The organism is Pseudomonas lalucatii (genome assembly GCF_018398425.1).
Classification (GTDB): domain Bacteria; phylum Pseudomonadota; class Gammaproteobacteria; order Pseudomonadales; family Pseudomonadaceae; genus Aquipseudomonas; species Aquipseudomonas lalucatii.
Window position 1 is genome coordinate 1922131 of the sequence record NZ_JADPMV010000001.1, and the last position, 57511, is coordinate 1979641.

Here is a 57511-nt window from a genome sequence, read left to right on the forward strand (position 1 = left end):
CACGGTCGCGGAAACCGGCGCAGGCGCGCTGTCCTCGGTTTTCGCGCTGGCAGCCTTGAGCTTGGCCTCTTCCTCGGCGCGACGCTTGGCCTCTTCCTCGGCCTTCAGGCGCGCGGCTTCGGCAGCGGCACGCTGCTCGGCAAGCTCGCGCTGCTTCTCGGCTTCGATCTCTTCGGCGCTGCGCTTGACGAAGGTCTTCTTCTTGCGCACTTCCACGCTGATGGTCTTGCTGCCAGCCACCCGCAGGGTGCTGGTGGTCTTGCGCTGCAAGGTGATCTTGCGCGGCTCTTCAACTTTATCGCCATGGCTGCTCTTGAGGTGCGCGAGCAGGGCTTGCTTCTCGTTATCGGTGACAACTTGCTCGGCACTGCTGTGCGGCAAACCCGCCTCTCGCATCTGCTGCAGCAGGCGCTCTACCGGTGTGTCGACCACTTGGGCCAGTTCTTTCACCGTGACTTGCGACATGCATTTCTCTCCTCAGGCCGTAAAACTTACTCGAACCAGTGGGCTCGGGCGGCCATGATCAGCTTGCCGGCACGCTCTTCGTCGATGCCGTCGATGTCGAGCAAGTCGTCAATCGACTGCTCGGCCAGGTCTTCGCGGGTAATCACACCGCGCACTGCCAGTTCCTGCGCCAGGCCCTTCTCCATACCCTCGAGGGAGAGCAGGTCTTCGGCCGGGTGGGCGTCTGCCAGCTTTTCTTCTGTGGCGATGGCCTTGGTCAGCAGGCGATCTTTTGCCCGCGCCCGCAGCTCGTTGACGATCTCTTCGTCGAAACCGTCGATGCTGAGCATCTCCTCCATCGGCACATAGGCGATCTCTTCCAGGCTGGTGAAACCTTCCTCCACCAGTACCTGGGCCAGCTCTTCGTCGACTTCCAGCTCGTCGATGAAGCGCTGCAGGATGTCGCCAGTCTCTGCCTGCTGCTTGGCCTGGATGTCCGCCTCGGTCATCACGTTCAGCGTCCAGCCGGTCAGCTGGCTGGCCAGGCGGACGTTCTGACCACCACGGCCGATGGCCTGGGCCAGGTTGTCTTCGGCGACGGCGATGTCCATGGCATGGGCATCCTCGTCGACGATGATCGCCGCCACTTCCGCCGGCGACATGGCGTTAATGACGAACTGCGCCGGGTTCTCGTCCCACAGGACGATGTCCACACGCTCGCCACCCAGCTCGCCGGATACCGCCTGCACGCGCGAACCGCGCATGCCGATACAGGCACCCTGCGGATCAATGCGCTTGTCCTTGGAGCGCACGGCGATCTTGGCGCGCGAGCCCGGGTCCCGGGAGGCGGCCATCACCTCGATCAGCTCCTCGGCGATTTCCGGCACTTCGATGCGGAACAACTCGATCAGCATCTCAGGGGCAGTACGCGACAAAATCAGCTGCGGACCGCGATTTTCGCTGCGGATTTCCTTGAGCAGTGCGCGCAAACGGGCACCGACACGGAAGGTTTCGCGCGAAATGATGTCTTCGCGAGCCAGCAGGGCCTCGGCGTTGTTGCCGAGATCGACGATGACGCTGTCGCGGGTGACCTTCTTCACGGTACCGGAGATGATTTCGCCAAGACGTCCGCGATAGGCCTCGACGACCTGCGCCCGCTCGGCCTCGCGCACTTTCTGCACGATGACCTGCTTGGCGGTCTGCGCGGCGATGCGACCGAACTCGATGGATTCGATCTTCTCCTCGATGACGTCACCGACCTTGGCGTTGGCTTCACGAGCCCGCTCCATGTCCGTGGTCAGCTGGTGCGCCGGGTCCTCGAACTCTTCTTCTTCGACCACTGTCCAGCAGCGGAAGGTCTCGTAGTTGCCGGTCAGACGATTGATCGCCACCCGCAACTCGACTTCGTCCTCAAAACGCTTCTTGGTCGCCGTGGCCAGGGCCAACTCCAGCGCCTCGAAAATCACGCTGGCCGGCACGCCCTTCTCGTTGGACACCGACTCAACAACCAGCAGTACTTCTTTGCTCATCGTACGCCTCGCCTTTCGCAATCCATTGGATCCGCGGGATCCGCGTCTCAATCAAACCGGGGGATAACATTGGCCTTGTCGATCGAGTCGATCGGCAACAGGAACTCGTGGTCATCCACCTGCACCACCACATCCTGCTCCTCCACACCGCGGAGAAGACCCTGAAAGTTGCGGCGCCCTTCGAACGGCGAGCGCAGCTTGATTTTCACCTGTTCGCCGACAAAGCTGGCAAATTGCTCCAGCGTGAACAGCGGCCGATCCATACCCGGCGAAGACACCTCCAGGGTGTACTCCGCGCTGATCGGATCCTCGACATCGAGGACACCACTGACCTGCCGACTGACCTTCTCGCAATCGTCAATCAGAACGCCGTTGGCATGATCGATATAAATACGCAGCAGCGAATGCCGCCCTTGCGACAGGAACTCGATACCCCAGCATTCATAGCCGAGTGCCTCGACTACCGGGGCCACCAAGGCCTGCAACTGTTCTAGCTTGCTCGACACCTGAACCCCTCGCGCATGCTGTGCAAATAAAAAATGGGCGAAACGCCCATCCCTTCGATTCGGCTCAAGAGGCCGAAAAACCTGTCTCCCAGCTAGCAAAAAGCCCCTTGAAAGGGGCTCCGCTGCTACTGGTTGCGGGGGCTGGATTTGAACCAACGACCTTCGGGTTATGAGCCCGACGAGCTACCAGACTGCTCCACCCCGCGTCAAAGCTGGGGCCGAAGTATACGGCCGAACCCCCAAAGGGGTCAACCGAAGCTCCAGCAACAAGAAGACCCGCATGTAGCGGGCCTGCTTGAAAATTGGTACCGAGGAGGGGACTCGAACCCCTACAGCCTATGGCCACTACCACCTCAAGGTAGCGTGTCTACCAATTCCACCACCTCGGCAAAATCGCTTGCAACCTCTACCGCTTTTTACTGCTCTGGAGCCTGAGGTACGTCAGCCGCATCGACCGCCGCTTTTTGCTCTTCGAGCACCGGCACATCTTCAGCCGCCGGCCTTTCTTGCTGCACTTCCTCAACCGCCGCTGCCGGCAGCCCAACCTGGCCCAATGTATCGGCCTTTTGGTTAGCAAAGAACGCTAAACCCAAGCTGGTTAAGAAAAAAGCGGTGGCGAGTATAGCAGTAACGCGACTCAAAAAGGTAGAGGAACCTTGGCTACCGAAAACGGTAGCAGAAGCACCCGAACCAAAAGACGCGCCCGCATCGGCACCCTTGCCCTGCTGCAACAGCACCAGCGCGACCACACCGATCGCACCCAGCAGATGAAGAACTACTACGACTGTTTCCAGCATGTTTTCAGTTTCCCGCGGCGCGACAGATCGCACCGAACTCATCCGCATTCAGAGAGGCTCCACCCACAAGCCCCCCATCGATATCCGGCATGCCGAACAACTCGGCTGCATTGGCGGCCTTGACGCTGCCGCCATAAAGAATCCTCACCGCCGCGGCCACCTCGGCGTCGTGCGCAGAGAGCTGCGCACGAATGGCGGCATGCACCTCTTGCGCCTGCTCCGGCGAGGCCGTCAGCCCGGTACCTATCGCCCAGACCGGCTCGTAGGCCACCACTGCCCGGGCAAATACACCGATTCCCTGCGCATCGATCACCGCAGCCAACTGACATCGCACCACCGCCAGGGTCTCACCGGCCTCCCGCTGCTCCAGGGTTTCCCCCACACAGAGCACCGGAATCAAGCCGCAAGCCTGGGCCGCAACAAACTTGCGTACCACACACTCGTCGGACTCTCCCAGCAGCTGACGACGCTCGGAGTGCCCAACCAGCACCAGCGTACAGCCAGCATCCTGCAACTGGCTGGCGGCGAGCTCGCCCGTCAAAGCCCCTTGCTGCGGCTCGACAGCGCAATCCTGAGCACCTACCACCACACCCGAGCCTGCGAGCCCATCGACCACCTGGACCACATGCAGACTCGCGGGACACACCGCAATCTCCACACCGGCAGGCAGCACCTGCCGGCGAAGACCTTCGATCAGCTCTGCGACGCTGGCGCGGGTACCGTGCATTTTCCAGTTACCAGCAACCAGGGGGCGACGCATGCTTTACCTCGTCGGTCAAAGAGGGCGCAGATGTTACCCAACAGCTTCCGAGCTGGCAAGCCGAATCAAGCACATACTTCGGCAACAACCTTAGCCAATTCATCGGCATAGCCGCGCACCTGACCCTCATCGTCGCCCTCGACCATTACCCGCACCAGCGGCTCGGTGCCGGACTTGCGCAGGAGCACGCGCCCGCGCCCCGCCATGCGCTCGGTCACCCGAGCACTGGCATCCTGCACGGCCGGATGCTCGAGCGGATCCGCACCGCCGGCGAAGCGCACGTTCAGCAACACCTGCGGGCACTTGCGCATTCCCTGGCGGGCCTCGGCCAGGCTCTGCCCGCGACGCTTGAGGGCAAGCAGCACCTGCAGCGCGGCGATGACCGCATCGCCGGTGGTGGTGTGCTGGAAACAGACCAGATGCCCGGAATTCTCCCCGCCGAGCTGCCAATTGCGCGCCAGCAGTTCGGCTATCACGTAGCGGTCGCCGACCTTGGCACGCACAAAGGGAATTCCCAGATCGGCGCATGCCAGTTCCAGACCGAGATTGCTCATCAGAGTGCCGACCACGCCCCCCTGCAGCTTGCCCCGCTCCTGCAGGTCGCGAGCGATGATGAACAGCAGTTCGTCGCCATCCACCAGGGCGCCGGTATGATCGACCATCAACACCCGGTCGGCATCGCCATCGAAGGCGATACCCAGGTCAGCCTGCTGAGCGACCACCTCGGCCTGCAGCGCATCCATATGGGTCGAACCGCAGCCGTCATTGATATTGAGCCCGTTGGGCTGCGCGGAAAGCACCGACACCTGGACACCGAGCTCGCGGAACACGCTGGGCGCGACCTTGTAGGCGGCCCCATGGGCGCAGTCGACGACCAGCTTCAGACCGGAGAAATCGGTGCTGCTCGGCACACTGGCCTTGCAGAACTCGATGTAGCGCCCCGCCGCGTCATTGATCCGCGTCACCTTGCCCAACTGCTCGGACTCCACCACCGTCATCGGCGTATCGAGCAACTCCTCGATCATCAATTCCACCTCGTCCGGCAGCTTGGTGCCCTGCCCCGAGAAGAACTTGATGCCGTTGTCGTGGTGCGGGTTGTGCGAGGCACTGATGACGATGCCCGCTTCCGCATGGAAAGTGCGGGTCAGGTAGGCGATCGCCGGCGTCGGCATGGGCCCCAGCAGCATCACGTCGGCGCCGGCGGCCAGCAGTCCGGCCTCCAGGGCCGACTCGAACATGTAGCCGGAAATCCGCGTGTCCTTGCCGATCAGGATGCGACACTTGCCCTGCTTGCGAAACGCCATGCCGGCCGCCCAACCGAGCTTGAGCATGAAGTCCGGCGTGATGGGGAACTCGCCGACGCGCCCACGGATGCCGTCGGTACCAAAATATTTTCTAGCCATATCCCGCTTCCTTCTGAATTATTCGGCCGCTTCGACTGCGGCGATCATGCGCACCACGTCCACCGTCTCGGCCACGTCGTGGACCCGCAGAATCCGTGCACCCTTGATCAGGGCCAGCGCCGCCAGCCCCAGACTGCCATACAGCCGCCCGCCCACCTCGTGGCCGAGCACCCGGCCGATCATGCTCTTGCGCGAGACACCGACCAGAAGCGGTCGCCCCAGGTCGTGCAACGACTCCAGGCGCTTGAATAGGCTGAGATTGTGCTCCAGGGTCTTGGCGAAACCAAAGCCCGGATCGAGGATCACCCGCTCGGCGGCAATACCAGCCGTCGCGCAGGCCGCCAGGCGCCCGGCGAGAAACTCGCGCACCTCGAGCAGGATGTCGGCATAGCAGGGGTCCTGCTGCATGGTGCCGGGCTCGCCGCGCATGTGCATCAGGCACACAGGCAAGCCGCTGGCCGCGGCCGCCTCGAGGGCGCCATCGCGCCGCAACGAGCGCACATCGTTGATCAGCCCGGCGCCCAGGCGCGCCGTCTCGCGCATGACTGCCGGCGTCGAGGTATCCACCGAGACGATCACATCGAGCTCGGCGGCGATGGCCTCGACAACCGGGGCCACCCGATCCAGCTCCTCGGCGGGCGACACCGCCTGCGCCCCGGGGCGGGTCGACTCGCCGCCGACATCCACCAGGGTCGCCCCGGCGCGCACCATCGCCGCCGCATGGCGGAGCGCGGCGTCGCGCTGACTGAAGCGGCCACCATCGGAGAAGGAGTCAGGGGTTACGTTGAGGATGCCCATCACGTGCGGACGGGCCAGATCGAGAAACCGGCTGCCACAGGGCAGCCGGCTCGAGCCTTGCGATAGAGACATTGGCAACCTTAATGCTCGGCGGCGGGACCACCAATAGGCTTCTCGGGACTGTCGGCCTCGTCGGCCTTGGCCGCGGGCGTGCCGCTGCTGTCGCCACCGCCCCAGCCCTTCGGCTCACGCGGCGTACGACCATTCATGATGTCGTCGATCTGCTCGGCATCGATAGTCTCGTACTTCATCAGCGCCTCGGCCATGGCGTCGAGCTTGTCGCGGTTCTCCTCGAGCAGGCGCTTGGCGGTGCCATAACACTGGTCGATGATGCTGCGTATCTCCATGTCGATCATCTTCGCCGTGTCGGCCGATACGTTGCTGTGCTGGGTACCCATACTGCGACCGAGGAACACCTCGCCTTCATCCTCGACATACATCAGCGGGCCGAGCTTTTCCGACAAGCCCCACTTGGTCACCATGTTCCGCGCCAGCTGGGTGGCCCGCTGGATATCGTTGGACGCCCCCGTGGTCACGCCCTCGAAGCCCAGGGTCATCTCCTCGGCGATACGCCCACCGAACAGGGAACAAATCTGACTGCTCAGCGCACGCTTGCTCAGGCTGTAGCGATCCTCTTCCGGCAGGAACATGGTCACGCCCAGGGCGCGACCGCGCGGAATGATCGACACCTTGTAGACCGGGTCGTGCTCCGGCACCAGGCGCCCGACTATGGCGTGACCGGCCTCGTGGAACGCAGTGTTGAGCTTTTCCTTTTCGGACATGACCATGGTCTTGCGCTCGGCGCCCATCATGATCTTGTCCTTGGCCAGCTCGAACTCCCTCATTTCCACCAGGCGCTTGCCGGCGCGGGCGGCGAACAGCGAAGCCTCGTTGACCAGGTTGGCCAGGTCGGCACCGGAGAAGCCCGGGGTACCACGGGCGATGACCGCAGGGTTGACGTCCTCGCTCATCGGCACCTTGCGCATATGCACTTTCAGGATCTGCTCGCGGCCGCGGATATCCGGCAGGCCGACCACCACCTGACGGTCGAAGCGTCCCGGTCGCAGCAGCGCCGGGTCCAGCACGTCGGGACGGTTGGTGGCGGCGATGACGATCACGCCGTCGTTCATCTCGAAGCCGTCCATCTCCACCAGCAGCTGGTTGAGGGTCTGCTCGCGCTCGTCATGCCCACCGCCCATGCCGGCACCGCGGTGGCGACCGACCGCATCGATCTCGTCGATGAAGATGATGCACGGCGCGTGCTTCTTCGCCTGCTCGAACATGTCGCGCACGCGGGAGGCGCCGACGCCGACGAACATCTCGACGAAGTCGGAACCGGAAATGGTGAAGAACGGCACCTTGGCCTCGCCGGCGACCGCCTTGGCCAGCAGGGTCTTACCGGTACCCGGCGAGCCGACCATCAGCACGCCGCGCGGGATGCGCCCGCCGAGGCGCTGGAACTTGCCCGGGTCGCGGAGGAACTCCACCAACTCGCTGACCTCTTCCTTGGCCTCGTCGCAACCGGCGACGTCGGCGAAGGTGGTCTTGACCTGATCCTCGGACAGCAGGCGCGCCTTGCTCTTGCCGAAGCTCATGGGCCCGCCCTTGCCGCCGGCGCCGCCCTGCATCTGGCGCATGAAGAACATGAACACGGCGATGATCACCAGGATCGGGAAGCTGGCGACCAGCAACTGGGTCCAGATACTCTGCTGCTCCGGCTGCTTGCCGACGATCTCGACATTGTTGTCGATCAGGTCCTTGATCAGGCCGTTGTCCTGGATCGCCGGGCGCACGGTCTCGAACGACGACCCATCGATGCGCACGCCATTGATCGTGTAGCCGTCAACGGTGACCCGCTGAACCCGGCCATCCTGGACCTGCTCGATGAAGTCCGAGTAGTTGAGCTTGTTCGTCTCGCTGGGGCTGGAGAAGTTGTTCATCACCGTGACCAAAACAGCGGCGATGATCAGCCACAGGATCAGATTCTTTGCCATGTCGTTCAATTAGCTACCCTCTGAAGCAGGCCCCGTGCGCAAGCGTGCTTCGCATGACGACCAGTTATGTACCGATCTAACTTACTACACTACGCCTGCAGCTGGCAGACGCGGTCTGTAACCCTTTATTTGGCGCCGGCAGCGCCCACCGCCGAGCACTCTGCCTCCAAGGGGGTTGGACTGACAATCCCGCCTTTGGTTGCATCGGACTCAGGCACCGCGAAAGCCGCGGGCCAGCAGGTACTGCTCGCGGGAGCGGTCACGGGACGACAGCGGCTTGCGCATCTGCACCTTGTCGAACATCTCGCGCACCTGCTTGTGGTACAGGTCGAAGCCCTCGCCCTGGAAGATCTTGATCAGAAAATCGCCGCCCGGGCGCAACACCCGCCCGGCCAGGTCCAGAGCCAGCTCGCACAGGTACATGGCGCGCGGCTGGTCGGCCGCCCTTACCCCACTCATATTGGGGGCCATGTCGGAAATCACAAGGTCCACCGGGTTGCCGCCGATCGCCTCGAGGATCCGGGTGAACACCGCATCCTCGGTGAAGTCGCCCTGGATGAAGGTGACGTCCGGGATGCTGTCCATCTCCAGGATATCGGAGGCGATCAGCGTGCCCTTGTCGCCGATCAGCCGGCTGGTTACCTGGGACCAGCCGCCGGGCGCGGCGCCGAGGTCGACCACCGTCATACCCGGGCGCAGGATGCGGTCCTTCTCCTGGATCTCCAGCAGCTTGTAGCTGGCGCGGGAGCGGTAACCGTCCCTCTGCGCCATTTTGACGTAGGGATCGTCGAAGTGTTCTTTCAGCCAACGGGGGCTGGTCTTGGAACGGGCCACACGGCACCTCTTGTACGGGTCGTGAATAACTGGGCGGGCCCGAAGGCGCTCGGGTAAACTAGCCGCCGCTTTTTACCAGATCAGACGCAGGGGTCAGATTATGCCGCTCACTCAGGAGCAGAAGAAACAATACAAATCTATCGGCCACCACCTGAAACCGGTATTGATCGTGGCCGACAATGGTTTGACCGAGGGCGTGCTGGCCGAGCTGGAGCGCGCGCTGAACGATCACGAACTGATCAAGGTACAGCTGCGCATCACCGAACGCGAGGACCGCCTGGCCGCGATCGACGAGCTGTGCAAGGCCGCCAGAGGCGAGCTGGTGCAGGTCATCGGCAAGATGGCGCTGATCTACCGCAAGAACCCCAAGCCGAACAAGAACCTGTCCAATATCAGCCGCTTCCAGGGCTGACCGCGCGCCGGCCGGAGCCTCGACGCCTCCGGCCCGCCCCGCGGATCAGGTGCGCCGCATCGGCACCGGCTGCAGCACCAACAGCAGGCCACAGAAGGCCAGCGCCAGGTAGCTGAACGACAACCAGCGCTGGGCATCCGGGCACCACTGGCGCACCACGAAATAACCGCCCGCCATCAGCAGCACCGTGACCAGCAACTGTCCACGGATATCGCGCCACAGACTCGCCAGGCGCTCCACCCGCACCAGTACCAGCAGCTGCAGCACGGCGCAGCAAGCCGTCAGGCCGATCAGCAGCGCAGCCAGCGCCGAGCCAATCTCCTCGATCAGCAGCGGCGCCAGGCCCAACGCGGCTAAGGCCGGCAGCACCAGGAAGTACAGCAGCCAGAGGCCACCGACCCAGAGCGTCTGGGCCAGCAGCCAGCCGATCGCAGCGGCGTTCAGTGCCTGACGCCTAGATATGGCGAACCTCGACGATCTCGTACTCGACCAGACCGCTCGGGGTGTTCACCGCCACCACGTCGCCCTCTTCCTTGCCCACCAGGGCGCGGGCGATGGGCGAGCTGACCGACAGCTTGCGCTGCTTGATGTCCGCCTCGTCCTCGCCGACGATCTGGTAGGTCACGCTCTCGTCGGTTTCGACGTTGGCGATCTCCACCGTGGTGCCGAAGATCACCTTGCCGGTGTGGGCGATGCTGGTCACGTCGATGATCACGGCGTTCTGCAGGCGCCCCTCGATGTCGCGGATACGCGCCTCGACCATGCCCTGCTGCTCGCGGGCGGCATGGTATTCGGCGTTTTCCTTGAGGTCGCCCAGCTCACGGGCGGTGCCGATGTCCTGGCTGAGCTTCGGCCGGACGACCTTGGTCAGATGGGCCAGCTCTTCTTCCAGGGCGCGGGCGCCCTGGACGGTCATGGGGTACTTGGTCATGCCTTGATTCCTGCATGGAGATCCTGCAGCCGGCGCACGGTCTTCTCGGGACCGAACTTGAGCGCCTCGCAGATCGCCTGCCCCGCCGCGATGGTGGTGGTGCAGTAGATCTTGTGCTGCAGGGCGTTACGACGGATCGAGTAGGAGTCGGCGATGGACTGACGCCCCTCGGTGGTATTGATGATCAGGGTGACTTCATCGTTCTTGATCATGTCGACGACGTGCGGACGCCCCTCGGTCACCTTGTTGACGCGGCGCACCGGCAGGCCGGCCGCCTCGATGACCCGGGCGGTGCCCGCGGTGGCGACCACCTCGAAGCCCAGCTCGATCAGGTCGCGGGCGACCTGCACGGCGGCCGGCTTGTCGTCTTCGCGCACGCTGATGAAGGCGCAGCCGCTGTTCGGCAGGATCTCGCTGGCGCCCAGCTGGGCCTTGGCGAAGGCCTCGCCGAAGCTGTCACCGACCCCCATCACCTCGCCGGTGGACTTCATCTCCGGGCCGAGGATGGGGTCGACGCCGGGGAACTTGGCGAAGGGGAACACCGCTTCCTTGACGCTGTAGAACGGCGGAATGATTTCCTCGCCATAGCCGGCCTCGGCCAGCGACTTGCCCGCCATGACCCGGGCCGCCACCTTGGCCAGGGACTCGCCGACGCACTTGGAGACGAACGGCACCGTACGCGAGGCGCGCGGGTTGACCTCGATGACGAAGATATCCTCGCCCTGCACCGCCATCTGCACGTTCATCAGGCCGACCACGCCGAGCTCCAGGGCCATCTTCTTGACCTGGTCGCGGATCTCGTCCTGGATGTGCTTGGGCAGCGAGTAGGGCGGCAGGGAGCAGGCCGAGTCACCGGAGTGCACGCCGGCCTGCTCGATGTGCTGCATGATCGCGCCGATCACCACGGTCTCGCCGTCGCACACCGCGTCCACGTCCACTTCGATGGCGCAGTTGAGGAAATGATCCAGCAGCACCGGGCTGTCGTTGGAGACCTTCACGGCCTCGCGCATGTAGCGCTTGAGCTCGTCTTCCTGGTAGACGATCTCCATGGCGCGACCGCCGAGCACGTAGGAGGGACGCACCACCAGCGGATAGCCGATGGTCTTGGAGTGGGCCAGGGCCTCGTCCTCGCTGCGCGCGGTGGCGTTGGCCGGCTGGCGCAGGCCGAGGCGCTGGACCATCTGCTGGAAGCGCTCGCGGTCTTCGGCGCGGTCGATGGCATCCGGGCTGGTGCCGATGATCGGCACGCCGGCCTCTTCCAGGGCGCGGCAGATCTTCAGCGGGGTCTGCCCACCGTACTGCACGATCACGCCCTTCGGCTGCTCGACGCGGACGATTTCCAGCACGTCTTCCAGGGTCACCGGCTCGAAGTACAGGCGGTCGGAGGTGTCGTAGTCGGTGGAGACGGTTTCCGGGTTGCAGTTGACCATGATGGTCTCGTAGCCGTCCTCACGCATCGCCAGGGCCGCGTGCACGCAGCAGTAGTCGAACTCGATGCCCTGGCCGATGCGGTTGGGGCCGCCGCCGAGGATCATGATCTTGTCGCGGCTCGACGGATTGGCCTCGCACTCTTCCTCGTAGGTCGAGTACATGTACGCGGTGTCGGTGGCGAACTCGGCGGCGCAGGTGTCGACGCGCTTGTACACCGGCAGCACCTTGAGCTTGTGGCGATGGCTGCGCAGGGTCTTCTCGGTCACGCCGAGCAGCTTGGCCAGGCGGATATCGGAGAAGCCCTTGCGCTTGAGCCTGTACATCGAGTCGCGATCGATGGCCGACAGCGCCTGGGTCTTGATGCCCTCCTCGTCCTTGATCAGGTCCTCGATCTGCACCAGGAACCACTCGTCGATGCGGGTCAGCTCGAAGACCTCCTCGATGGTCTTGCCCGCACGGAAGGCGTCCGCCACGTACCAGATGCGATCGGCGCTCGGCACGGTCAGCTCACGGCGCAGGGTGCTTTCGGCTTCCGGATCGTTGAGGTCGAGCTTCTCGTCGAAGCCGGCGACACCGACCTCCAGGCCACGCAGGGCTTTCTGCAGGGACTCCTGGAAGGTGCGGCCGATGGCCATGACCTCGCCCACGGACTTCATCTGGGTAGTCAGGCGGGCGTCGGCCTTGGGGAACTTCTCGAAGGCGAAACGCGGGATCTTGGTGACCACGTAGTCGATGGCCGGCTCGAACGAAGCCGGGGTGCGGCCACCGGTGATGTCGTTGGACAGCTCATCGAGGGTGTAGCCCACCGCCAGCTTGGCGGCGATCTTGGCGATCGGGAAACCGGTGGCCTTGGAGGCCAGGGCCGAGGAACGCGACACCCGCGGGTTCATCTCGATCACCACCATGCGCCCGGTGTTCGGGCAGATGCCGAACTGCACGTTGGAGCCGCCGGTTTCCACGCCGATCTCGCGCAGCACCGCCAGCGAGGCGTTGCGCAGGATCTGGTATTCCTTGTCGGTCAGGGTCTGCGCCGGGGCGACGGTGATGGAGTCGCCGGTGTGCACGCCCATCGGGTCGAAGTTCTCGATGGCGCAAACGATGATGCAGTTGTCCTTCTTGTCGCGGACCACCTCCATCTCGTATTCCTTCCAGCCGATCAGCGACTCGTCGATCAGCAGCTCGCTGGTCGGCGACAGGTCGAGACCGCGGGCGCAGATTTCCTCGAACTCTTCCCGGTTGTAGGCGATGCCGCCGCCGGTGCCGCCCATGGTGAAGCTCGGCCGGATGATGCAGGGGAAGCCGACCTTCTCCAGCACGCCGTAGGCTTCTTCCATGCTGTGGGCGATGCCGGAGACCGGACAGGCCAGGCCGATGTCCTTCATCGCCTTGTCGAAGCGCGAGCGGTCCTCGGCCTTGTCGATGGTGTCGGCATTGGCGCCGATCATCTCGACGCCGAATTTCTCCAGCACGCCGTGGCGCTCCAGGTCCAGGGCGCAGTTCAGCGCGGTCTGGCCGCCCATGGTCGGCAGCAGGGCGTCCGGACGCTCCTTCTCGATGATCTTGGCCACGGTCGACCACTTGATCGGCTCGATATAGGTGGCGTCGGCCATGGCCGGGTCGGTCATGATGGTGGCCGGGTTGGAGTTCACCAGGATGACGCGGAAGCCTTCTTCCTTCAGCGCCTTGCAGGCCTGGGCGCCGGAGTAGTCGAACTCGCAGGCCTGGCCGATGACGATCGGGCCGGCGCCGAGGATCAGGATGCTTTTGATGTCTGTACGTTTTGGCATGTTCTTTACTCGAATCCTTGGGTCAGTCGGCGAGTCATCTTGAGAGCTACTGCGCGCCGCCTGGGCTGCGTTGCGCGGTACTCACTTCCTCGCCGTACTGCATCTACTGTCTCGTCGTTGCGTTCCGGACGCCTTGCCCAGACCGCGCTCGCTACACTCTCCAGACCACTCGTTTACTGGCGCTTGGCCATGGCTTCGATGAAGCGGTCGAACAGCGGCGCGACGTCGTGCGGGCCCGGGCTCGCCTCGGGGTGGCCCTGGAAGCTGAAGGCGACCTTGTCGGTGCGCTCGATGCCCTGCAGGGTGCCGTCGAACAGCGATTTGTGGATGGCGCGAACGTTGCCCGGCAGGCTGCTCTCGTCCACGGCGAAGCCGTGGTTCTGGCTGGTGATCATCACCACGCCCGAATCGAGGTCCTGCACCGGGTGGTTGGCGCCGTGGTGGCCGTGGCCCATCTTCAGGGTCTTGGCGCCGGAGGCCAGGGCCAGCAGCTGATGGCCGAGGCAGATGCCGAACACCGGAATATCGGTCTCGAGTACGTCCTTGATGGCCTGGATCGCGTAGTCGCAGGGCTCGGGGTCACCCGGGCCGTTGGACAGGAACACGCCGTCCGGGCTCAGGGCCAGCACCTCGCTGGCCGGGGTCTGCGCCGGCACCACGGTCAGGCGGCAGCCGCGTGCCACCAGCATGCGCAGGATGTTCAGCTTGACGCCGTAGTCGTAGGCCACCACATGGTAGGGCAGTTCGGCGGCCGGGACCTGCGGATGGCAGTCGCCCTTCAGCTCCCAGGTGCTCTCGCGCCACTCGTAGCGCTCGGTGCAGCTGACCACCTTGGCCAGGTCCATGCCCTTGAGGCCGGGGAAGCTGCGCGCCAGCTCCAGGGCCTTCTCCTCGGTGGCGTCGGCACCGGCGAGGATGCAACCGTTCTGCGAGCCCTTCTCGCGCAGGATACGGGTCAGGCGACGGGTGTCGATGCCGGCGATGGCGACCGTACCGTTCTCCTTCAGGTACTCGTCCAGCGGCTGCTTGTTGCGCCAGTTGCTGGAAGTCAGCGGCAGGTCGCGGATGATCAGGCCGGCGGCCCAGACCCGATTGGACTCGGCGTCCTCCGGCGTGGTGCCGGTGTTGCCGATGTGCGGATAGGTCAGGGTGACGATTTGCTGGGCATAGGAGGGATCGGTGAGGATTTCCTGATAGCCGGTCATGGCGGTATTGAACACCACCTCTCCAATAGTATGGCCATCGGCACCGATGGCCTCGCCGCGAAAAATGCTGCCGTCAGCAAGGGCGAGTATGGCTGGCTTAGTCAAGAAGACCTCCCGTCGATCAAGGCTTGAAGCAAACGCAGATTGTAAAAAAGCGGGATGACGTATCGACCGTCACCCCGCTTTTTTATCTGATTCATTCTGCGTAACTTTTAGTGGACACACTAAAGCGGGAAGCTTACAGGAAGGTGGCTTTTCGGTCCACCCGCAGATAAGCCTCCGATCTCTCCCGCCGCACCTCAGTCGAGCCCCAGCACGTCCTGCATGTCGTACAGGCCGGCGGCGCGTCCCTGCAGCCACAGGGCCGAGCGCACCGCCCCCTTGGCGAAGGTCATGCGACTGGAGGCCTTGTGGGTGATCTCCACCCGCTCGCCGTCGGCGGCGAACAGCACGGTGTGGTCGCCGACCACGTCGCCGGCGCGCACCGTGGCGAAGCCGATGGTCTCGCGCTCGCGGGCGCCGGTCTGACCCTCGCGCCCATAGACCGCGACCTTCTGCAGGTCACGCCCCAGGGCGCTGGCCACCACCTCGCCCATGCGCAGGGCGGTACCGGACGGCGCATCGACCTTGTGCCGATGATGGGCCTCGATGATCTCGATATCCACCTCGTCGCCGAGCACCCGCGCCGCGGTATCCAGCAGCTTCAGGCAGAGGTTGACGCCGACGCTGAAGTTGGCGGCGAAGACGATCGGGATCTGCTTGGCCGCATCATGCAGCAGCTGCTTCTGCTCTGGCGTGAAGCCGGTGGTGCCGATGACCATGGCCTTGCCGGCCTGGCGGCAGATCTCCAGGTTCTTCAGGGTCACCGAGGGGTGAGTGAAGTCGATCAGCACATCGAACTCGTCCAGCACCGCGGCCAGTTCGCCGCACAGCGCCACGTCGAGCCTGCCGAGCCCGGTCAACTCGCCGGCATCGGCGCCGACCAGGCTGCTGTCCGGACGGTCGACCGCCGCACGCAACTCGGCGCCCTCGGCCTGCTGCACCGCCTCGATCAGGGTCTTGCCCATGCGCCCGGCGGCGCCCATCACTGCAATACGCTGCATATCTACAAGCTCCAAGCTGGAAGCCCGAAACCGGCCCGGGGAGCATACCCCGGGCCCGGTCGGTTATTTACAGATCGCCGAAGAAGCGCTTGACGCCCTCGAACCAACCATTGGCCTTGGGCGAGTGGGAGCTGTCGCCCGCCAGGGACTGCCTGAATTCCTCGAGCAGCTCGCGCTGGCGCCGATCCAGATGGACCGGGGTCTCCACCGCGACCCGGCACATCAGGTCGCCGGCACCGCCGCCACGCACCGGCGCCACGCCCTTGCCGCGCAGGCGGAACAGCTTGCCGGTCTGGGTGCCCTCGGGAATCTTCAGCTTGACCCGGCCGTCCAGGGTCGGCACCTCCAGCTCGCCGCCCAGCGCCGCGTCGGCGAAGCTGATCGGCACCTCGCAGTACAGGTGCTTGCCGTCACGCTGGAAGATCGAGTGCTCGCGCACGTTGACCACCACGTAGAGGTCGCCGGCCGGACCACCCATGGCGCCCGCCTCGCCCTCGCCGGACAGACGGATGCGATCGCCGGTATCGACACCGGCCGGCACCTTCACCGACAGGGTCTTGTGCTCTTCCACGCGGCCATGGCCATGGCAGCTGCCGCAGGGGTCGGTGATCATCTTGCCGTTGCCGTGACAGCGCGGGCAGGTCTGCTGCACCGAGAAGAAGCCCTGCTGCATGCGCACCTGGCCGATACCGCCACAGGTGGTACAGGTCACCGGACTGGTGCCCTTCTTGGCCCCCGAGCCATCGCAGGCCTTGCAGTTGACCAGGGTCGGCACGCGGATGGTCACCGTGGTGCCGCGCACCGCCTCCTCGAGGTCCAGCTCCAGGGTGTAGCGCAGGTCGCTGCCACGCTGGGCACCGCCACGCTGACCGCCACGGGCACCGCCGAAGAAGTCGCTGAACACATCGCCGAAGATGTCGGAGAAGTTCGCCCCACCGAATCCGGCACCGCCGCCCGCGCCCATGTTCGGGTCGACGCCGGCGTGACCGTACTGGTCGTAGGCGGCCCGCTTGCTGGCGTCGGACAGCACCTCGTAGGCCTCGTTGGCCTCCTTGAACTTCTCTTCCGACGCTTTGTCGTCGGGATTGCGGTCCGGGTGATGCTTCATCGCCAGGCGCCGGTAAGCCTTCTTCAGCTCGGCTTCGCTGGCGCCGCGCTCGACACCCAGCACCTCGTAATAGTCACGTTTAGACATAGATCCTCAACACCCTCAAATCGCCTCCTCCAGACACGCCAACGCGGGAGCAAGCCCCCGCGCGACGGTTCCTCCCCAACGCGACGCCTGTCGCGTCGGACGGAGCTGCTGGCAGCGGCCGCTCCCGGCGGCCTGCTGCATTTCCCGCATCCCTGCGGGTCACAAGCCTGCGCTTACTTGTTTTCCTTGACCTCTTCGAACTCGGCGTCGACCACGTCGTCACCGGCATTCTTGGCCTGTTCACCGCCCTCGGCGGAGGCGCCCGGCTGCGGCTGCTCGGCATACATCTTCTGCGCCAGCGGGGTGGTCGCCTCGGACAGGGCAGTCATCTTGGCCTCGATGGCCGCCTTGTCGTCGCCCTTCACCGCCACTTCCAGCTCGCCCAGGGCCTTCTCGATCGCCGCCTTCTCGTCTTCGGTGGCCTTGTCGCCCGCCTCGGTGAGCATCTTGCGGGTGGCATGCACCAGCTGGTCGCCCTGGTTGCGGGCGGTCGCCAGCTCCTCGAACTTGCGGTCTTCCTCGGCATTGGCCTCGGCGTCACGCACCATCTGCTCGATCTCTTCCTCGGACAGGCCGGAGTTGGCCTTGATCACGATGGACTGCTGCTTGCCGGTGGCCTTGTCCTTCGCGCCGACGTGCAGGATGCCGTTGGCGTCGATGTCGAAGGTCACCTCGATCTGCGGCACGCCGCGCGGCGCCGGCGGAATCTCGGCCAGGTCGAACTTGCCCAGCGACTTGTTCTGCGAGGCCTGCTTGCGCTCGCCCTGCAGCACGTGGATGGTCACCGCGCTCTGGTTGTCGTCGGCGGTGGAGAACACCTGGGACTTCTTGGTCGGGATGGTGGTGTTCTTCTCGATCAGCGCGGTCATCACCCCGCCCATGGTCTCGATGCCCAGGGTCAGCGGCGACACGTCGAGCAGCAGCACGTCCTTGACGTCACCGGCCAGCACCGCGCCCTGAATGGCGGCGCCCATGGCCACGGCTTCGTCCGGGTTGACGTCCTTGCGCGCTTCCTTGCCGAAGAACTCGGCGACGGTCTTCTGCACCAGCGGCATGCGGGTCTGGCCGCCGACCAGGATCACGTCGTGGATCGAACCGACGTCGATGCCGGCGTCCTTGAGGGCGATGCGGCACGGCTCGATGGTGCGCTGCACCAGATCCTCGACCAGGGATTCCAGCTTGGAACGGGAGATCTTCACGTTCAGGTGCTTGGGGCCGCTGGCGTCGGCGGTGATGTACGGCAGGTTGACGTCGGTCTGCTGGCTCGAGGACAGCTCGATCTTGGCCTTCTCCGCCGCTTCCTTCAGGCGCTGCATGGCCAGCGGGTCGCCCTTGAGGTTCATGCCGCTTTCTTTCTTGAACTCCTCGACGAGGTAGTCGATCAGGCGCAGATCGAAGTCCTCGCCACCGAGGAAGGTGTCGCCGTTGGTGGCCAACACTTCGAACTGGTGCTCGCCGTCGACCTCGGCGATCTCGATCACCGAGATGTCGAAGGTACCGCCACCCAGGTCATAGACGATCACGGTGTGGTCGCCCTTGGCCTTGTCCATGCCATAGGCCAGCGCCGCGGCGGTCGGCTCGTTGATGATGCGCTTGACGTCCAGACCGGCGATGCGCCCGGCGTCCTTGGTGGCCTGGCGCTGGCTGTCGTTGAAGTAGGCCGGCACGGTGATCACCGCCTCGGTCACCGCCTCGCCGAGATAGTCTTCGGCGGTCTTCTTCATCTTCTTCAGCACTTCCGCGGAGATCTGCGGCGGCGCCATCTTCTGGTCCTTGACCTGCACCCAGGCGTCACCGTTGTCGGCCTTGACGATCTTGTAGGGGACCATCTGGATGTCTTTCTGCACCACGTTCTCTTCGAAGCGACGGCCGATCAGGCGCTTCACCGCGTACAGGGTGTTGTGCGGGTTGGTCACCGCCTGGCGCTTGGCCGACTGACCGACGAGGATCTCGCCATCGTTGCTGTAGGCGATGATCGACGGCGTGGTGCGAGCGCCTTCGGCGTTCTCCAGCACCTTGACGCTGCCGTTTTCCAGAATGGAGACGCAGGAGTTGGTGGTCCCCAGGTCGATACCGATGATTTTGCCCATATTCACTCTCCCGAAACTTGGATATTCCCGCCGCCTCGCTTCGCCAGCCGCGGTAGCACTAAAACGCTTGATTCAACAAATGGGGGCGCGCCGCCGGATTTCAAGCCTGCTCGTCGATGGACGGCGGCACCTCGGCCGGGGCCTTGCTGACCACCACCATGGCCGGGCGCAACAGCCGGCCATTGAGCAGGTAGCCCTTCTGGAACACCTTGAGCACGCTATTGGGCTCGACCTGGGTGCTTTCCTGCATGGCCATCGCCTGGTGGTGCTCCGGATCGAAGGGCGCGCCCTCCGGGTCCACCACCTCCAGCTGATAGCGCTTGAGGGTGTCCTGGAACAGCTTGAGGGTCAGCTCCATGCCCTCGCGCACCGCCTTGATCGCCTCGTCGTCCGGGCTGGACAGCTCCAGGCCGCGCTCGAGACTGTCGACCACCGGCAGCAGGTCGCCGGCGAACTTCTCCAGGGCGAACTTGTGCGCCTTCTCCACATCCTGCTCGGCGCGGCGACGCACGTTCTGCAGGTCGGCCGCCATGCGCAAGGCCTTGTCCTGGGCGGCAGCCAACTCTTCCTCGAGAACCTGGATACGCGCATCCAACTCGCCGCCCGCCGCCTCGACCTCGGCGGAAACCTCGGGAAGCTGGTTATCTTGGGTCTGTTCGTCTGCCATGCAACTCTCCTCTGAAAATTTGGCGCCGGCCGCAACCCGCGCACCTGCCGCCTATATGGGGCCGAAATTTCCAGCTTCAAGGGCAGCGCGAGGATTGTCAGCGGCAAAACAAACACTGTATAAATAACCAGACCTTCATCCCGAGAGGCTTCGCCATGCTGGTGCACCTGTCCGTACACAACTACGCCATCGTTGAACACCTCGACCTGGAACTGGACGGCGGGATGAGTGTGATCAGCGGCGAAACCGGCGCCGGCAAGTCGATCATGCTCGACGCCCTCGGCCTGTGCCTGGGCGACCGCGCGGACAGCGGCGTAGTACGCCCCGGCGCGGACAAGGCGGACATCCTCGCCAGCTTCGACCTGCACGACATCCCCGAGGCCCGCACCTGGCTGGCCGAGCGCGACCTGGACGGCGACGGCCCGTGCATCCTGCGCCGGGTGATCACCGCCGAAGGCCGCTCGCGCGGCTACATCAACGGCTCGCCCTGCCCCCAGGGCGATCTCAAGGCCCTCGGCGAGCTGCTGATCGACATCCACAGCCAGCACGAACACCAGTCGCTGCTCAAGGCCGAGACCCACCGCCGCCTGCTCGACGAATACGCCGGCAGCCAGGAACTGGCGCGCCAGGTGCAACTCGCCGCGCAGCGCTGGAAGCAGACCAAGAGTGAGCTGGAGCGCCTGTCCGGCCTCGGCGACGAGCAGCGCGCCCGCCACCAGCTGCTCAGCTACCAACTGGAGGAGCTGGACAACCTGGCCCTCGGCGAACAGGAGCTGGAGCAGCTCGAAGCCGAGCACAAGACCCTGACCAACGCCGAGAGCCTGCTCAGCGCCTGCCGCCTGGTGATCGAGCAGTGCAGCGAGAACGACGCCGGCAACGTGCTGTCGGCGCTGACCGCCAGCCTCAACCGCCTCGGCGGCTTCCAGGGCCAACCCGGCGCACTGAACGAGGCGATCAGCCTGCTGGCCAGCGCGCAGATCCAGGTGGAGGAGGCGGTCGGCGAACTCAACCGCTTCCTCGACCACTTCGAGGCCGATCCCGAGCGCCTGCAGCAGCTGGAGGAGCGCCTCGACAACATCTACACCCTGGCGCGCAAGCACCGCATCCAGCCCAGCGACATGGCCGCGCTGCAGCAGCAGCTGTTCGAGGAGCTGGAGAGCCTCAACGCCGACGACCAGGCCGTCGAGCGCCTGGGCGAGGAACTGGACGCCTATGCGCGCCACTACCGGGAAAAGGCCGGCGAACTGAGCGCCCTGCGCTGCGAGGCCGCCAAGCGCCTGGCCGGCGCCGTGGAGACGGAAATGCACAGCCTGGGCATGCCCGGCGGGCGCTTCAGCATCCAGCTGCGCGACAACGCCAGCGACGAGCCCCAGGCCAACGGCCTGGAACAGGTCGAATTCCTGGTCAGCGCCAACCCCGGCCAACCGCTCAAGGCCCTGGCCAAGGTCGCCTCCGGCGGCGAACTGTCACGCATCAGCCTGGCCATCCAGGTGATCACCGCGCAGACCTCGCGGGTGCCGACCCTGGTGTTCGACGAGGTCGACGTCGGCATCGGCGGCCCGACCGCCGAGGTGGTCGGCCAGCTGCTGCGCCGCCTCGGCGAGCGCGGCCAGGTGCTATGCGTCACCCACCTGCCGCAGGTGGCCGCCCAGGGCCACCAGCACCTGTTCGTGCACAAGCTGCGCGACAGCGACGCCACACGCACGGCGGTGAGCAAGCTCGAACGCAGTCAGCGGGTCGAGGAGATCGCCCGCATGCTCGGCGGCGTCGACCTCACCGAAGAGTCCCTGGCCCACGCCCGGCAGATGGTCGCCAGCGCCCAGGCCTGAGCACCAGCGGGCCCGCACAAACGAAAAAGGCGACCCGAGGGTCGCCTTTTTGCACAATGCCTGAACGCCTACTTCTTCTTGCGCACGTAGAGCACCAGGTTGTGATCGACCAGCTCGAAGCCGTGCTCGCGGACGATCTCCTTCTGCCGCCTCTCGATCTCCGGATCGAAGAACTCGATCACCTCGCCGGAGTCGACACAGACCATATGGTCGTGGTGACCGCTGTCGGCCAGCTCGAACACCGCGTGGCCGCCGTCGAAATTGTGCCGCACCACCAGGCCCGCCGCCTCGAACTGGGTCAGCACGCGATACACCGTGGCCAGGCCGACATCTTCGCCCGCCTCCATCAGCGCCTTGTATACATCCTCTGCGCTCATGTGGCGCTGCTCGGCGGAGTCGAGCATCTGCAAAATCTTGACCCTCGGCAGGGTCACTTTCAGGCCAGCCTTGCGTAGTTCGCTATTTTCAACCATGGTCTGCTTTCTCGTGGAAGCGGTTTCGCAGCTTCCCTTATTGCGGGTATGATCCGGGTTTACGTTGCCCAGCCAAGATAGTGGAAGTCACCCACCGATGCAAAATGCCAAGCTCCTGCTGACCAGCCTCACTCTCACGGGGCTCTTCGCACTCGCCGGTTGCTCATTCCCCGGGGTTTACAAGATCGACATCCAACAGGGCAATGTCGTCACGCAGGACATGATAGACCAGTTGCGCCCCGGAATGACCCGCCGCCAAGTGCGGTTTATCATGGGCAACCCGCTGCTGACCGATACCTTCCACGCCAACCGCTGGGACTACCTCTACAGCATCCAGCCGGGCGGCGGCCAGCGCCTGCAGGAGCGCGTCAGCCTGGTCTTCGACGGCAGCGACCAGCTGGTCGGCCTGGCCGGCGACTTCCTGCCCGGCGTCAGCCGCGACCAGGAAATCCTCGGCGAAGGCGGCGACACCAGCGCGACCGTGGCCGACAAGCCGCGGAGCGAGGACACGCCACCGCCCCCCGGCTCGCTGCTCGAGCAGATCCAGAGCGAAGTGGACAGCGTGAAAGCCGTACCGGTACCCACCCCGGAGCCACTGGAAAGCTCGCCGCAATAAGCGCCAAATACAACAAAGCCCGGATGACTCCGGGCTTTTTTATGCGTGCGCCCTTGACTCAGGCGCCCTGCTCGTCGGCCTTGGCCTTGGCCGCCCGGGCCGCACGCTGCTTGCGCACCTCCTTAGGGTCGGCGATCAGCGGCCGATAGATTTCCACTCGCTCGCCGTCTTCCAGCACCCGCTCGTCCGGCTTGGCCACCGCCTTGCCGAATATCCCCAGGGGGCTGGTAGCCAGGTCCAGGCCGGGGAAATGCGCCTCCATCCCCGACTGCAGCACCGCCTGGCGCACCGTAGTGCCGTGGGGCAGGCTCAGGCGCAGCAGCTTCTGCTTGTCGGCCAGGGCATAGACCACCTCGACCACTATGGTTCTGTTATCCATACAACTCCTTGGCCCGCTGGCAGAAGGCATCCACCAGGGTGTTGGCGGCCTGGTTGAACAGCGGCCCGAGGGTCGCCCGCACCAGCGGACCGGCGTAGTCGAAGGTCAGGTCCAGACTGATCTTGCAGGCCTTTTCCCCCAGCGCCTTGAACTCCCAGCGCCCGTGCAGCTGGGTGAAGGGGCCCTCCTCCAGGTTCAGCTCGATCGACTGCCCCGGCACCAGGCTATTGCAGGTGACGAAGCGCTGGCTCAGCCCTCCCTTGGCCACCGCCAGGCTCGCGCGCATGCGCGTTTCGCTGACCTCCAGCACCTCGCTGGTCGAGCACCAGGGCAGGAATTGCGGATAGCTCGCCACATCGTTGACCAGCTCGAACAAGGCCTGCGCCGGATAGGGCAGCAAGGCCGAACGATGGATATGGGTGCTCATAGTCCGGCGACTTCACTCATCGGATTGACTGCCCTCATTTGCTCAACTCGGCCACGAACACTACCAGCACGCCTATAGGCGCGACCACCCGGATCAGCCACAGGGCCAGATTGAACAGCAGCGGGCTCTTCGCCGCCAGCTCCTCGCGCACCGCCTCGCGGCTCAGCACCCAGCCGGCGAACAGGGCGAAGGCCAGGCCACCGAGCGGCAGAAGGATGCGGCTGGTCAGGTAGTCGATGCTGTCGAAGAAGGTCTTGCCGCCCTCGGCGCCCCACTGGAACAGGCGGAAGCCATCCTCGGCGAACACGAAGAACTTGGCCTCGGCGCCGACATTGAACGACAGCACGGTGCCCATGCCGACCACCCAGCACAGCAGCGCCAGCACCGCGGTCACCCGGGCCCGGCTGCGCCCGCTGCGCTCGACGAAGTAGGCCACCGCCGGTTCCAGCATGGAGATCGACGAGCTCCAGGCCGCCACCGCCACCAGCACGAAGAACACCAGGCCCATCAGCTGGCCGAAGGCGATATTGCCGAAGGCGATCGGCAGGGTGACGAACATCAGCCCGGGACCGGCGCCCGGCTCCAGGCCGGCGGCGAACACGATGGGGAACAGCGCCAGGCCGGCGGTCAGCGCCACCAGGGTGTCGAGCAGGCCGACCGCCATCACCGTGCCGCCGATGGAGGCATTCTTCGGCATGTAGGCACCGTAGACCATGATCGAGCCGACCCCCACGCTGAGGGTGAAGAAGGCATGGCCCATGGCCGCAAGGATGCCGCCCTGCACCTTGCTCGGATCGAAATGGAAGAGGAAATCGAAGCCCTGGCGGAAATACCCGGTGGTCAGGCTGTAGCCGAGCAACACCAGCAGCAGGACGAACAGCAGCGGCATCATGATGCGCAGGCTGCGCTCCAGGCCGGCCACCACGCCACGGGCGATCACCAGCGCGGTGAGGAACATGAACAGCGTGTGCCACAGGGTCAGGCGCCAGGGGTCGCCGGTCAGGCCGCCGAACGCGGCACCGGCGCCTTCGCCGCTGATGCCGGCGAAGCGCCCGCTGCCCATGCCGAGGATGTATTCCAGGGACCAGCCGGCCACCACGCTGTAGAAGGACAGGATCAGCAGCGCGGCGACCATGCCCATCAGCGCCGCCAGCGACCAGTGCCGCGAGGCACCCGCCTCGATGGCCAGGCTCTTCATGGCGTTGACCGGACTCTGCCGGCCGCGTCGACCGATCAGGGTCTCGGCCAGCATGATCGGCACCCCGACCAGGGCGATGCAGATCAGGTACATGACCACGAAGGCACCGCCGCCGTAGACCCCGGTCATATAGGGGAACTTCCAGATATTGCCCAGGCCTACGGCCGAGCCGGTCGCCGCGAGAATGAAGACCCAGCGGCTGGCCCAGGCGCCATGAATCGAGACCTTGTCGTTCGCCATGTGCGATGCGTTCGCTCTGATTGGAAAAAAGATCGCGCATTGTCGGGGATTCATGAAAACGGCTCAAGCGCAGCCGAACCGAGGTCCGCCGCAGACCGGCGAAAATCCGCGTTTTTGCCCCATCCGGCGCATGGCGCCGGCGTCGGCGACTCCCTATAATGCGCGCCCTATGGCTAAACAAAAGAAACACCCACAAGGCACCATCGCGCAGAACAAGAAGGCGCTGCACGACTATTTCGTCGACCAGAAGTTCGAGGCGGGCCTGGCCCTGTCCGGCTGGGAGGTGAAGAGCCTGCGCGCCGGCAAGGCCCAGCTGGTCGACAGCTATGTGCTGCTCAAGGACGACGAGGCCTGGCTGATGGGCTGCCACATCACCCCGCTGAAGACCGCCAGCACCCATGTGATCGCCGACCCCACGCGCACGCGCAAGCTGCTGCTGAACAAGCGCGAGCTGGACAAGCTGTTCGGCTCGGTGCAGCAGAAGGGCTACACCTGCGTGGCGCTGTCGCTGTACTGGAAGCAGCACCTGGTCAAGTGCGAGATCGCCCTGGCCAAGGGCAAGAAGGACTTCGACAAACGCCACACCGAGAAGGAACGCGACGCCGACCGTGAAGTGCAGCGCGCCATGCGCAGCAAGGGCAAGGACGAGTAGGCGGGCGCCGACGCCCGCCCGCATCCCCTAGCGCAGACCGCGACGCTGCGCCCGCGCCACCCGCTGGGCCTCCTGCTGCACCTCGGCGAGCACCTCCTGCACATAGTCGATGTGCCGGTTGGACAGTTCCCGCGCCTCCTCGGCGCGTCCCGCCATGATCGCCTCGTATAGCGCACGGTGCTGCGCGATCAGCATGTCGCGGGTCTCGTCGCGCTGGGCGTACATCCCGCCGATATTGGTCACCACGTTGCGCTTGAGCAGGTCGAACAGGCCACGGATGGTATGCAGCAGCACCGCGTTGTGGCTGGCCTCGGCGATGGCCAGGTGGAAGCGTGCGTCGGCCGCGCCCTCCTCCGCACGCGTCACCTTGCCACTGCGCCCGTAGCAATCCTGCAGGGCGGCGAAGGCCTCGCTCAGGCGCTCGCGGTCCAGCTCGGTGGCACGCTGCGCGGCGTAGTAGGCACAGGAACCCTCCAGGGTGTGGCGGAACTCCAGGAGATCGCGCTGCGCCTCCGGATTGCTCTCCAGCAGATGCAGCAAGGGGTCGCTGAAGGTCGAACCCAGTGACTCGGCCACATAGTTGCCGCCGCCCTGGCGGCTGACCAGCAGCCCCTTGGCCACCAGCTTCTGGATCGCCTCGCGCAGCGACGGCCGCGACACCCCGAAGCGCTCGGCCAGCACCCGCTCGGCGGGCAGGCGCTCGCCGACCTTGAGCGTGCCCTCCAGGATCATGGTCTCCAGCTGAGCGACGATATCGTCCGACAGACGGCGCTGGCGCACCTGACCTACTTCCATAACCCGCTCCCCATTGGTTTTACCAGCTTTGCGTGCCTGCTCAGGCACTTGCCTGGCCAGCCTATAGCGCCCACCGCCCCCTTACAAGCCAAGCCCTCGCGACCAAAGTCGTAAGCCCGCCGATTGACAGGCCTGCGCATGCGCTCTTACCCTTACCAGGCCATTTTGTTAATTGGTCTTACCAATTATCGGATGCCAATAACAATTCCAAGAAGCTTACGAGGTCCTCCATGCCCGTCATGCCCATTCCGCTTGTCGCACTGTCCTTCCCCGTAAATTCACCGCGCACCGCGCGTCATTGAGCGGAGGACTCGCCATGTCATCCGGTCTACTCGCCCTGCTCGCCTTCTCCCCCATCCTGCTCGCCGCCCTGCTGCTGATCGGCCTGCGCTGGCCGGCCAAGCGCGCCATGCCGCTGGTCTACCTGCTCACCGCCGGCATCGCCCTGTTCGCCTGGGACATGAGCCTCAACCGCGTGCTCGCCTCCTCCGTCCAGGGCCTGGTGATCACCGCCGGCGTGCTGTGGATCATCTTCGGCGCCATCCTGCTGCTCAACACCCTCAAGCACTCCGGCGGCATCACCGCGATCCGCGCCGGCTTCGCCACCATCAGCCCGGACCGGCGCATCCAGGCGATCATCATCGCCTGGCTGTTCGGCTGCTTCATCGAGGGCGCCTCGGGCTTCGGCACGCCGGCGGCGATTGCCGCACCACTGCTGGTGGCCATCGGTTTCCCGGCGCTGGCCGCGGTGATGCTGGGCATGCTGGTGCAGAGCACCCCGGTGTCCTTCGGCGCCGTCGGCACGCCGATCATCATCGGCATCAACAGCGGCCTGGACAGCGCCGCCCTGGGCGCGCAACTCACTGCCCAGGGCTCCAGCTGGGAGCTGTTCCTGCAGCTGATCACCAGCAACGTGGCGATCATCCACGCCCTGGTCGGCACGGCCATGCCGCTGATCATGGTGCTGATGCTGACGCGTTTCTTCGGCAAGGAGAAAAGCTGGAAAGCGGGCTTCGAGGTGCTGCCCTTCGCCCTGTTCGCCGGCCTGGCCTTCACCCTGCCGTACATGGCCACCGGCGTGCTGCTCGGCCCCGAGTTCCCCTCCCTGGCCGGCGGCCTGATCGGCCTGGCCATCGTCACCAGCGCCGCCCGCGCCGGTTTCCTGGTGCCGAAGAACACCTGGGACTTCGCCCCGGCCCGGGATTGGCCGAGCGAATGGCTCGGCAGCGTGGAGATGAAGCTGGACGAACTGACCGCCAAGCCGATGAGCAGCCTGCGCGCCTGGCTGCCCTACGTGCTGGTCGGCGCCTTGCTGGTGATCAGCCGGGTGTTCCCGGAGGTCAGCAGCGCGCTGAAATCGGTGCTGCTGGTATTCCCCGACATCCTCGGCGAAGCCGGGATCAAGGCCGACTTCATGCCGCTGTACCTGCCCGGCGGCATCCTGGTCGCCGTGGTGCTGGCGACCTTCTTCCTGCACGGCATGAAGCTGCGCGAGCTGGGCGCCGCGGTCGGCGAGTCGAGCAAGGTGCTGCTGGGTGCCGGTTTCGTCCTGCTGTTCACCGTGCCGATGGTGCGCATCCTGATCAACTCCGGGGTCAACGCCGCGGACCTGCCGAGCATGCCGATCGCCATGGCCCGCTACGTGGCCGACAGCGTCGGCGGCGTGTACCCGCTGCTGGCCCCCAGCGTCGGCGCCCTGGGCGCCTTTATCGCCGGCTCGAACACGGTCAGCAACATGATGCTCAGCCAGTTCCAGTACGGCGTGGCGCATAGCCTGGGCATCTCCGGCGCGCTGATCGTCGCGGTGCAGGCCATCGGCGCGGCCGCCGGCAACATGGTGGCCATCCACAACGTGGTGGCGGCCTCGGCCACGGTGGGTCTGCTCGGTCGCGAGGGCACCACCCTGCGCAAGACCGTCTGGCCTACCCTGTACTACGTGCTGTTCACCGGGCTGATCGCCCTCGTCGCCATCTACCTGCTGGGCGTCAGCGACCCGCTGACCGTAGGCCGCTAATACCCCCGCGCGCTCCGGCTCGGTCGCGGCGCGCATCCTTAACCTGTGTACCGACATGCCGGTCACCGCTACCGGCATGTCGCCCCCTAGTTCTGGCCCTCGAGAGAAGCCGATGATCATTTCCGCCTCGACCGACTACCGCGCCGCGGCCCAACGCAAGCTGCCGCCGTTCCTGTTCCACTACCTCGACGGCGGCGCCTACGCCGAGCACACCCTGCGGCGTAACGTCGCCGACCTGGCCGACATCGCCCTGCGTCAACGGGTGCTGCGCAACATGGCCGAGCTGAGCCTGGAGACCCGCCTGTTCGGCGAGACCCTGGCCCTGCCGGTAGCCCTGGCCCCCGTCGGCCTGACCGGCATGTACGCGCGCCGCGGCGAAGTGCAGGCGGCCAAGGCGGCGGCGGCCAAGGGCGTGCCCTTCACCCTATCGACCGTCTCGGTGTGCCCGATCGAGGAGGTGGCGCCGGCCATCGACCGGCCCATGTGGTTCCAACTCTACGTGCTCAAGGACCGCGGCTTCATGCGCAACGCCCTGGAGCGGGCCAAGGCCGCCGGCGTCACCACCCTGGTATTCACCGTCGACATGCCGGTACCGGGTGCCCGCTACCGCGATGCCCACTCCGGCATGAGCGGCCCCAACGCGCCGCTGCGCCGCATGCTGCAGGCCATGAGCCATCCCCGCTGGGCCTGGGACGTGGGCCTGCACGGCCGCCCCCACGACCTGGGCAATATCTCCGCCTACCGCGGCGACCCCACCGGCCTGGCCGACTATATCGGCTGGCTGGGCGCCAACTTCGACCCCTCGATCTCCTGGAAGGACCTGCAGTGGATCCGCGACTTCTGGGACGGCCCCATGGTGATCAAGGGCATCCTCGACCCCGAGGATGCCCGCGACGCGGTCAAGTTCGGCGCCGACGGCATCGTCGTGTCCAACCACGGCGGCCGTCAGCTCGACGGCGTGCTGTCCAGCGCCCGGGCGTTGCCGGCCATCGCCGACGCGGTCAAGGGCGAGCTGGCGATCCTCGCCGACTCCGGCGTACGCACCGGCCTCGACGTGGTACGCATGCTCGCCCTCGGCGCCGACTGCGTGCTGCTCGGCCGCGCCTTCGTCTATGCCCTGGCCGCGGCCGGCGGCGCCGGGGTGAGCAACCTGCTGGAGCTGATCGACAAGGAGATGCGCGTGGCCATGGTGCTGACCGGCGCCAAGTCGATCGAGGAAATCAACGCCGATTCGCTGGTGCGCGAGCTCGGCCGCTGAGCCCCCTTCGTCCACACGCCATGGCCGCCACAGCGGCCGGCCCTAGCCCCTGACTCCCGGAGCCCGTATGAGCCTGCCTGCCCCCTTCCTCGCCGAGGTCAACCGCCTGATTCCGCGCCAGCGACGCTTCGACGACCCGCTGTCGACCCTGGCCTTCGGCACCGACGCCAGCTTCTACCGACTGATTCCCAAGCTGGTGGTGCGGGTCGAGAGCGAGGCGGAGGTGGTGCGCCTGCTCGAGCTGGCCAGCGCCCAGCGCGTGCCGGTGACCTTCCGCGCCGCCGGCACCAGCCTGTCCGGCCAGGCCATCAGCGACTCGCTGCTGATAGTGCTGGGCGACCACTGGAACGGCCGCGAGATCCGCGACCAGGGTGCGCAGATCCGCCTGCAGCCGGGCGTCATAGGCGCCCAGGCGAACGCCGTGCTGGCCCCCTTCCGGCGCAAGATCGGCCCCGACCCGGCCTCGATCAACGCCTGCAAGATCGGCGGCATAGTCGCCAACAATGCCAGCGGCATGTGCTGCGGCACCGCGCACAACAGCTACCACACCCTGGCCGGCATGCGCCTGGTGCTGGCCGACGGCAGCGTGCTGGACACCGAGGACGGCGCCAGCGTCGCCGCCTTCCAGGCCCGCCACGGCGCGCTGCTCGAGCAGCTCGCCCGGCTCGGCCGCGAGACCCGCGCCAACCAGGCGCTGGCCGCGCGCATCCGCCACAAGTACCGGCTGAAGAACACCACCGGACTGTCGCTCAACGCCCTGGTCGACTTCGACCAGCCGCTGGACATCCTCAGCCACCTGCTGGTCGGCTCCGAGGGCACCCTGGGCTTTATCAGCGCGGTGACCTACCACACGGTGCCCGACCACCCGCACAAGGCCAGCGCCCTGCTGGTGTTCCCCGAGGTGGACAGCTGCTGCCGCGCGGTGACGGCGCTCAAGCGCCAACCGGTCTCGGCGGTGGAACTGCTCGACCGGCGCAGCCTGCGCTCGGTGCAGGACAAGCCAGGCATGCCCGCCTGGGTCAAGGCCCTGTCGGCGGACGCCTGCGCCCTGCTGGTCGAGTCCCGCGCCGCCAGCCAGAGCCTGCTGCACGAGCAACTGGCGCAGATCACCAGCGCCCTCGAGCCCTTCCCCCTGGAGAAGCGCGTCGACTTCAGCGAGGACCCGGCCGTCTACGACCTGCTGTGGAAGATCCGCAAGGACACCTTCCCGGCCGTCGGCGCGGTGCGCCAGACCGGCACCACGGTGATCATCGAGGACGTCGCCTTCCCGGTCGAGCAGCTGGCCGAGGGGGTCAAGCGCCTGCTGGCGCTGTTCGACAAGCATGGCTACTTGGATGCGATCATCTTCGGCCACGCCCTGGAGGGCAACCTGCACTTCGTCTTCACCCAGGGCTTCGACGATCCGCTACAGGTCGCCCGCTACCAGGCCTTCATGGACGACGTGGCCCAGCTGGTGGCGGTGGAATTCGGCGGCTCGCTCAAGGCCGAGCATGGCACCGGCCGCAACATGGCGCCGTTCGTCGAACTGGAGTGGGGCGCCGATGCCTACCAGTTGATGTGGCGCATCAAGCACCTGCTCGACCCCCAGGGCATCCTCAACCCGGACGTGGTGCTGAGCGAAGACCCCGAGATTCACCTCAAGCACCTGAAGCCGCTGCCGGCCGCCGACGCCATAGTCGACAAGTGCATCGAATGCGGCTTCTGCGAGCCGGTCTGCCCGTCCAGGGAGCTGACCCTCAGCCCCCGCCAGCGCATCGTCATCTGGCGCGACATCCAGGCGCGGCAGCGGCGCGGCGAAGACACCGCGGCGCTGGAGCGCGACTACCAGTACCAGGGCGTCGACACCTGCGCCGCCACCGGCCTGTGCGCCCAGCGCTGCCCGGTGGGGATCAACACCGGCGATCTGGTGCGCAAGCTGCGCGCCCGCACGGCGAGGCACCCGGCCACGGCCGACTGGCTGGCCGGGCACTTCGCCACGGCCCTCCAGGCCGCGCGCCTGAGCCTGCTGACCGCCAACACGGCGCGCCGACTGCTCGGCGCGCCGCTGCTGGCGAAGGTTTCTACGGGCCTGCGGCGGGTCTCGGGCCGGCGCCTGCCGCAGTGGACCCCGGCCATGCCGCAAGCCGTCCGGCCCATACGCATCGCCCCGGCGGCCGAAGACGACCGGCCGCGGGTGGTCTACCTGGCGGCCTGCGTGTCCCGCGCCATGGGTCCGGCCTGCGGCGACGCCGAGCAGACGCCGCTGATCGACAAGACCCGTGCCCTGCTGGAGAAAGGCGGCTTCCAGGTGGTCTTCCCGGCGAACCAGGACAGCCTCTGCTGCGGCCAGCCCTTCGCCTCCAAGGGCTACGCCGCCCAGGCCGAGGCCAAGCGCGAGGAGCTGGTCGCCGCCCTGCTCGCCGCCAGCCGCGGCGGCCTCGACCCGGTCTACTGCGACACCAGCCCCTGCACCCTGCGTCTGCTGCAAGACGGCCTCGACCCGCGCCTGCAGCTGTTCGACCCGGTGAGGTTCATCCGCGAGCGGCTGCTCGAGCGCCTGGAGTTGCAGCCCCAGGCCGAGCCGGTGGCGGTGCACGTGACCTGCAGCACCCAACACCTGGGCGAGGCCCAGGGGTTGATCGACATCGTCCGCCGTTGCACCGCGGAAGTCGTGGTACCCGAGGGCATCCACTGCTGCGGCTTCGCCGGCGACAAGGGTTTCACCACGCCGGAGCTCAACGCCCACGCGCTGCGCAGCCTGAAGGAGGCGGTGCAGCTCTGCGCAGAAGGCGTGTCCACCAGCCGCACCTGCGAGATCGGCCTGTCCCGGCACGGCGGCATCGACTACCACGGCCTGGTCTATCTGGTCGACCGGGTCAGCCGAGCCAGGGCCTGAAGCCGGCGAGCGCCGGCTGGGGGGGAAAGCAGACCAGCGGCCTTGGGCTCGGCCTGGCACTTTCTATACTGAAAGTCCCACTCCCTGAAGGAGCCACCCCATGCGCCGCCTAGTCGCTTTCCTCGCCGCCACCCTGCTCAGCGTCCCGCTCTGGGCCGCGCAGTGCCCGGCGGACATGGCGAAGATCGATGCCATGCTGCAAAGCAATCCGCCCAGCGACCCCGCCGTGCTGGCACAAGTGCAGAAGCTCCGCACCGAGGGCGAGCAGCTGCACCAGAACGGCGATCACGGCCAGTCCGTGCAGGTGCTCGGCGAAGCCCTGCAGCTGCTCGAAGCCAGCCAGTAGACCGTACCGGCCAGGGCTAACCGCCCTGGCCCTGGCCTTGGACCTGAATCTGCTCCTGCCCGAGGAATGACAACGCCAGCGCGCGCACTTCGGCCGACGCGAGGGGCTTGACCATGCAGACCTGAGCGCCGCGCAGGCGCGCATCGGCAAACGCCAGCTCATCGGCCGTCGCGCTGATCACGAACACCGGTACGCCACACAGGCGCGGGTCGCTACGCATGGCGTCCAGTACCTGCAGGCCGCCGCCGTCCGTCATATCCAGGTCCAGTATCAGCAGGTCCGGCGTGGCGGTGACCAGCAACGCCAAGGCCCCCTGCACCGAGCCAATCCCGCGCACCCGGGCGAACTCGCTCAACGCCTCCTGAGCCACCTGCTGGCTGATCGGGTAATCCTCGACACACAACACCTCGGACAAGCCGTTGCTGCTTGCCCGCCGCGCAGCCGACTCGGACGCTGCGGCCGAGGCCGGTGCCGCGGCGCTGGGCAGGTCGATCCAGAAGCGACTGCCAACCCCGGCGGTGCTCTCGAAGCCCATCTCGCCGCCCATCAGGCTGGCCAGCTCGCGGCTCAGGACCAGGCCGATGCCGGTGCCCGGCGTGCTGGAATTCTCCCGCCCCAGCCGCTGGAACGGCTGGAACAGCTGCGCCTGCTGCTCCTGGGTCAAGCCCGGGCCGCTGTCCTCGACCCATAGCCGCACGCCGGCCGAACGCAGCTCGTACCCCATGCGGATGAGTCCCTGGGGGCTGTTGTACTTGATCGCATTGGACAGCAGGTTGAGCACCACCTGGCGCACGCGGCGCAAGTCGGCCTGCACGTACAGGGGCGCTTCGTCGTCGTCCTGCACCTCCAGCCGCAGCTGGCGCTGCTGCACCTCAGGCTGCACCAGTTCGGCACAGCCGCTCAAAAGCGGGCCGATTTCCACCGGCTCCATCCTCAGCTGCTGGCGGCGACTCTCGATGCTCGACAGGTCGAGGATGTCGTCGACCAAGGACGTCAGGTGGCGACTGGCATTGACGATCTCCCGCGCATAGTCCGCCTCCTGCTGGGCATCGGCCTTCTCCTGCGCCTCCATCTCGATCAACTGGCCGAAGCCGTGGATCGCGTTCAGCGGCGTGCGCAGCTCATGGCTCATGCTCGACAGGAAGCGACTCTTCGCCTGGCTGGCCGCCTGGGCCTCCAGGCTGGCGCGGCGCAGCTCCTCCTGGGCCTGCTTGAGGCGGGTGATGTCGACATGGGTTCCGGCGATCCGCAGCACCTGCCCCTCGGCATCGCGCTCCAGGACCTTGCCGCGGCTCAACAGCCAGGCAAATTCGCCGCGGGCATCGGCATAGCGGTACTCGGCCTCGAACTGGTCCTCGCCGCTGCTGGCGAACTGGCCGCGCAGGTGGCGAATACGCTCCACATCGTCCGGGTGCATGCGCTGATTGAACTCGCTCAGGCTCATGCACTCCTGGGTCAGGCCGAAGCGCTTGAGGAAGCGCCCGCTGAGCGTGATGGTCATGTTCGGCACATCCACTTCCCACAGGCTCTCGGTGGTGCTTTCCAGCACCAGCTCGAGAATCCGCTGCGCCTGGCGGCGCTCGGTCTCGCTGGCCTGCAGCTGCTCGCCGGTGTGCTGCACCGCCTGCGCCATGGCATTGAGCTCGACGATCTGACTGGTCGGGGCGCTGGGGTGGAAGTCGCCCTGACCGATGCGCCGCATCATCGCGCCGATGCCGGCAATCGGCCGCGCCAGCTGATCGCTCAGGTGCCGCGAGCGCCACCACATCCAGGCGAAGAACAGCAGGTAGAACAGCGCCAGACCGACGATCAGCAGGTAACCGATCTGCAGATAGCGCTCGGCCAGGCGATTGGTCTCGCTGAAGATCTGCTCCTCATCCACCACCAGCAGCAGGCGCCAGCCGGTCTGCGGAATCTCGCTCCAGGCCACCAGACGGCTGCGCCCGGCCAGCTGCACCTCTTGGACCTTGTCCTGGCCGGCCGCCATGGCCTGCAGCAGCGGCTGCAGGTCGGCGTACTTGTCCAGGCGGAAGTCCTCGGGCTTGAGCACCTCGCGGCGTACCGCCTCGGCGTAGGAGTACTCGGTCAGCTCGCGCAGGCCGAAATCCCCCTCGCCGGCCTGGGGTAGCGCCATGATGTTGTGATCGCGACTGACCAGCATGGCGTAGCCCTGCCACGGCACATCCAGCTCGCCGATTTCCGCGAGCATCTGGCCGACGGTGATGTCCAGGCCGACCACGCCCTCGAGAAACTCACCCTGATAGACCGGGGCGACCGCCGACATCATCCAGCCCTGCCCGGCCGGGTCGAGGTAGACGTCGGTCCAGGCCACCTTGCGCTCCGGGTTGTGCCGGGCGTCGGCCAGGTAATAGAAGTTGTAGTCCGGTATCACCATGTCATGGGGATACTGCTCGGGGGTCATGAAGAACGGATAGATGCGGTTGTAGCTGTCCCAGCTGTTGAAATAGACCGCGGCAACCAGCGGGTTGGCCGCGCGGATCGAGTGCATCAGCGGGTCGACCTGCGACAGGCGCAGGACCTTGGCGCGATCCTGCCGCTCGGGTGGCGTGCTGTTGGCGTAGAAGGACGCCGCGCGGCCATCGTCGCTGCGGCTGTAGTACACCCCGCTGGCGGTCGAGGTATGCCGCCGACGCTCCAGCTCATCGGGCTGGAAACCGGTGTTCTGCAGCGCCCGCAGCGTCGCGTCGCGGAATATCTGCACCTGGGCCTCGACGGCCCGCAGGCGGCTGTCGATCACCTGCCCCTCCCGAGCCACCGCAGTCGCCAGGTCTCCCAGGGCGCTCTGCTGCAGATAGCCGATCTGCGCATCGCGAATCGCCGCGTTGCTCAGCAAATAGACGGTAATCAGCACCGACTCGACCAGGATCAGCGGAATCAACGCACTCTGTACGAAGGCGCGCCAGATCCACTGGCGCAAGGGATAACGCGACGCGCGCGACATAGGTAAGGTCTCGTCCCAAAGACATGACTGAAACTCAGGTGCCTAATCATAGCCGTACTCGGGGGAGCGCGTCCGGGCGGCATCGCCGGGTCGACGCCGGGATGCCTATGCCGTACACTCCGCGTTGTGGCTTCACCCACGACAGTTTTGGGGCCGATTAGGATTCGACGCCGGTAGCAAAACTTGAGGGGCATGCCGAGCTGGTAGCAGAACTCGTAAATTCGCTGCTGCAAACTTATAGTTGCCAACGACGACAACTACGCTCTAGCCGCCTAAGTGCCGCTAGCTGACCCTAGGGGATGCCTGTAAACCCGAAGATTTGGTCAGTCATATAGAACAGGATCGCCGCCAAGTTCGCTGTAGACGTAACGGCTAAAACTCATACAGCTCGCTCAAAGCGCCCTGCCACTCGGGCCGCGATGAGTTAACTCAATAGAGATGGCTAAGCATGTAGAACCGATAGCGGAGAACTGGCGGACGGGGGTTCAAATCCCCCCGGCTCCACCAAATGCAAGTTTCCACATGTTCCCACATGAGCGGAAACACCCCTGAAAAGCCCGCCCGTGCGGGCTTTCTTGTTTCTAACGTTCCCCGCCAAATACACACTGCGAGCGCCGCCGTGTATCCCCTGATGTACCTGCCATGTAATTTGAAAGCGCGGGGCGCGGATGAGGCGCTGCGAAGTCAAGCGCCGACCGCTGACAGGCTCAGTGACTGCCAGCTTGGCGCCAGAGGACAAGAAATATCGCGGGCAGACGGCAGCAGGCTCTGCGTCCCCGGGCTCACTCTCATCGCCAAGCCCGGCCATGAGAAGGCACTCGAGCCAGACAATGCTCCATGTTTCCATGCATGGGCGGAGCACGCCACATTCAGTGCGACGGCGGCGCAACGACCACGGGAGTACATCGCAGGACGGAGGCGCCGGCTACCCGCCGCTGGCGCCGCCGTTCGGACAATCTATTCAGCCAGCCGCTTGGCGCACCCCAACAATGACCTGCCGAGATGAGCTCCGTACGGCCGGCCTTGGCTTAGCCGGCCGCTTTCCCGCCACGGAAATAGGGAATCACCCGCTCACCGATGTTCTTCAGGGTTTCCAGCTGCGCCCACTGCGGCACCGTACCCATCTGGCAGATGAACAGGATCTCGTCGGCGCCGGCGTCGATCAGGCGCTGCACGTAGCCGATGCAGTCCTCGACCGTGCCGTAGGCGTGGTTGGGGTTCATCATCGACATGGTCGGGTCGGAGAAGTCCACCGTCACCTCTTCCGAGGCGAAGCGCGACTTGATCACCGCCTGGCCGTTGCCGTCGACGAAGGTGTCGTCCTTCCACTTCTCCGGGTCCGGCCGCTCGCCGCCGGCGTACCAGTAGGACAACGACTCCATGAAGTAGCGCTGGCCGCGGATGCCGATCTGCCGCGCCTGCTGGTTGTCGTCGAGGACGATGGCCGGGCACAGCGCGGCGATATGCCGGTTGGGGCGGAAACCCACCTGATCCTTGAGCTCACGCGTGTCCCAGGCCTCGTGGTACACCGCGACCTTCTTGGCGATTTCCTCCGGGCCGCCGAAGCCCAGCACCAGGGCACCCAGGCCGCGCTCGCCGGCGCGCTTGAGCGACTCGGTGTTGGTGCAGGCCAGGTACATCGGCGGGTGTGGGTCCTGGTAGGGCTTGGGGTGGATCGGCCGCAAGGGAATCTGCACGAAGTCGCCGTGGTGCTCGATCTCGTCCTGCACGAACATCTTCGGAATCAGGTACATGGCCTCGTCGATCTGCGGCTGCAGGGTCGCCAGGTCGTAGCCGAAGGTGCCGGCCTCCTGCTGGGTGCCGCCCTTGCCGACGCCGAAGTGCACGCGGCCCTTGGACAGCAGGTCGAGGGTGGCGATGCGCTCGGCCACCTTGACCGGATGGTTCATCGCCGGCGGCAGGCAGACCACGCCGTGGCCGATGCCGATGCGCTCGGTCTTGCCGGCGACGAAGGCCAGCATGGTTTCCGGCGCGGACATGTGCGAGTAGTTGCTCAGCGCGGTGTGCTCGACGCACCAGAAGGTGTCGAAGCCGAGCTGGTCGGCGAGCACCGCCTGCTCGACGGTGTCGTCGAAAACCTTGCGGTCGCCGGCGCGGCTGGAATCGACTGTCTGTGCCTCGTAGATCAGGGAGAATTTCATTCGCTAGCCCTTCTTGTTCTGGATTCGGTTGAGCCTGGGAATCCCTAGGCCTTGCGCGCATGGTCGAGGATCGAGGGGCCGGCGGAATCCCCCAAACAGACTACTTGCAATGGCCTGAAGGCCGCGTCTCCCGGCGCCTTCGGCGAAAACCCAAACGCCCGCACAGAGGCGGGCGCATGGCAGCTGGATGGATGGCCGTAGGATGGGTTGAGCGCAGCGATACCCATCTGGCCGGAGTGATGGGTATCGCGTTGCTCAACCCATCCTACGCATCAGAGGAAGAAATCCGTGCTGTCCTGACCCATGCTCACCCCGCCGAGGTTCCAGGCGTACTTGGCCGGACTGTTGGCGACGTGGGCGCGGCCGGTGTGGATGTCGCGGAAGGCGCGGTTGATCGCGTGGCTGCGAAAGATGGTCGAGGCGCCGCTGTTGAACATCAGCTCGCCCACCGCCCGCGCGCACTTGTCGGCGACCAGCGCCGAGTCGTAGCGCATCTTCACCCGCTCGGCCATCGCCAGCGGCTCGCCGTGCTGCGCCCGTTGCAGCATCAGCTCGAAGTTGCGGTAGAGCACTGTCTTGCACTCGTCGACACAGACCATGGCATTGGCCAAGGCGCTCTGCGCCGCCGGATCCTGGACCATCTTGCGCCCGTCGTTGACCCCAACCCGCGCGCGGTTGTGCGCGACGAACTGATCCACCGCGCCCTGCAAGGCGCCGATCGCCGAGGACGACACGGCGCGCACGAAGATCTGGCCGAACGGCAGGCGGAACAGCGGCGCCGCATTGACCGCATTGCCCGGGCTGTCCTGCATGAAACCGTCCAGGGCGCGGTGGGTGCGGTACTCGGGCACCAGGGCGTTCTCCACCAGGATGTCGTGGGAGCCGGTGGCTTCCAGGCCCATGACGTTCCAGTTGTCGAGAATCTGGTAGTCCCTGCGCGGCACCAGGAAGGTCCGGTAATCCGGCGCCCCGCCCGCCTCGGCCGGCGGCACCATGGCGCCGAGGAACACCCAGTCGCAGTGCTTGCTGCCGGAGGAGAAGCCCCAGCGACCACTCAGACGGAAGCCGCCCTCGACCCGCTCGACCTTGCCCACCGGCATATAGGAGGAGGAGATCAGCACGCTGGAGTCCTGGCCCCAGACGTCCTGGGCGGCGCGGTCGTCGAACAACGCCAGCTGCCAGTTGTGGATGGCCACCACGCCGAGCACCCAGGCCGAGGACATGCAGCCCTCGGCGAGGCACATCTGCACCTCGAAGAAGTCTTTCGGCTCCAGCTCGTAGCCTTCCCAGCGGGTCGGCTGGAGGATGCGGAAGAAACCGGCCTCCTGGAAATCGCGGATGGTCTCTTCCGGCAACTGGCCGAGCGCGGCAGCCTGCGGCGCGCGCTCGCGCAGCACCGGCACCAGTTCGCGGGCTCGTTGGATCAGACGCTGGCGAATCAGCTCTTGGTCGAGCATCTTGTTGTTCTCCTCTGTTCGCCCCGTCCGCCGGGGCGCGCGTTCAGCGGTGGTGGGTCGCGCGGCACAGCGGCGGCTCACCCTACGCGGGCATTCAAACAACGCTAGCAGCGGCCAACATCCCTCAAACGGACCATATGGGCGGCGCCATTCCTCCCCGCGGCAAGCACCCCTCCCTCCAGCCGGTAACGCCGAAGCGCGACTAGTCCCCTCGGACGATGTTGCCGGGCCAAGCCGTTGCAAGAATCCATCACACGCCATGCACCAGCAGCCGTGCACAACAAGAGGGCCGTGCGATGAACCCAGTCGATCTGAAAGCCGAGATGCTCCAGGCCATGCGCCGCCTGGCCAAGTCGGTGACCATCATCACCACCAGCAACGGCAACGAGCGTTTCGCCATGTCCGCCACCGCGGTCGACTCGCTGTCCACCGAACCGCCGTCGCTGCTGATCTGCGTCAACCAGACCGCCTCGCTGCACGCGGTGCTGGATGCCGGCGCGGACTTCTGCGTGAACATCCTCGGCCTCGAGCAGGAAGAGCTGTCGCAGCTGTGCAGCGGCCCGATCAAGGGCGAGGCGCGTTTCCAGCGCGGCAACTGGCGCACCAGCGAAGGCGGCATCCCCTACCTGGGCGATGCGCAGTCGGCCATCCTCTGCCGCCAGGACGGCAAGTTCAGCTACGGCACCCACAGCATCTTCATCGGCCGTATCCAGCAGATTCACAACGGCGCCGAAATCAGCCCGCTGGTCTACCTGGATGGCGGCTACACCACCACCGCACCGGCGCCGACCCTCGCGGCGGCCGGTTGAGGCGCGCGGCATGACGGCGACAGAGGCGCTTGCCCCCCTGCGGGTGGACGCTGCCGAGGCGCTCGGCTGGGACGAGTGCGCCGAGTTGCTGGTGGTCGGCTTCGGCGGCGCCGGAGTCTGCGCGGCCATCGAGGCAAGCGACCGCGGCCTCTCGGTGCTGGCCCTGGAGCGCTTCGCCGGCGGCGGCGCCACCGCGCTCAGCGGCGGCGTGGTGTATGCCGGCGGCGGCACCCCCTACCAGCAACAGGCCGGTTACAGCGACAGCGCCGATGCGATGGTCGCCTACCTGCGCCAGGAAGTCGGCGAGGCGGTGTCCGCCACTACCCTGCGCGACTTCTGCGAACGCAGCTGCGCGCAGCTGGCCTGGCTGGAGCGCCAGGGCGCCGCCTTCGAGGCCAGCGTGCCGCCGCACAAGACCTCCTACCCGAGCGACCAGTACTACCTCTATTACTCCGGCAACGAGGCGGTGCCGGCCTATGCCGCCCAGGCCGCGCCGGCGCCGCGCGGGCACCGCAGCAAGGGCCCGGGGATGTCCGGCGCCAGCCTGTTCGCCGCCCTGAAAAACGCCGCCCTCAGCCGCGGCGTGCGCCTGCGCCAGCAGTGCGAGGTGCGCCGCCTGGTCCTCGGCCCCGGCGACGAGGTGCTCGGCGTCGAGGCCTGGCAGCTGCCGCCCGACAGCCGCGCCGCGCGCTGGCATCGGCGCCTGAGCCGCTGGGCCACGGCCATCCATATGTACGCCCCGCCCCTGGCCGAGCGCTTGCGTGCGCGGCTGCGGCGGATCGAGCTGGGCCATGCCGAACGCCGGCTGATTCGCGCCGAGCGCGGCGTGCTGCTGAGCGCCGGCGGCTTCATCTTCAACCGCGCGATGATCACGCGCTACGCGCCGCAGTACCTGGCCGGCCTGCCGCTGGGCACCACGGGTTGCGACGGCAGCGGCATCCGCCTCGGCCAGGGCGCCGGCGGCGCCCTGGCGCGCATGGACAAGGTCAGCGCCTGGCGTTTCATCAACCCGCCGCTGGCCTGGGCCCGTGGCCTGATCGTCAACGACGCCGGCCAACGCTACTGCAACGAAGAGGTCTACGGCGCCACCCTGGGCCACGCCATGGTCGAGGAACAGGGCGGCCGCGCCATCCTCATCCTCAATAAGGCCCTGCTCCGCGAGGCGCTGCGCCAAGTCGGGCCGGGCAAGGTCTGGCAGTTCCAGCGCCTGCCGGTGCTGCTCAACCTGCTGTGCAACGCCAAGCGTGGGGCCAGCCCGGCGGCCCTGGCCGAACGCTGCGGCCTGCCGGTAGCCAATCTGGAACGGGCCCTGGCCGACTACAACAGCTCCGCCCGCGGCGAGACGGCCGATTCCTTCGGCAAATCGGCGGCCATGCTCGCCTCGCTGGAGCAAGGGCCCTGGTACGCCATCGACCTGTCCTTCGACAGCAAGCTGTTCCCCTGCCCGGCCATCACCCTCGGCGGCTTGCGGGTCTGCGAGCGCAGTGGCCAGGTGCTGGACGCTGCCGGCGCCCCCATCGCCGGGCTGTACAGCGCCGGACGCAATGCCGTGGGCATCGCCTCCAACCTCTATGTGTCCGGCCTGTCGCTGGCCGACTGCGTGTATTCCGGCCGTCGCGCCGCCGCCCACCTGGCGAACCAGATTCAACCCGCAACCGCCCGATCAGGAGAACAACAATGCAACGAGTAGAAGGCAAGGTCTGCATCATCACCGGCGCCGCCAGCGGCGTCGGCCGCGAGGACGCCCTGCTGCTGGCCAGCGAAGGCGCCAAGGTGGTGCTCACCGACCTCAACGAGGAGGCCGGCCGCCAGGTCGCCGCCGAGATCGGCGAGCACGCCCTGTTCATCCGCCAGGACATCGCCAGCGAAGCCGACTGGCAGAACGTGATCAAGCTCACCCTGGAGCGTTTCGGCCGTCTCGACGTGCTGGTCAACAACGCCGCCATCCTGGCTCTGGGCAGCATCGAGGACACCAGCCTGGAGCTGTGGCAGAAGGTGCAGCGGATCAACAGCGAGGGCTACTTCCTCGGCTGCAAGTACGGCGTGCAGGCGATGAAAGAAACCGGCGGCGGCTCGATCATCAATATGTCTTCGGTGGCGGCCCTGGGCGGCATGCCGCTGTTCTGCGCCTACTCGGCGTCCAAGGGCGCGGTGGCGGCCATGAGCCGCTCCATCGCCCTGCACTGCAAGCAGCAGGGCTACCGCATCCGCTGCAATACGGTGCACCCGGACGGCATCAACACGCCTATGACCCAGGCCCTGACCGGCGGCCAGGCGATCCCCCAGGAGACCCTGGACCAGGACCCGCTGAACCGCATGTGCGCGCCGCGCGATATCGCCAACCTGGTGCTGTTCCTCGCCTCGGACGAGTCGCGTTTCATCAATGGCAGCGAGCTGCGGGTGGACAACGCGCAGCTGATCAGCGGCCTGTAAAGCGGAGGTGAACATGGGCACCCAGCAGCTGCACCTGACTCCGTCCGAGCAGCCTGTGACCGGCAGCTACCGGCTGCAGGTGGCCGAGGTAATAGACGAAACGGCCGACGCCCGCTCGCTGGTGCTGCGGGTGCCGGCCGAGCTGCACGAACGCTTCGCCTACAAGCCGGGGCAGTTCCTCAGTTTCCGCGTGCCCTACCAGGGCAAGCTGCTGACCCGCTGCTACTCCATGGCCAGCTCGCCGCACTGCGACGCCCTGCCCAAGGTGACCATCAAGCGGGTCGCCGACGGCCGGGTGTCCAACTGGATGAACCAAGAGGTGCAGGCCGGCGACTGGCTGGAAGTGCTGCCGCCGGCCGGTCATTTCTGCTTGAACGAGAGCCACCTGGATGACGGCGACAACGAACTGCTGCTGTTCGGCGGCGGCTCGGGCATCACTCCGGTGTTCTCCATCCTCAAGTCGGCGCTGCGTACCACCCAGCGACGGATCAAGCTGATCTACGCCAACCGCGACGAAGCCTCGGTGATCTTCAAGGACGAACTGCGCCAATTGGCCAAGGCCAACGGCGAACGCCTGCAGGTGGTGCATGTGCTGGACTCGGTGCAGGGCTTCCTGACCGCCGCCGAGGTGCGCCAGCTGGTGCGCGGCCATGCCGGCGCCGAATTCTTCATCTGCGGCCCCGGGCCCTTCATGGACACGGTAGAGGGCACGCTGCTGGATCTGGGCGTGGCGTCGGCGCGCATCCATGTCGAGCGTTTCGTCTCGCCGCCCGATCCGGACCAGCTGCAGGCGCAGCAGGCCGAGGCGCGCGCGGCCAGCCTCGATTCGAGCTGCGCAAGCCTGACCGTGGAGCTGGATGGTCAGCGCCACGAGATTCCCTACCAACCCGGCGACACCCTGCTGCAGAGCTGCAAGGCGGCCGGTCTGGCGGTGCCCTCCTCGTGCGAGGAAGGCTTCTGCGGCGCCTGCATGTGCCGGGTCGAGGAAGGCGAAACCCGGCTGGCGCGCAACGACGTGCTCAGCGCCGCAGAACTGGCCGCGGGCTGGACCCTGGCCTGCCAGAGCCGGCCGAGCAGCGCGCAGCTGCGGGTGAAGTTCCCCGATTGAGTGCGTGCGTGCGTGCGTGCGTGCGTGCGCCGAGTGTTAGCTCCTTTTCCCCGGCTCAGGCCGGGCTTTTCTGCGCCCGCCACAACGGGCAACGGCCTGTCGCCAATATGACCTTCCCCTGGCTTAGTCTCAATGGACGATCACCGACGGCCGCGCTGTGGTTAGACTCCGCACGAAGAACCTACTCACAACAATAAAACGAGGTGCGTAATGGCACGATTGCAGAACAAGGTGGCGGTGGTTACGGGTGCCGCTTCGGGTATCGGCCTGGCCTGTGCCCGGCGCTTCGCCGAGGAAGGCGCACAGGTGGTGGGGCTGGATATCGGCGCCGCGCCGGCGGAGTTTCCCGGTCTGTTCATGAGCCTGGACGTGCGTGACGAGGCGCAGATCGAGCAGCTGATGAGCGAGATAGTCGGCCGCTTTGGCCGCCTGGATGTGCTGGTCAATGCCGCCGGCATCGCCGACCAGGGCAGCGTTACCGCCACCAGCACGGCCAACTGGCAACGGGTGCTGGACATCAACCTGACCGGCAGCATGCTCACCAGCAAGTACGCCCTGGCGCCGATGCTGGCCCAGCGCAGCGGCTCGATCATCCATATCGGCTCGATCTTCGGCCTGCAGGGCTGCGACAACAACGTCGCCTACAACGTGGCCAAGGGCGGCATCAACCAGCTGACCCGCTCCATGGCCATCGACTACGGCCATGCCAATATCCGCGTCAACGGCCTGTGCCCCGGGCTGATCGATACGCCTATGACCTCCATGGTCCGCGACAATCAAGCCTTCCATGCCTACTTCGCCTCGCAGCACATGCTGTGCCGCGCCGGGCAACCGGAGGAAGTGGCCAACGTCGCGCTGTTCCTCGCCTCGGACGAGGCCAGCTTCGTCAGCGGGCAGATGATCGCGGTGGATGGCGGTTTCTCCGCCGGCCGGCGTTTCGCTCCGCCGCAGTAAGCCCGCCTCCGCGGGCCGGACGCCCTGCCCGGCCCGCTGCCCCTTTGCCCTGATCCTCTGCCCGAGGAGGTGCCATGTCGCCCGTCGAATCCACCACCATTCCGCAACTGCTGGCCAATGCCTCCCAGGCCTTTGGCGACAGCCCGGCCATCGTCGACGGCGGCCGGCGCATCGGCTACCGCGAACTCGACCGGCTGCGCCAGCAGGCCGCCTATGCCCTGCTCGCCCTGGAGATCCAGGCCGGCGAGCGGGTGGCGATCTGGGCACCGAACATCTGGGAATGGATAGTCGCCGCCAGCGCCCTGCACAGCGTCGGCGCGGTGCTGGTGCCACTGAATACGCGGATGAAAGGCAGCGAGGCGGCCTTTGTCTTGCGCGAGAGCGGCGCCAGCCTGCTGTTCTCAATAGGCGAATTTCTCGGCGTCGACTACCCACGTCAGCTGGACGGCGAGCACTTGCCGGCGCTGCGCCAGATCGTCTGCCTGCGCGGCAGCGCGGCGGATTGCCTGGACTGGGCCGAGTTTCTCGCCCTCGGCCGCAATGTCCCGGCCGCCGTGCTGGCGCGCCGTCAGGTGGCGGTCACGGCGCAGTCGCTGTCCGACCTGCTGTTCACCTCCGGCACCACAGGCCGGCCCAAGGGGGTGATGACCGAGCACGGACAGAACCTGCGGGTGGTGCGTGACTGGAGCGAGGTGGTCGGCCTGCGCCAGGGCGAGCGCTACCTGATAGTCAATCCGTTCTTTCACTCCTTCGGTTACAAGGCCGGCTGGCTGGCGGCGCTGATGCGCGGCTGCTGCATCTACCCGCAGCAGGTGTTCGACGTCGAACAGCTGATGGCCTGCGTGGCCCGCGAGCGGATCAACGTGCTGCCGGGGCCGCCGACCCTCTATCAGTCGCTGCTGGCCCACCCCGAACGCAGCCAGTACGACCTGTCCTCGCTGCGGGTGGCGGTGACCGGCGCCGCGGCGATTCCGGTGCAGATGATCCAGCGCATGCGCGACGAACTGGGCTTCGCGACCATAGTCACCGCCTACGGCCTAACCGAGGCCTGTGGTTTCGCCAGCATCTGCCGCCCCGGCGACCCGCCCGAACTGGTCGCCAACAGCAGCGGCCGGGCCATGCCCGGCGTCGAGCTGTGCTGCGTGGACGCCGAGGGCCGCCGCCTGCCGCCGGGCCAGGCCGGCGAGGTGCTGGTGCGCGGCTACAACCTGATGCGCGGCTACTTCAACGACCCCCAGGCCAGCGCCGAGGCCCTGGACGCCGACGGCTGGCTGCACACCGGCGATATCGGCGTGCTCGACGAGCAGGGCTACCTGCGCATCACCGACCGGCTCAAGGACATGCTGATCACCGGCGGCTTCAACGTCTACCCGGCGGAGATCGAGCAGTGCCTGCTGCGCTACCCGGGCCTGGCCCAGGTCGCGGTGATCGGCATCGCCGACGAGCGCCTCGGCGAGGTGGCCATGGCCTTCCTGCTGCCGACCCCCGGCCGCACCATCGAGGCGTCGGCCGTGCTCGCCTGGTGCCGCGAGCAACTGGCCAACTACAAGGTGCCGCGCCGGGTGCAGGTGGTCGAGGCCCTGCCGCTGAACGCCGCCGGCAAGGTGACCAAAAATGTCCTGCGCGAGTGGGCGGCCGCCGCAGTCTGACCCAGTCCCAGCAGCGCAGCGGCCTGAGGAGGCAGAACCCATGAGCCGCCCCTGCGCCATGCGCGAAGCCGGGCTGCGCCTGGGGAGCGCAGCCCGGCATCCTGCACCCCTCAGACAGCGCCGAAAGCCGCCTCGAACGCGCCGGCGAAGCTCCTGCCACCTCACGCTCGGCCGCCAGGGTCTCGGCCTTGAGCATGTCGGCGGCGTCCCCCTCGCACAACTCGGCGAAAGCCGGGCTGGTATGGATGAAGTCTAGGGGGCGGCGACGAGGAGAAGTTCCAGCGCAACCTGACGGCGATGCTGGACAGCTGCAAGCGTTTCCTCGACTTCGACAAGATCGATGTAGTGCCCACCAGCCAGTACCCGATCAAGCTGCCGACGGCGGTCTGAGACCAGGTGGCGAGGCCTGCGCAACAACCGACGGGCCCTAGGGCCCGTCGGTTGTTTGCACTTCAGATCACCCGCGCGGGATGTTGCAGCCGTGGCGCGCCGAGCATCTCGCGGTAGGACGGCGGCTGGCGGCCCGCGGCCTCGCTGATGCCGTAGCGCGGGGCGATCTCGGCGGTGACCAGGGTCTGCCCGCTATAGCTCGGCAACTCGGGGTCGCCCAGCAGCGCGTGGATCACCCGGCCATTGAACTCGGGCGTCTCGGCCTGGGCCAGAAACGCCTGGTACTGCTCGCCGTGCTGCGCGCCGGCGAGGCGCGTGCGCTCGGTCAGCTGCGGACCCAGCCACAGCGACAAGGCGGCCACGCCGCTGCCCTCGAAGTCGATGGCCATGTCCGCCGCCAGCTTGTCGACCCCGGCTTTCTGCGCGCCGTAGGCCGGGCCGTGCATGTAGCAACCGGCGCCGAACGAGGAGGTGAAACAAATCAGCCCACGGCCCGCCTTGAGCAGCAGCGGCGCGGCGTAATAACTGGCGACATAGGCCGAGCGCAGGCCGACCTCGAGGATGTCCACCAGCTCCAGCGGCTTGCTCCAGAAGGGGCCCGGCTCGATCAATTGTTCATGGATAAAGGCGGCGTTGTTCACCAGCAGGTCCAGGCGCCCGCATTCCTCCGCGACCCGGGCGAACAGCGCCCGCACCTGGGCATCCTCGGCATGGTCGCAGTGCACCGCGATGCCGCGACCGCCGGCGGCGCCGATGGCCGCGGCGGTGCCTTCCAGCGAGCCGTCGAGGGCCTGGCCATAGAGTTTGGAACCGGCCTGGGCCGGGGCGCGACCGGTGACATACACGGTCATGCCGGCGGCGCCCAGGGCCAGGGCGATACCGCGGCCGACGCCACGGCTGGCGCCGGTAACCACGGCGACTGGGGACGTTGCAGTTGGCATGGGCAGCTCCTGAGGTTAAGCCTGATCGGCGGATTCGGCGGGCACGCACGGGCTGTGCAGGCGTGGTTTGATCTGGCTCTTGATATGGTTGGCCGCGAGATAGCCGAAGCACATCGCCGGGCCGATAGTCGAGCCGGCGCCCGGGTAGGTGCGGCCCATCATCGAGGCGGCGCAGTTGCCGATCGCATAGAGCCCGGCGATGGGTTGACCGTCGACATGCAGCACGCGGGCATGGGTATCGGTGAGCAGGCCGCCCTTGGTGCCGATGTCGCCGGCGTCGATGCGCACCGCGTAGTAGGGGCCCTTGCTCAGCGGCGCCAGGCAGGGATTGGGCCGTACATGGGGGTCGCCGTAGTAGCGGTCGAACAGCGACTCGCCCTTGTGGAAATCCTCGTCGCGGCCCTGCTCGGCCATGCCGTTGAAGCGCTCGACCGTCGCCGTCAGGCCCGCCGGGTCGACGCCGATCTGCCCGGCCAGCGCCGCCAGGCTGGCGGCCTTGTGGAAGTAGCCGCGTAGCGCCTTGGGCACCTGCCAGTCGGGCTGGGCATAGCCGGGCAGCAGCGCGCCGCAGGGATATTTGCGCCTGAATTCGGCGTCGAAGACCATCCAGCAGGGCACGCTGGTCGCGCCTTCGCGGTTGTGCGCGTACATGGCGTAGACGATGTCGGTGTAGGGCGCCGCCTCGTTGACGAAGCGCTGGCCGGCGGAATCGACCAGGATGCAGCCGGGCAAGTTGCGCTCGACGAACATCGCCCGCTGTTTCTCCTCGCCGGCGACGTGGCTGGTCGGCGCCCACCAGCTGTGCGCCATCAGCGCGGTGGCCGCGCCTATGCCCTGACCGGCACGAATCGCATCGCCGGTATTGTTGGGCGGCGTGGCGCTCCAGGCGGCTTGCGAGGGTTGCGGCAGGTACTGCGCGCGCATCGCCTGGTTACGCTCGAAGCCGCCGGCACCGAGGATCACGGCATGCCGCGCCTTGATCCGCAGCGGCTGTCCCTCGCGACTGACCAAGGCGCCGCAGACCCGCCCGTCGTCGATGATCAACTCGTCCAGGGCGCAGTTCAGCCACAGCGGCACGCCACGGTCCAGCAGCGAGGCACGCAGGGCGCCGATCAGCGCGTTGCCCAGGGTCAGGAAACGGTCGCGGCGCGACAGCCTCCGGCCCTGCCAGTCGCGCCAGTAGCGCCACAGCACCTTGGCGGTCAGGCGCAGCCAGCCGGGGCCGCGACACAGCAGCACCTGCGCTTCCTTCATGGTCATGGCCATGCGTCCCAGCATCAGGGTGCCGGGCGATGGCGCGCGCATGCGCAAAAATTCCTCGCCCAGCTCGGCGGCGTCGAACGGCAGCGGGTCCATGGAGCGGTAGCCCGGCTTGCCGCCTGCCACCTCCGGGTAGTAGTCGGCGTAACCGGGCTGCGCCTCGAAGCGCACCCGGCTGTGCCGCTCGAGGTACTCGACCATCTCGCGGCCGCGTTCGACATAGGCCTCGATACGCCCGTCGTCGACCTCCCCCTGGGTCACCGCCTGGATATAGCGGATGCCCTCCTCCACCGAGTCGCTGCCGCCGAGGGCGGCGATGCGGTGATTGTTGGGAATCCAGATGCCCCCGCCGGACACCGCCGAGGTGCCGCCGTACTGCTCGCTCTTCTCGATCAGCAGCACGTCGAGGCCGAGGTCGTGGGCGCGCAAAGCGGCGGTCATGGCGCCGGCGCCGGAGCCGACCACCAGCACATCGCAGGCTTCATCCCAGTAGATCGTGCCGTCATTCATGGGACCATCTCCGCTCAGGGTCTAGAGGACAAGGAGCCGCCGCCGTCAGCCCGGAGCTGTGCGCAGTCGACCCGGGATTGTTCGCAGCAGTCGCGCCGAGAGGCATCGTCCGATGGGACTAAAATCATGGGAGAAAACCTGCGCCGATCGGGTTAGTCCGCTTGGACGATGTTGGTCCTTAGACGATGACTCCATAGTCACACCAGCTCCCCCAAAAAACCTGAAACGCAGGTCGGGTAGCACCGACTTCTGTATGAGGACGACATGATAAAAACAACAATCGCCCCGCAACCGCTACGCACCGCCATCCGCCTCGGCCTGGCCGTGTTCGCCGGCGGCCTGGCCAGCCAGGCCAGCGCCCTGTCCTTCCAGCCCAGCGATGAGCTGAGCATCGACTGGGACACCACCCTGAGCTACAGCCTGGCCTGGCGCACCGAAGGTCGCGATCGGCGGCTGACCGCTAACGCCAATGGCAACGACGGCGACAATGCCTTCGACAAGGGCAGCCTGATCAACAACCGCGTCGGCTTCCTCACCGAGGCGGACTTCAAATGGCGCGGCGACTACGGTCTGTTCATGCGCGCCGCCGGCTTCTACGACCGGGTCTACGACCAGGGTAACGACAACGACAGCGGCACTTCCAACTGCTTCGCCGGGGGTCAATGTTCGCGTCCCGACCGTTTCTCCCAGGAGACCATCGACCAGCACCGCGAGGACCTGCGCCTGCTCGATTCCTACTTCTACGGCAGCTGGGAGCTGGGCGGGCGCAACCTCAACCTGCGCCTCGGCGATCAGGTGGTGAGCTGGGGCGAGAGCCTGTTCTACCAGGGCATCTCCTCGGCGCAGAGCCCGGTGGACGCGACCAAGGCGACCACCCCGGGGGTCGAGGTCAAGGAGATCCTGCTGCCGGTCGGTCAACTGTTCGGCCAGTTCAACCTGACCGACAACCTCGACCTGCAGGCCTACTACCAGTACGAATGGGAGAAGACCGAACTGTTCGGGGTCGGCAGCTACTTCTCCACCACCGATTTTATCGACGAAGGCGGCTTCAACGACTCCACCGGCTTCCTCCGTCGGCTGAGGGACGACAAGCCGAGTGACAGCGGCCAGTACGGCATGGCCCTGACCTACACCGCCGAATCGCTGAACAACACCGAGTTCGGCCTCTACTATTCGCGCTTCCACGCCAAGACCCCGGTGCTGGACTTCCAGACCGAGCTGGGCAGCTACCGGGCGCGCTACTTCGACAACATCGACCAATACGGTGCCAGCTTCGCCACCGTGCTCGGCGAGACCAGCTTCGCCGGCGAGGTCAGCTACCGCGACGGCCAGCCGGTGTTGGTCGACAACGGCTTCGGCAGCCCGGTCAAAGCCGAGACCCTGCAGGCGCAGATGTCGATGATTCACGTGCTTGGTCCGACCGTCTGGGCGGACAACACCACCCTGGTCGGCGAGGTGATCTACAACACCGTGCTGAGCAACGACGAATCGCAGCCCTTCACGCCCTTCCCAGGCTTCACCCTGCCGGGCACCGACACCCTGTTGTTCGACCGCGACGCCTGGGGCTACACCGTGCAGGCGACCCTCGACTACAACAACGTGTTCAGCGGCTGGGACATGTCGCTGCCCATCACCTACAGCACCGCCGCGCAAGGCGACAGCTCGCTGCTGGGTTCGATCAACTCGGGTGAGGGCGACGACCGCATGAGCATCGGCAGCTCCTGGCGCTATCTCGGCAACTTCACCGTGGAGGCTAGCTACAACGCCTATCTGGGCAACGCCAAGAACTCCCCCCTGGCGGATCGCGACCACCTCGCGCTCAACTTCAAGTACCGTTTCTGAAGCCTCTGACGGAGGAATCCAGCATGACCCTAAGATCCCACTTCCTGCTGCATACGGCCCTGGCCGCCGCGCTGCTCGGCGCCAGCCTGGCCGCCCAAGCCAAGGTCGGCCCGGAACAAGCCGCCCGCCTGGGCCAGGACCTGACCCCCATGGGCGCAGAGAAGGCCGGCAACGCCGACGGCAGCATCCCCGCCTGGTCCGGCCAATGGCGCGGCGCGCCGCCCCATGTGCAGTTCGCCGGCCCGGGGGCGGTCTACCCGGACCCCTACGCCGACGAGAAGCCGCTGTTCGTCATCACCGCCGAGAACATGGCGCAGTACGCCGACAACCTCAGCGACGGCCAGCAGGCGCTGCTCAAACGCTACCCCAGCACCTTCAAGATTCCGGTCTACCCCAGTCATCGCGACTTCCGTTATGACCAGAAGAGCGAGGAATACATCAAGCACAATGCCCTCAACGCCGAACTGATCGACGGCCCTAGCGTCAAGAACGCCTTCGGCGCCTCGCCCTTCCCGGTCCCGCAGAATGGCAACGAGCTGATACTCAACCACACCATGCAGGGGCGCGCCGCGAAAGAAGAAGCCGCCTACCTTCAGGCGGTGAACTACGCCGACGGCAACAAGGTGTTCGAAAAGGTCAATTACAAGATCTACTCGGTCTGGTCCGACCCGGGCAAAAGCCTGGATACCCTCGGCGGCATGTTCACCCACTTCCTGCTCACCACCCTGGAGCCGGTGCGCAAGAAGGGCGAGATGGTGGTGGGTCACGAGTTCGTCAACCCGGTGGGCAATCCGCGCCAGGCCTGGATGTATGCACCGGGACAGCGCCGGGTGCGCCGTGCGCCCACCGTCGGCTATGACTCGCCCACCGGCGCCGGCGGTTTCCGCGTGTACGACGAGGATCGTCTGTTCAACGGCGCCCCGGATCGCTACGAGTGGACGCTCAAGGGCAAGAAGGAGCTGTACATCCCCTACCACAACTACAGGCTCGATGATCCCAGCGTGACCACCGAGCAACTGTTGGCCACCAATGGGCATCTCAATCCCGACCACATGCGCTATGAGAAACACCGGGTCTGGGTACTGGAGGCCAAACTCAAACCCAACAGCCGGCATATCTATGCCAAGCGCGTGCTCTACCTCGACGAGGACTCCTGGGCCGCCGTGCTGGCCGACAACTACGACAGCCGTGGGCAATTCTGGCGCACCAATATGCAGACCTCGATCTACGCCTACGACATGCAGCGTTATCACTCCCGCCTGGGTGTGTACCACGACCTGATCGCCGGCTCCTACATGGTCGACCGCCTGCTGGTCGATCAGCAGCCGGCCCTGCTCAATGCCAGCAGCTTCAGCGAAAGCGACTTCACCCCCAGCAACCTGCGCAAGCTGGGCACCCGCTAAGTCCTGGCCTGGCTGCGCGCCACGCGCGCCAGCCAGGCATCGGCTTAGCTGCATGCCCTGAGGCCGACGCGCCTCCCCCAGCATTCAAGCACTCACACACCCGTAATTGAGCGGCCTTCGCCTGGTTGTGCACAGACGAGGGCCCTTCAACCCGGGCCCAAGGCTGCCGCGCGCCTGTCATACCCGCTCGACCGCCTGGCGGGCCTTTTTTGCCCTTCGGCTAAACCCTGTGGAGACAATAACAATGAGAAACCTGCTAGCCACTTCACTGACCCTGGTCGCCGTGTCCCTGGCGCCGTCGGCCCATGCCCTGAACATCTTGCTGACCAACGACGACGGTTGCCGCGCCCCCGGTATCGCCGCGGTGCACCAGGCCCTGATCGCCGCTGGCCATCAGGTCACCCTGGTGGCCCCGGCGCTCGACAACAGCGGCATAGGCGCGGCCAGCGTGGTCAGCCCCGGCCAGGCCCTGGCGGTGACCGAACTGGCCCCCGGCAAGTACTGCGTCGGCGCGCCTGCCGAGCATGCCCCGGAGCATGGCAAGAACGGCGCCATCGGCACCCCGGTGGACGCGGTCAACCTCGGCCTCGACCTGCTGCTCAAGGACAATCCGCCGGACCTGGTGGTCTCCGGCACTAACTTCGGCGACAACGTCGGCCCGCTGACGCAGATGTCCGGCACGGTCAACGCCGCCGTACGGGCCATGTTCAAGGGGGTGCCGGCGATCGCGGTGTCCACTGGCATCGACCTCGAACTGATCATGCGCGACCGCCAGGCCGGATACCTGAAGACCCTCAACGCCCTGGACGACACCGCCAACTTCGCCGTCAAGGTGATCGACAAGGCCAGCGCGGAAGGCGCCAAGGCCAAACAGCAGTGTGTTAAGAGCGGCGGCAAGGCCAAGCCGTTCTGCGAACTGAACGTACTCGGCCTGCCCGGCACCACGGGGCTGAACATCAACTACCCGGCCCGTGAGGCCGGTGAGGTGCAAGGCGTCAGTTATGCGCCGATCGGCGACTGGGGCATGGTCGGCTTCCAGACCCAGCGTGGCGGCGACGGTGTGGTCCGGGTCAATCTGGCGCCACCGCCGACGCCAACCGCCGAGCAGCAGCGGGCGGATGCCTACCAGCTGTTCACCGGCAAGGCGGTGATCACCGTCATCGACGGCAATATGAGCGCCCCCGAAGCCCTGCAGCAGCAAGCCAAGCAGATGCTCGAGGGCCTGACCCCATAGGTCCGCCATGAGTTGATGCCCTGGAAAGTCAGAAGGCCCCTGCCGGCTTGCGGCAGGGGCCTTCTTTTTGGCTATGTACCCGTTATGTGTTGCACGGAGCCGGAGTTCTTTGTCGCAGCCAGCTTGCTGGCGATCCCTCTCACAGCGGAAAGCATCGCCAGCAAGCCGGCTCCTACAGACGCTGTGTCTTGGCCTGTTAGCCATTGCAACAACCAATCGGGACATGGCCTAAAACCAAGCCCCGGCAGCGTACGCGCCGGGGCTTGGTTTATTGTTGCGCCGCCGCAACCAAGCGGATGCGGCGCTAGAGACTCAGTCGGCCAGGGCCTGGAAGGGAACGAACTCCACCACCTCCAGCTCGAAGCCGGCTACCGCCTTGTAGGGTACCGGCGAACTCAGCAGGCGCATCTTGCGCACATTGAGGTCGCGCAATATCTGCGCGCCTATGCCCAGGGTGCGCTGGGCAAACTGCGGCGGCCGCGGCTTGCCCGCGCTCTGCTGGCACAGTTGCTCGAACAGGCCGTCCGGGGTCTCCCGCTGGGCCAGCAGCACCACCACCCCGCTGCCCTCGGCCGCTATCTGGGCCATGGCGCGGTCCAGGTTCCACTGCGCCGGCCCGCTCTCGGGCTCGCAGCCCAGGGCATCGCGCAGGGTCTCGACCGCCTGCACCCGCACCAGGGTGGGCCTATGGCTGTCGACTCGGCCTTTGACCAGGGCCAGATGCAGTTGCCCCCGATACGCATCCTGGTAGGTCAACACACGAAACTCGCCATGCCGGGTACGCAGCGGGTATTCGCCGGAATGCTGGATGCAGCCTTCGTGGAGGATGCGGTAGTGGATCAGTTCGGCGATGCTGCCGATCTTCAGCCCATGCTGCTGGGCGAACTGCAGCAACGTCTCGCCCTGGGCCATTTCGCCGGCCTCGTCGAGGATGCTGACCAGGATGGCCGCCGGCAATAGACCGGCCAGGCGAGTCAGGTCGCACGCCGCCTCGGCCGGGCCGGCACGGTTCATCACCCCACCCGGCTGCGCCTGGATCGGGAAGATATGCCCGGGTTGCACCAGATCGCCGGGGCGGCTGGCCGGGTCCACCGCGACCTGCACCGAACGCGCCCGATCGGCGGCCGAGATGCCGGTACTGACCCCCTCGGCCGCCTCGATCGAGACGGTGAAGCCCTGGCCGTGCGGAGCCCGCGAATGAGGCACCATCAGCCCGAGGCCGAGTGTCCGGCAACGCTCCTCGGTGAGCGCCAGGGAGATCAGCCCGCGGGCCTGCACGGCCATGAAATTGATCGCCTCGGCGTCGACCTGTTCGGCCGCCATGAGCAGCACGCCGTCGGTGTGCTGCTCGTCGTCGCTCAGCACCACCATCTCGCCGTGACGCAGAGCCTCGAGCAGCTCCTGAATACTGTTCAACTGCATGCCAGACCTCTCAATTCAAAGCCGCGCGCAGATCGGCGGCAGCGGCGCTCAGGGCTTCGCCGGCGCGCTCGACGAACGGCGCCATGCTGACGAAGCCGTGGATCATGCCGTCATAGCGCTGCAGACGGCAGGCCACGCCAGCCTGCTGCAGGCGCTGGGCCAAGGCCTCGCCCTCGTCGCGCAGCGGGTCGAACTCGGCCGTGATCAGAGTCGTTGGCGGCAGGCCGCTCAGGTCTTCGGCCAGCAGCGGCGAAGCCAGCGGGTCATCGCGCTGTTCGGCACGTTCCAGGTACTGCTGCCAGAACCACTGCATCTGCGCCCGGCTGAGGAAGTAGCCCTCGGCGAATTGCCCATAGGAGTCGCTGCCACAGCGCCCGTCGGTGACCGGGTAGAACAGGCACTGATAGGCGATGCGCGGCCCGCCTTGCGTGGCCGCCAGGCGGCTCACCGCCAGCGCCAGGTTGGCTCCGGCGCTGTCGCCGGCCAGGGCCAGGCGGTTGGCATCGACGCCCAGCGCCTCGGCCTGCTCGACCAGCCAGCAGGTGGCGCGGTAGCAGTCCAGCGGCGCCGCCGGGAACTTGGCTTCCGGCGCCAGGCGATAGGCCACCGACACCACCGCGGCGCCGCTCTGTTTGGCCAGGGCGCGACACAGATTGTCATGGGTATCCAGAGTGCCGATGACGAAACCGCCGCCGTGGAAGAACACCAACAGCGGCAGGTTCGCCTGGTCCAGCGGCCGGTACAGGCGGGCGTCCAGCTCGCCGGCGGCGCCGGCTACGCGCAGCTCGCGGACCTCGGCCATGGGCTCGCCGGGGATAGGCGGCATCAGGTTGTCGGAGAACTGCCGGTAATCTGCAGCGTGGAGCCGACCGAAGTCGGGCTCGGGCAGGCCACTGAACTGCTGCAGTACCGTGGCGATCTGCTTATCCAGCGACATGGCTAGCTCCTGGCTCATCGGCCGCAACGAATTGGAACACCGGGTTGCTCTCCTCCAGCACGCTCTGCACCCGGCGCTGCAGGGCCGGCTTGAATAACTTGTGCGGGAGTATCCAGAAGCGCTTCTCGGCAATGGCGGCGAACACCAGTTCGGCCAGCCGCAGCGGGGTCATGCCCTGACGGATGCTGGCGTCGAGCAGCTGGTTGAGTTGCGCGCCGGCGACCCCTTCGACCTGGTCGGATGCCATGATTTCGCTGGCCACCGGCCCCGGGCAGAGCACCGACACCGACACGGATGCCTGCAACTGGCTGAGTTCGTAGTGCAGGGTTTCCGAGAGCGCCACCACCGCCTGCTTGGTCACGTTGTAGGGCGCCATCAAAGGGCTGCTGAGCAGGCCGGCGAGCGAGGCGGTATTGATCACATGGGCCGGGCGACCCTGGGCCAGCAGCAGCGGCACGAAACTGCGGATGCCGTTGATCACCCCGTCCAGGTTCACCCTGAGCATGCGCTGCCACTGGGCGTGGCCGATCTCCCAGCAGTGACCGGTCTGCATCACCCCGGCATTGTTGAACAGCAGATCGACGCCGCCGCAACGCGCCACCGTGAAGTCGCGCAGGCACTCGACCTGGGCCGGATCGCCGACATCGGCGACGCAGGCGTGGGCCTCGGCGCCGCGGCCTTGCAGCTCGGCGCACAGCGCCAGCAACCGCGGCTCATCCACATCGCTGAGCACCAGGCGCATGCCCAGCCCCGCGGCGTATTCGGCCAGGCCGCGGCCAATGCCGCTGGCCGCTCCGGTGATCACCGCCACGCGGCCCTGTTCACTGCTCATGCTCGACTCCTGCTGAAAGTGGTAGCGCAACCAGTAGAGCCGCCCAGGCCGGGCCGGCCATCGTCCATTCAGACGATGCCCCACGCTGTGGGCGTTGCAGAATCCGTAACGTGCACCAGCGCTGCCCCAGGTTTGCCTGAGCCTGCGCCAGCCCAATCAGCAACGCCTGCGGAGAACAACAAGATGAGCACCCTGCATCGCATCGAAACGCGCCAACT

The 57511-nt window shown here is 66.4% G+C and carries 48 protein-coding genes, 2 tRNA genes and 1 other RNA gene (2 of these 51 running past the window's edge); 19 read left to right on the forward strand and 32 right to left on the reverse strand.

Going from position 1 to position 57511, the window contains the following annotated elements:
• The 11 genes from infB to rlmE all read right to left on the reverse strand — a co-directional run.
• Positions 1-465 carry the 5' portion of a translation initiation factor IF-2 gene (infB, locus tag I0D00_RS08740; RefSeq protein ID WP_213639333.1) on the reverse strand. 2019 nt of this gene lie to the left of the window's left edge, so 465 of the gene's 2484 nt are visible here — the first part of the coding sequence; it begins with the start codon at positions 463-465; its stop codon lies beyond the left edge, outside the window.
• Between the two features lie 26 nt (positions 466-491).
• Positions 492-1973, reverse strand: a complete 1482-nt coding sequence (nusA, locus tag I0D00_RS08745) for a transcription termination factor NusA (RefSeq protein ID WP_213639334.1) — start codon at positions 1971-1973, stop codon at positions 492-494.
• 47 nt (positions 1974-2020) lie between these two features.
• Positions 2021-2479, reverse strand: a complete 459-nt coding sequence (gene rimP / locus I0D00_RS08750) for a ribosome maturation factor RimP (RefSeq protein ID WP_213639335.1) — start codon at positions 2477-2479, stop codon at positions 2021-2023.
• A 129-nt stretch (positions 2480-2608) separates the two neighbouring features.
• Positions 2609-2685, reverse strand: a tRNA-Met gene (locus I0D00_RS08755).
• A 97-nt stretch (positions 2686-2782) separates the two neighbouring features.
• Positions 2783-2868: transfer RNA gene (locus I0D00_RS08760), tRNA-Leu, on the reverse strand.
• A 27-nt stretch (positions 2869-2895) separates the two neighbouring features.
• Complete coding sequence (gene secG, locus I0D00_RS08765; RefSeq protein WP_213639336.1) at positions 2896-3276, reverse strand: preprotein translocase subunit SecG; 381 nt, start codon at positions 3274-3276, stop codon at positions 2896-2898.
• A gap of 4 nt (positions 3277-3280) precedes the next feature.
• A complete protein-coding gene (gene tpiA, locus I0D00_RS08770; RefSeq protein ID WP_213639337.1) occupies positions 3281-4036 on the reverse strand; it encodes a triose-phosphate isomerase in 756 nt (251 codons plus the stop codon).
• Positions 4037-4101: 65 nt separating this feature from the next.
• Positions 4102-5439, reverse strand: coding sequence for a phosphoglucosamine mutase (gene glmM / locus I0D00_RS08775; protein ID WP_213639338.1), 1338 nt, complete (start codon positions 5437-5439; stop codon positions 4102-4104).
• A gap of 18 nt (positions 5440-5457) precedes the next feature.
• A complete protein-coding gene (folP, locus tag I0D00_RS08780) occupies positions 5458-6309 on the reverse strand; it encodes a dihydropteroate synthase (protein WP_213639339.1) in 852 nt (283 codons plus the stop codon).
• Positions 6310-6317: 8 nt separating this feature from the next.
• Positions 6318-8231 carry an ATP-dependent zinc metalloprotease FtsH gene (ftsH, locus tag I0D00_RS08785; RefSeq protein WP_213639340.1) on the reverse strand — a complete coding sequence of 638 codons (1914 nt, stop codon included), beginning with the start codon at positions 8229-8231 and terminating at the stop codon, positions 6318-6320.
• 210 nt (positions 8232-8441) lie between these two features.
• Positions 8442-9065, reverse strand: coding sequence for a 23S rRNA (uridine(2552)-2'-O)-methyltransferase RlmE (gene rlmE / locus I0D00_RS08790; RefSeq protein WP_213639341.1), 624 nt, complete (start codon positions 9063-9065; stop codon positions 8442-8444).
• Positions 9066-9165: 100 nt separating this feature from the next.
• On the opposite strand from rlmE, the gene yhbY reads away from it, so the two are divergent.
• Entirely contained in the window at positions 9166-9477 is a 312-nt protein-coding gene (gene yhbY / locus I0D00_RS08795; protein WP_213639342.1) for a ribosome assembly RNA-binding protein YhbY, read from the forward strand.
• 45 nt (positions 9478-9522) lie between these two features.
• Here the strand turns inward: yhbY and I0D00_RS08800 are convergent, their stop codons facing one another.
• The 8 genes from I0D00_RS08800 to grpE form a co-directional block, all read right to left on the reverse strand.
• Complete coding sequence (locus I0D00_RS08800) at positions 9523-9921, reverse strand: DUF4149 domain-containing protein (RefSeq protein WP_213640255.1); 399 nt, start codon at positions 9919-9921, stop codon at positions 9523-9525.
• A 10-nt stretch (positions 9922-9931) separates the two neighbouring features.
• A complete protein-coding gene (gene greA, locus I0D00_RS08805) occupies positions 9932-10408 on the reverse strand; it encodes a transcription elongation factor GreA (protein ID WP_213639343.1) in 477 nt (158 codons plus the stop codon).
• Positions 10405-13626 carry a carbamoyl-phosphate synthase large subunit gene (gene carB / locus I0D00_RS08810; RefSeq protein ID WP_213639344.1) on the reverse strand — a complete coding sequence of 1074 codons (3222 nt, stop codon included), beginning with the start codon at positions 13624-13626 and terminating at the stop codon, positions 10405-10407. Before carB ends, greA begins: the two co-directional genes overlap by 4 nt.
• Positions 13627-13799: 173 nt before the next feature.
• Positions 13800-14936 carry a glutamine-hydrolyzing carbamoyl-phosphate synthase small subunit gene (gene carA / locus I0D00_RS08815; RefSeq protein WP_213639345.1) on the reverse strand — a complete coding sequence of 379 codons (1137 nt, stop codon included), beginning with the start codon at positions 14934-14936 and terminating at the stop codon, positions 13800-13802.
• Between the two features lie 194 nt (positions 14937-15130).
• Entirely contained in the window at positions 15131-15934 is an 804-nt protein-coding gene (gene dapB, locus I0D00_RS08820) for a 4-hydroxy-tetrahydrodipicolinate reductase (RefSeq protein WP_213639346.1), read from the reverse strand.
• A gap of 67 nt (positions 15935-16001) precedes the next feature.
• Entirely contained in the window at positions 16002-17129 is a 1128-nt protein-coding gene (gene dnaJ, locus I0D00_RS08825; protein WP_213639347.1) for a molecular chaperone DnaJ, read from the reverse strand.
• A 173-nt stretch (positions 17130-17302) separates the two neighbouring features.
• Positions 17303-19219 (reverse strand): molecular chaperone DnaK, encoded by a 1917-nt coding sequence (gene dnaK / locus I0D00_RS08830; RefSeq protein ID WP_213639348.1) that lies wholly within the window; start codon positions 19217-19219, stop codon positions 17303-17305.
• A 100-nt stretch (positions 19220-19319) separates the two neighbouring features.
• On the reverse strand, positions 19320-19886 hold the full coding sequence (grpE, locus tag I0D00_RS08835; protein ID WP_213639349.1) for a nucleotide exchange factor GrpE: 567 nt from the start codon (positions 19884-19886) through the stop codon (positions 19320-19322).
• Between the two features lie 155 nt (positions 19887-20041).
• On the opposite strand from grpE, the gene recN reads away from it, so the two are divergent.
• The gene (gene recN / locus I0D00_RS08840; protein ID WP_213639350.1) at positions 20042-21715 is read left to right on the forward strand and encodes a DNA repair protein RecN; all 1674 of its coding nucleotides are present in this window, start codon (positions 20042-20044) and stop codon (positions 21713-21715) included.
• A gap of 68 nt (positions 21716-21783) precedes the next feature.
• On the opposite strand, the gene fur is transcribed toward recN, so the two are convergent.
• Positions 21784-22188 carry a ferric iron uptake transcriptional regulator gene (gene fur / locus I0D00_RS08845; protein WP_213639351.1) on the reverse strand — a complete coding sequence of 135 codons (405 nt, stop codon included), beginning with the start codon at positions 22186-22188 and terminating at the stop codon, positions 21784-21786.
• Positions 22189-22285: 97 nt separating this feature from the next.
• On the opposite strand from fur, the gene I0D00_RS08850 reads away from it, so the two are divergent.
• Positions 22286-22804 carry an outer membrane protein assembly factor BamE gene (locus tag I0D00_RS08850; protein ID WP_213639352.1) on the forward strand — a complete coding sequence of 173 codons (519 nt, stop codon included), beginning with the start codon at positions 22286-22288 and terminating at the stop codon, positions 22802-22804.
• 58 nt (positions 22805-22862) lie between these two features.
• Here I0D00_RS08850 and I0D00_RS08855 read toward each other — a convergent pair whose 3' ends face one another.
• Genes I0D00_RS08855 through I0D00_RS08865 form a run of 3 tightly spaced genes read right to left on the reverse strand, consistent with a single transcriptional unit; the run spans position 22863 to position 25048 of the window.
• Entirely contained in the window at positions 22863-23183 is a 321-nt protein-coding gene (locus I0D00_RS08855; RefSeq protein ID WP_213639353.1) for an RnfH family protein, read from the reverse strand.
• Entirely contained in the window at positions 23176-23610 is a 435-nt protein-coding gene (locus I0D00_RS08860; protein ID WP_213639354.1) for a type II toxin-antitoxin system RatA family toxin, read from the reverse strand. Before I0D00_RS08860 ends, I0D00_RS08855 begins: the two co-directional genes overlap by 8 nt.
• A gap of 34 nt (positions 23611-23644) precedes the next feature.
• On the reverse strand, positions 23645-25048 hold the full coding sequence (locus tag I0D00_RS08865) for a sodium-dependent transporter (protein WP_213639355.1): 1404 nt from the start codon (positions 25046-25048) through the stop codon (positions 23645-23647).
• A gap of 169 nt (positions 25049-25217) precedes the next feature.
• Between I0D00_RS08865 and smpB the strand changes: the two genes are divergently transcribed.
• Complete coding sequence (gene smpB, locus I0D00_RS08870; RefSeq protein WP_213639356.1) at positions 25218-25700, forward strand: SsrA-binding protein SmpB; 483 nt, start codon at positions 25218-25220, stop codon at positions 25698-25700.
• Between the two features lie 27 nt (positions 25701-25727).
• Here the strand turns inward: smpB and I0D00_RS08875 are convergent, their stop codons facing one another.
• Complete coding sequence (locus I0D00_RS08875) at positions 25728-26495, reverse strand: FCD domain-containing protein (RefSeq protein ID WP_213639357.1); 768 nt, start codon at positions 26493-26495, stop codon at positions 25728-25730.
• Between the two features lie 316 nt (positions 26496-26811).
• Between I0D00_RS08875 and I0D00_RS08880 the strand changes: the two genes are divergently transcribed.
• The 4 genes from I0D00_RS08880 to I0D00_RS08895 all read left to right on the forward strand — a co-directional run bounded on the left by I0D00_RS08880 (position 26812) and on the right by I0D00_RS08895 (position 32988).
• Entirely contained in the window at positions 26812-28509 is a 1698-nt protein-coding gene (locus I0D00_RS08880; protein WP_213639358.1) for an L-lactate permease, read from the forward strand.
• A gap of 112 nt (positions 28510-28621) precedes the next feature.
• A complete protein-coding gene (lldD, locus tag I0D00_RS08885; RefSeq protein ID WP_213639359.1) occupies positions 28622-29767 on the forward strand; it encodes an FMN-dependent L-lactate dehydrogenase LldD in 1146 nt (381 codons plus the stop codon).
• Between the two features lie 67 nt (positions 29768-29834).
• A complete protein-coding gene (locus I0D00_RS08890; protein WP_213639360.1) occupies positions 29835-32642 on the forward strand; it encodes an FAD-binding and (Fe-S)-binding domain-containing protein in 2808 nt (935 codons plus the stop codon).
• Between the two features lie 100 nt (positions 32643-32742).
• Complete coding sequence (locus I0D00_RS08895; RefSeq protein WP_213639361.1) at positions 32743-32988, forward strand: hypothetical protein; 246 nt, start codon at positions 32743-32745, stop codon at positions 32986-32988.
• 16 nt (positions 32989-33004) lie between these two features.
• On the opposite strand, the gene I0D00_RS08900 is transcribed toward I0D00_RS08895, so the two are convergent.
• Positions 33005-35950, reverse strand: a complete 2946-nt coding sequence (locus tag I0D00_RS08900; protein WP_213639362.1) for a hybrid sensor histidine kinase/response regulator — start codon at positions 35948-35950, stop codon at positions 33005-33007.
• Positions 35951-36099: 149 nt separating this feature from the next.
• Here I0D00_RS08900 and ssrA point away from each other — a divergent pair.
• Positions 36100-36457: a transfer-messenger RNA gene (gene ssrA / locus I0D00_RS08905) on the forward strand.
• Between the two features lie 521 nt (positions 36458-36978).
• On the opposite strand, the gene I0D00_RS08910 is transcribed toward ssrA, so the two are convergent.
• On the reverse strand, positions 36979-38112 hold the full coding sequence (locus I0D00_RS08910; RefSeq protein ID WP_213639363.1) for an LLM class flavin-dependent oxidoreductase: 1134 nt from the start codon (positions 38110-38112) through the stop codon (positions 36979-36981).
• Between the two features lie 272 nt (positions 38113-38384).
• The gene (locus tag I0D00_RS08915; protein ID WP_213639364.1) at positions 38385-39569 is read right to left on the reverse strand and encodes an acyl-CoA dehydrogenase family protein; all 1185 of its coding nucleotides are present in this window, start codon (positions 39567-39569) and stop codon (positions 38385-38387) included.
• Between the two features lie 296 nt (positions 39570-39865).
• Between I0D00_RS08915 and I0D00_RS08920 the strand changes: the two genes are divergently transcribed.
• From I0D00_RS08920 to I0D00_RS08945, 6 genes are all read left to right on the forward strand, one after another.
• The gene (locus tag I0D00_RS08920) at positions 39866-40378 is read left to right on the forward strand and encodes a flavin reductase family protein (RefSeq protein ID WP_213639365.1); all 513 of its coding nucleotides are present in this window, start codon (positions 39866-39868) and stop codon (positions 40376-40378) included.
• 10 nt (positions 40379-40388) lie between these two features.
• On the forward strand, positions 40389-42068 hold the full coding sequence (locus tag I0D00_RS08925; protein ID WP_213639366.1) for an FAD-binding protein: 1680 nt from the start codon (positions 40389-40391) through the stop codon (positions 42066-42068).
• On the forward strand, positions 42056-42811 hold the full coding sequence (locus tag I0D00_RS08930; protein WP_213639367.1) for a glucose 1-dehydrogenase: 756 nt from the start codon (positions 42056-42058) through the stop codon (positions 42809-42811). The genes I0D00_RS08925 and I0D00_RS08930 overlap by 13 nt, the downstream gene beginning before the upstream one ends.
• Positions 42812-42824: 13 nt before the next feature.
• Positions 42825-43919 carry a ferredoxin--NADP reductase gene (locus tag I0D00_RS08935; protein ID WP_213639368.1) on the forward strand — a complete coding sequence of 365 codons (1095 nt, stop codon included), beginning with the start codon at positions 42825-42827 and terminating at the stop codon, positions 43917-43919.
• A 210-nt stretch (positions 43920-44129) separates the two neighbouring features.
• Positions 44130-44873 carry an SDR family NAD(P)-dependent oxidoreductase gene (locus tag I0D00_RS08940; protein WP_213639369.1) on the forward strand — a complete coding sequence of 248 codons (744 nt, stop codon included), beginning with the start codon at positions 44130-44132 and terminating at the stop codon, positions 44871-44873.
• Between the two features lie 74 nt (positions 44874-44947).
• Positions 44948-46522 carry a FadD3 family acyl-CoA ligase gene (locus tag I0D00_RS08945; RefSeq protein ID WP_213639370.1) on the forward strand — a complete coding sequence of 525 codons (1575 nt, stop codon included), beginning with the start codon at positions 44948-44950 and terminating at the stop codon, positions 46520-46522.
• A gap of 452 nt (positions 46523-46974) precedes the next feature.
• Here I0D00_RS08945 and I0D00_RS08950 read toward each other — a convergent pair whose 3' ends face one another.
• Positions 46975-47853 carry an SDR family NAD(P)-dependent oxidoreductase gene (locus I0D00_RS08950; RefSeq protein WP_213639371.1) on the reverse strand — a complete coding sequence of 293 codons (879 nt, stop codon included), beginning with the start codon at positions 47851-47853 and terminating at the stop codon, positions 46975-46977.
• A gap of 15 nt (positions 47854-47868) precedes the next feature.
• Positions 47869-49623 carry an FAD-binding protein gene (locus I0D00_RS08955; RefSeq protein WP_213639372.1) on the reverse strand — a complete coding sequence of 585 codons (1755 nt, stop codon included), beginning with the start codon at positions 49621-49623 and terminating at the stop codon, positions 47869-47871.
• Positions 49624-49887: 264 nt separating this feature from the next.
• On the opposite strand from I0D00_RS08955, the gene I0D00_RS08960 reads away from it, so the two are divergent.
• The 3 genes from I0D00_RS08960 to surE all read left to right on the forward strand — a co-directional run bounded on the left by I0D00_RS08960 (position 49888) and on the right by surE (position 54102).
• Positions 49888-51465 (forward strand): DUF1302 domain-containing protein, encoded by a 1578-nt coding sequence (locus I0D00_RS08960; protein WP_213639373.1) that lies wholly within the window; start codon positions 49888-49890, stop codon positions 51463-51465.
• Positions 51466-51488: 23 nt separating this feature from the next.
• Complete coding sequence (locus I0D00_RS08965) at positions 51489-52868, forward strand: DUF1329 domain-containing protein (protein WP_213639374.1); 1380 nt, start codon at positions 51489-51491, stop codon at positions 52866-52868.
• A gap of 244 nt (positions 52869-53112) precedes the next feature.
• On the forward strand, positions 53113-54102 hold the full coding sequence (surE, locus tag I0D00_RS08970) for a 5'/3'-nucleotidase SurE (RefSeq protein ID WP_213639375.1): 990 nt from the start codon (positions 53113-53115) through the stop codon (positions 54100-54102).
• Between the two features lie 312 nt (positions 54103-54414).
• Here the strand turns inward: surE and I0D00_RS08975 are convergent, their stop codons facing one another.
• Genes I0D00_RS08975 through I0D00_RS08985 form a run of 3 tightly spaced genes read right to left on the reverse strand, consistent with a single transcriptional unit; the run spans position 54415 to position 57293 of the window.
• On the reverse strand, positions 54415-55524 hold the full coding sequence (locus tag I0D00_RS08975) for a 3,4-dihydroxy-2-butanone-4-phosphate synthase (protein WP_213639376.1): 1110 nt from the start codon (positions 55522-55524) through the stop codon (positions 54415-54417).
• 10 nt (positions 55525-55534) lie between these two features.
• On the reverse strand, positions 55535-56461 hold the full coding sequence (locus tag I0D00_RS08980; protein ID WP_213639377.1) for an alpha/beta hydrolase: 927 nt from the start codon (positions 56459-56461) through the stop codon (positions 55535-55537).
• Positions 56448-57293: an SDR family NAD(P)-dependent oxidoreductase gene (locus I0D00_RS08985; protein WP_213639378.1), complete on the reverse strand. Its 846-nt coding sequence runs from the start codon at positions 57291-57293 to the stop codon at positions 56448-56450. Before I0D00_RS08985 ends, I0D00_RS08980 begins: the two co-directional genes overlap by 14 nt.
• Positions 57294-57476: 183 nt before the next feature.
• Here I0D00_RS08985 and I0D00_RS08990 point away from each other — a divergent pair, with 183 nt between their 5' ends.
• Positions 57477-57511, forward strand: partial view of a 3-ketosteroid-9-alpha-monooxygenase, oxygenase component gene (locus tag I0D00_RS08990; protein WP_213639379.1) — the beginning only. Its footprint extends 1009 nt past the window's final position; the window shows 35 of its 1044 coding nt (coding positions 1-35); its start codon is at positions 57477-57479; the stop codon falls past the right edge of the window.

Excerpts from the sequence above, each read along its gene's own strand:
- nusA (WP_213639334.1), bottom strand. The coding sequence starts at position 1,973 with ATGAGCAAAGAAGTACTGCTGGTTGTTGAGTCGGTGTCCAACGAGAAG.
- secG (WP_213639336.1), bottom strand. The coding sequence starts at position 3,276 with ATGCTGGAAACAGTCGTAGTAGTTCTTCATCTGCTGGGTGCGATCGGT.
- tpiA (WP_213639337.1), bottom strand. The coding sequence starts at position 4,036 with ATGCGTCGCCCCCTGGTTGCTGGTAACTGGAAAATGCACGGTACCCGC.
- glmM (WP_213639338.1), bottom strand. The coding sequence starts at position 5,439 with ATGGCTAGAAAATATTTTGGTACCGACGGCATCCGTGGGCGCGTCGGC.
- folP (WP_213639339.1), bottom strand. The coding sequence starts at position 6,309 with ATGTCTCTATCGCAAGGCTCGAGCCGGCTGCCCTGTGGCAGCCGGTTT.
- ftsH (WP_213639340.1), bottom strand. The coding sequence starts at position 8,231 with ATGGCAAAGAATCTGATCCTGTGGCTGATCATCGCCGCTGTTTTGGTC.
- yhbY (WP_213639342.1), top strand. The coding sequence starts at position 9,166 with ATGCCGCTCACTCAGGAGCAGAAGAAACAATACAAATCTATCGGCCAC.
- greA (WP_213639343.1), bottom strand. The coding sequence starts at position 10,408 with ATGACCAAGTACCCCATGACCGTCCAGGGCGCCCGCGCCCTGGAAGAA.
- carB (WP_213639344.1), bottom strand. The coding sequence starts at position 13,626 with ATGCCAAAACGTACAGACATCAAAAGCATCCTGATCCTCGGCGCCGGC.
- dapB (WP_213639346.1), bottom strand. The coding sequence starts at position 15,934 with ATGCAGCGTATTGCAGTGATGGGCGCCGCCGGGCGCATGGGCAAGACC.
- dnaJ (WP_213639347.1), bottom strand. The coding sequence starts at position 17,129 with ATGTCTAAACGTGACTATTACGAGGTGCTGGGTGTCGAGCGCGGCGCC.
- dnaK (WP_213639348.1), bottom strand. The coding sequence starts at position 19,219 with ATGGGCAAAATCATCGGTATCGACCTGGGGACCACCAACTCCTGCGTC.
- grpE (WP_213639349.1), bottom strand. The coding sequence starts at position 19,886 with ATGGCAGACGAACAGACCCAAGATAACCAGCTTCCCGAGGTTTCCGCC.
- recN (WP_213639350.1), top strand. The coding sequence starts at position 20,042 with ATGCTGGTGCACCTGTCCGTACACAACTACGCCATCGTTGAACACCTC.
- fur (WP_213639351.1), bottom strand. The coding sequence starts at position 22,188 with ATGGTTGAAAATAGCGAACTACGCAAGGCTGGCCTGAAAGTGACCCTG.
- I0D00_RS08850 (WP_213639352.1), top strand. The coding sequence starts at position 22,286 with ATGCAAAATGCCAAGCTCCTGCTGACCAGCCTCACTCTCACGGGGCTC.
- I0D00_RS08855 (WP_213639353.1), bottom strand. The coding sequence starts at position 23,183 with ATGGATAACAGAACCATAGTGGTCGAGGTGGTCTATGCCCTGGCCGAC.
- I0D00_RS08860 (WP_213639354.1), bottom strand. The coding sequence starts at position 23,610 with ATGAGCACCCATATCCATCGTTCGGCCTTGCTGCCCTATCCGGCGCAG.
- I0D00_RS08865 (WP_213639355.1), bottom strand. The coding sequence starts at position 25,048 with ATGGCGAACGACAAGGTCTCGATTCATGGCGCCTGGGCCAGCCGCTGG.
- smpB (WP_213639356.1), top strand. The coding sequence starts at position 25,218 with ATGGCTAAACAAAAGAAACACCCACAAGGCACCATCGCGCAGAACAAG.
- I0D00_RS08875 (WP_213639357.1), bottom strand. The coding sequence starts at position 26,495 with ATGGAAGTAGGTCAGGTGCGCCAGCGCCGTCTGTCGGACGATATCGTC.
- I0D00_RS08880 (WP_213639358.1), top strand. The coding sequence starts at position 26,812 with ATGTCATCCGGTCTACTCGCCCTGCTCGCCTTCTCCCCCATCCTGCTC.
- lldD (WP_213639359.1), top strand. The coding sequence starts at position 28,622 with ATGATCATTTCCGCCTCGACCGACTACCGCGCCGCGGCCCAACGCAAG.
- I0D00_RS08890 (WP_213639360.1), top strand. The coding sequence starts at position 29,835 with ATGAGCCTGCCTGCCCCCTTCCTCGCCGAGGTCAACCGCCTGATTCCG.
- I0D00_RS08895 (WP_213639361.1), top strand. The coding sequence starts at position 32,743 with ATGCGCCGCCTAGTCGCTTTCCTCGCCGCCACCCTGCTCAGCGTCCCG.
- I0D00_RS08900 (WP_213639362.1), bottom strand. The coding sequence starts at position 35,950 with ATGTCGCGCGCGTCGCGTTATCCCTTGCGCCAGTGGATCTGGCGCGCC.
- I0D00_RS08910 (WP_213639363.1), bottom strand. The coding sequence starts at position 38,112 with ATGAAATTCTCCCTGATCTACGAGGCACAGACAGTCGATTCCAGCCGC.
- I0D00_RS08915 (WP_213639364.1), bottom strand. The coding sequence starts at position 39,569 with ATGCTCGACCAAGAGCTGATTCGCCAGCGTCTGATCCAACGAGCCCGC.
- I0D00_RS08920 (WP_213639365.1), top strand. The coding sequence starts at position 39,866 with ATGAACCCAGTCGATCTGAAAGCCGAGATGCTCCAGGCCATGCGCCGC.
- I0D00_RS08925 (WP_213639366.1), top strand. The coding sequence starts at position 40,389 with ATGACGGCGACAGAGGCGCTTGCCCCCCTGCGGGTGGACGCTGCCGAG.
- I0D00_RS08930 (WP_213639367.1), top strand. The coding sequence starts at position 42,056 with ATGCAACGAGTAGAAGGCAAGGTCTGCATCATCACCGGCGCCGCCAGC.
- I0D00_RS08935 (WP_213639368.1), top strand. The coding sequence starts at position 42,825 with ATGGGCACCCAGCAGCTGCACCTGACTCCGTCCGAGCAGCCTGTGACC.
- I0D00_RS08940 (WP_213639369.1), top strand. The coding sequence starts at position 44,130 with ATGGCACGATTGCAGAACAAGGTGGCGGTGGTTACGGGTGCCGCTTCG.
- I0D00_RS08945 (WP_213639370.1), top strand. The coding sequence starts at position 44,948 with ATGTCGCCCGTCGAATCCACCACCATTCCGCAACTGCTGGCCAATGCC.
- I0D00_RS08950 (WP_213639371.1), bottom strand. The coding sequence starts at position 47,853 with ATGCCAACTGCAACGTCCCCAGTCGCCGTGGTTACCGGCGCCAGCCGT.
- I0D00_RS08955 (WP_213639372.1), bottom strand. The coding sequence starts at position 49,623 with ATGAATGACGGCACGATCTACTGGGATGAAGCCTGCGATGTGCTGGTG.
- I0D00_RS08960 (WP_213639373.1), top strand. The coding sequence starts at position 49,888 with ATGATAAAAACAACAATCGCCCCGCAACCGCTACGCACCGCCATCCGC.
- I0D00_RS08965 (WP_213639374.1), top strand. The coding sequence starts at position 51,489 with ATGACCCTAAGATCCCACTTCCTGCTGCATACGGCCCTGGCCGCCGCG.
- surE (WP_213639375.1), top strand. The coding sequence starts at position 53,113 with ATGAGAAACCTGCTAGCCACTTCACTGACCCTGGTCGCCGTGTCCCTG.
- I0D00_RS08975 (WP_213639376.1), bottom strand. The coding sequence starts at position 55,524 with ATGCAGTTGAACAGTATTCAGGAGCTGCTCGAGGCTCTGCGTCACGGC.
- I0D00_RS08980 (WP_213639377.1), bottom strand. The coding sequence starts at position 56,461 with ATGTCGCTGGATAAGCAGATCGCCACGGTACTGCAGCAGTTCAGTGGC.
- I0D00_RS08985 (WP_213639378.1), bottom strand. The coding sequence starts at position 57,293 with ATGAGCAGTGAACAGGGCCGCGTGGCGGTGATCACCGGAGCGGCCAGC.